At 37.6% G+C, this 57,671-nt stretch carries 54 protein-coding genes and 1 riboswitch (2 of these 55 cut by a window edge); of the genes, 17 read left to right on the forward strand and 37 right to left on the reverse strand.

Annotation, left to right across the window (positions count from 1 at the left end):
* The 3 genes in view from BFM98_RS09605 to pdhA are tightly spaced (at most 47 nt apart) and all read right to left on the reverse strand, a layout consistent with a single transcriptional unit that may run on beyond the window.
* On the reverse strand, positions 1-93 hold the 5' portion of the coding sequence (locus BFM98_RS09605; protein ID WP_066037206.1) for a dihydrolipoamide acetyltransferase family protein. Its footprint begins 1,257 nt before the window's first position; the window shows 93 of its 1,350 coding nt (coding positions 1-93); the start codon lies at positions 91-93; its stop codon lies beyond the left edge, outside the window.
* A 47-nt stretch (positions 94-140) separates the two neighbouring features.
* Positions 141-1,118: an alpha-ketoacid dehydrogenase subunit beta gene (locus BFM98_RS09610; RefSeq protein ID WP_004224734.1), complete on the reverse strand. Its 978-nt coding sequence runs from the start codon at positions 1,116-1,118 to the stop codon at positions 141-143.
* A 3-nt stretch (positions 1,119-1,121) separates the two neighbouring features.
* Positions 1,122-2,237: a pyruvate dehydrogenase (acetyl-transferring) E1 component subunit alpha gene (gene pdhA, locus BFM98_RS09615; protein WP_004224731.1), complete on the reverse strand. Its 1,116-nt coding sequence runs from the start codon at positions 2,235-2,237 to the stop codon at positions 1,122-1,124.
* A 394-nt stretch (positions 2,238-2,631) separates the two neighbouring features.
* Between pdhA and def the strand changes: the two genes are divergently transcribed.
* Positions 2,632-3,189 (forward strand): peptide deformylase, encoded by a 558-nt coding sequence (def, locus tag BFM98_RS09620; protein WP_048391947.1) that lies wholly within the window; start codon positions 2,632-2,634, stop codon positions 3,187-3,189.
* Between the two features lie 41 nt (positions 3,190-3,230).
* Here def and phnX read toward each other — a convergent pair whose 3' ends face one another.
* Genes phnX through BFM98_RS09645 form a run of 5 tightly spaced genes read right to left on the reverse strand, consistent with a single transcriptional unit; the run spans position 3,231 to position 8,506 of the window.
* A complete protein-coding gene (gene phnX, locus BFM98_RS09625; protein ID WP_066037207.1) occupies positions 3,231-4,043 on the reverse strand; it encodes a phosphonoacetaldehyde hydrolase in 813 nt (270 codons plus the stop codon).
* Positions 4,033-5,133, reverse strand: coding sequence for a 2-aminoethylphosphonate--pyruvate transaminase (phnW, locus tag BFM98_RS09630; protein WP_048391949.1), 1,101 nt, complete (start codon positions 5,131-5,133; stop codon positions 4,033-4,035). Before phnW ends, phnX begins: the two co-directional genes overlap by 11 nt.
* A 13-nt stretch (positions 5,134-5,146) precedes the next feature.
* Positions 5,147-6,133, reverse strand: coding sequence for an extracellular solute-binding protein (locus BFM98_RS09635; RefSeq protein ID WP_066037208.1), 987 nt, complete (start codon positions 6,131-6,133; stop codon positions 5,147-5,149).
* Positions 6,130-7,761: an ABC transporter permease subunit gene (locus BFM98_RS09640; protein WP_066037209.1), complete on the reverse strand. Its 1,632-nt coding sequence runs from the start codon at positions 7,759-7,761 to the stop codon at positions 6,130-6,132. Before BFM98_RS09640 ends, BFM98_RS09635 begins: the two co-directional genes overlap by 4 nt.
* A complete protein-coding gene (locus BFM98_RS09645) occupies positions 7,754-8,506 on the reverse strand; it encodes an ABC transporter ATP-binding protein (RefSeq protein ID WP_066037210.1) in 753 nt (250 codons plus the stop codon). Before BFM98_RS09645 ends, BFM98_RS09640 begins: the two co-directional genes overlap by 8 nt.
* A 152-nt stretch (positions 8,507-8,658) precedes the next feature.
* On the opposite strand from BFM98_RS09645, the gene BFM98_RS09650 reads away from it, so the two are divergent.
* Complete coding sequence (locus BFM98_RS09650; RefSeq protein WP_066037238.1) at positions 8,659-9,414, forward strand: DeoR/GlpR family DNA-binding transcription regulator; 756 nt, start codon at positions 8,659-8,661, stop codon at positions 9,412-9,414.
* 58 nt (positions 9,415-9,472) lie between these two features.
* Here the strand turns inward: BFM98_RS09650 and BFM98_RS09655 are convergent, their stop codons facing one another.
* On the reverse strand, positions 9,473-10,243 hold the full coding sequence (locus tag BFM98_RS09655) for a Cof-type HAD-IIB family hydrolase (protein WP_066037211.1): 771 nt from the start codon (positions 10,241-10,243) through the stop codon (positions 9,473-9,475).
* A gap of 436 nt (positions 10,244-10,679) precedes the next feature.
* On the opposite strand from BFM98_RS09655, the gene BFM98_RS09660 reads away from it, so the two are divergent.
* From BFM98_RS09660 to BFM98_RS09670, 3 genes are all read left to right on the forward strand, one after another.
* Complete coding sequence (locus BFM98_RS09660; RefSeq protein WP_004224712.1) at positions 10,680-10,889, forward strand: DNA-dependent RNA polymerase subunit epsilon; 210 nt, start codon at positions 10,680-10,682, stop codon at positions 10,887-10,889.
* Between the two features lie 5 nt (positions 10,890-10,894).
* Positions 10,895-12,562: a ribonuclease J1 gene (rnjA, locus tag BFM98_RS09665; RefSeq protein ID WP_004224711.1), complete on the forward strand. Its 1,668-nt coding sequence runs from the start codon at positions 10,895-10,897 to the stop codon at positions 12,560-12,562.
* A 286-nt stretch (positions 12,563-12,848) separates the two neighbouring features.
* On the forward strand, positions 12,849-13,637 hold the full coding sequence (locus BFM98_RS09670; protein WP_054549830.1) for a protein kinase domain-containing protein: 789 nt from the start codon (positions 12,849-12,851) through the stop codon (positions 13,635-13,637).
* 46 nt (positions 13,638-13,683) lie between these two features.
* Here the strand turns inward: BFM98_RS09670 and BFM98_RS09675 are convergent, their stop codons facing one another.
* The gene (locus tag BFM98_RS09675) at positions 13,684-14,517 is read right to left on the reverse strand and encodes a TetR/AcrR family transcriptional regulator (protein ID WP_004224709.1); all 834 of its coding nucleotides are present in this window, start codon (positions 14,515-14,517) and stop codon (positions 13,684-13,686) included.
* A 99-nt stretch (positions 14,518-14,616) separates the two neighbouring features.
* On the opposite strand from BFM98_RS09675, the gene BFM98_RS09680 reads away from it, so the two are divergent.
* Positions 14,617-17,706 (forward strand): efflux RND transporter permease subunit, encoded by a 3,090-nt coding sequence (locus tag BFM98_RS09680; RefSeq protein ID WP_066037212.1) that lies wholly within the window; start codon positions 14,617-14,619, stop codon positions 17,704-17,706.
* Between the two features lie 59 nt (positions 17,707-17,765).
* On the opposite strand, the gene BFM98_RS09685 is transcribed toward BFM98_RS09680, so the two are convergent.
* Positions 17,766-19,334 (reverse strand): glycoside hydrolase family 10-like protein, encoded by a 1,569-nt coding sequence (locus tag BFM98_RS09685; protein WP_054549828.1) that lies wholly within the window; start codon positions 19,332-19,334, stop codon positions 17,766-17,768.
* A gap of 526 nt (positions 19,335-19,860) precedes the next feature.
* On the opposite strand from BFM98_RS09685, the gene BFM98_RS09690 reads away from it, so the two are divergent.
* Positions 19,861-21,108, forward strand: a complete 1,248-nt coding sequence (locus tag BFM98_RS09690) for an MFS transporter (protein WP_048391958.1) — start codon at positions 19,861-19,863, stop codon at positions 21,106-21,108.
* 387 nt (positions 21,109-21,495) lie between these two features.
* Here BFM98_RS09690 and BFM98_RS09695 read toward each other — a convergent pair whose 3' ends face one another.
* Together BFM98_RS09695 and BFM98_RS09700 are read right to left on the reverse strand one after the other, a co-directional pair.
* Positions 21,496-22,203 (reverse strand): response regulator, encoded by a 708-nt coding sequence (locus tag BFM98_RS09695; RefSeq protein WP_048391959.1) that lies wholly within the window; start codon positions 22,201-22,203, stop codon positions 21,496-21,498.
* Positions 22,204-23,805, reverse strand: a complete 1,602-nt coding sequence (locus BFM98_RS09700) for an ATP-binding protein (protein ID WP_054549826.1) — start codon at positions 23,803-23,805, stop codon at positions 22,204-22,206.
* Positions 23,806-24,200: 395 nt separating this feature from the next.
* Here BFM98_RS09700 and BFM98_RS09705 point away from each other — a divergent pair, with 395 nt between their 5' ends.
* From BFM98_RS09705 to BFM98_RS09715, 3 genes are all read left to right on the forward strand, one after another.
* Positions 24,201-25,463, forward strand: a complete 1,263-nt coding sequence (locus BFM98_RS09705; protein WP_066037213.1) for a dicarboxylate/amino acid:cation symporter — start codon at positions 24,201-24,203, stop codon at positions 25,461-25,463.
* Between the two features lie 176 nt (positions 25,464-25,639).
* Positions 25,640-25,843, forward strand: coding sequence for a hypothetical protein (locus BFM98_RS09710; RefSeq protein ID WP_004224696.1), 204 nt, complete (start codon positions 25,640-25,642; stop codon positions 25,841-25,843).
* Between the two features lie 96 nt (positions 25,844-25,939).
* The gene (locus BFM98_RS09715; protein ID WP_054549824.1) at positions 25,940-26,482 is read left to right on the forward strand and encodes a GNAT family N-acetyltransferase; all 543 of its coding nucleotides are present in this window, start codon (positions 25,940-25,942) and stop codon (positions 26,480-26,482) included.
* Positions 26,483-26,519: 37 nt separating this feature from the next.
* Here the strand turns inward: BFM98_RS09715 and BFM98_RS09720 are convergent, their stop codons facing one another.
* From BFM98_RS09720 to BFM98_RS09750, 8 genes are all read right to left on the reverse strand, one after another.
* Positions 26,520-27,500 carry a S66 family peptidase gene (locus tag BFM98_RS09720; RefSeq protein WP_066037214.1) on the reverse strand — a complete coding sequence of 327 codons (981 nt, stop codon included), beginning with the start codon at positions 27,498-27,500 and terminating at the stop codon, positions 26,520-26,522.
* Positions 27,497-28,012 (reverse strand): GNAT family N-acetyltransferase, encoded by a 516-nt coding sequence (locus BFM98_RS09725; protein ID WP_066037215.1) that lies wholly within the window; start codon positions 28,010-28,012, stop codon positions 27,497-27,499. The genes BFM98_RS09720 and BFM98_RS09725 overlap by 4 nt, the downstream gene beginning before the upstream one ends.
* Complete coding sequence (locus tag BFM98_RS23900) at positions 27,984-28,130, reverse strand: hypothetical protein (protein ID WP_175400735.1); 147 nt, start codon at positions 28,128-28,130, stop codon at positions 27,984-27,986. The genes BFM98_RS09725 and BFM98_RS23900 overlap by 29 nt, the downstream gene beginning before the upstream one ends.
* 17 nt (positions 28,131-28,147) lie before the next feature.
* The gene (locus tag BFM98_RS09730; protein WP_066037216.1) at positions 28,148-29,251 is read right to left on the reverse strand and encodes a GNAT family N-acetyltransferase; all 1,104 of its coding nucleotides are present in this window, start codon (positions 29,249-29,251) and stop codon (positions 28,148-28,150) included.
* Positions 29,252-29,382: 131 nt separating this feature from the next.
* Positions 29,383-29,862, reverse strand: coding sequence for a hypothetical protein (locus tag BFM98_RS09735; protein ID WP_066037217.1), 480 nt, complete (start codon positions 29,860-29,862; stop codon positions 29,383-29,385).
* A 6-nt stretch (positions 29,863-29,868) separates the two neighbouring features.
* Positions 29,869-30,531 carry a potassium channel family protein gene (locus tag BFM98_RS09740; protein WP_004224679.1) on the reverse strand — a complete coding sequence of 221 codons (663 nt, stop codon included), beginning with the start codon at positions 30,529-30,531 and terminating at the stop codon, positions 29,869-29,871.
* A gap of 141 nt (positions 30,532-30,672) precedes the next feature.
* The gene (locus tag BFM98_RS09745; RefSeq protein ID WP_004224678.1) at positions 30,673-31,128 is read right to left on the reverse strand and encodes a TlpA family protein disulfide reductase; all 456 of its coding nucleotides are present in this window, start codon (positions 31,126-31,128) and stop codon (positions 30,673-30,675) included.
* 149 nt (positions 31,129-31,277) lie between these two features.
* A complete protein-coding gene (locus tag BFM98_RS09750) occupies positions 31,278-31,820 on the reverse strand; it encodes a peroxiredoxin (protein ID WP_004224676.1) in 543 nt (180 codons plus the stop codon).
* Between the two features lie 406 nt (positions 31,821-32,226).
* Here BFM98_RS09750 and BFM98_RS09755 point away from each other — a divergent pair, with 406 nt between their 5' ends.
* From BFM98_RS09755 to thiW, 7 genes are all read left to right on the forward strand, one after another.
* Positions 32,227-32,769 carry a helix-turn-helix domain-containing protein gene (locus BFM98_RS09755; RefSeq protein ID WP_004224674.1) on the forward strand — a complete coding sequence of 181 codons (543 nt, stop codon included), beginning with the start codon at positions 32,227-32,229 and terminating at the stop codon, positions 32,767-32,769.
* 17 nt (positions 32,770-32,786) lie between these two features.
* Entirely contained in the window at positions 32,787-33,893 is a 1,107-nt protein-coding gene (locus BFM98_RS09760) for an ABC transporter ATP-binding protein (protein ID WP_048391964.1), read from the forward strand.
* Positions 33,883-34,692, forward strand: a complete 810-nt coding sequence (locus BFM98_RS09765; protein WP_066037218.1) for an ABC transporter permease — start codon at positions 33,883-33,885, stop codon at positions 34,690-34,692. Before BFM98_RS09760 ends, BFM98_RS09765 begins: the two co-directional genes overlap by 11 nt.
* The gene (locus BFM98_RS09770; RefSeq protein ID WP_048391966.1) at positions 34,689-35,486 is read left to right on the forward strand and encodes an ABC transporter permease; all 798 of its coding nucleotides are present in this window, start codon (positions 34,689-34,691) and stop codon (positions 35,484-35,486) included. Before BFM98_RS09765 ends, BFM98_RS09770 begins: the two co-directional genes overlap by 4 nt.
* Positions 35,483-36,556: an ABC transporter substrate-binding protein gene (locus BFM98_RS09775; RefSeq protein WP_054549818.1), complete on the forward strand. Its 1,074-nt coding sequence runs from the start codon at positions 35,483-35,485 to the stop codon at positions 36,554-36,556. Before BFM98_RS09770 ends, BFM98_RS09775 begins: the two co-directional genes overlap by 4 nt.
* Before the next feature lie 490 nt (positions 36,557-37,046).
* A complete protein-coding gene (locus BFM98_RS09780; RefSeq protein ID WP_048391968.1) occupies positions 37,047-38,243 on the forward strand; it encodes an MFS transporter in 1,197 nt (398 codons plus the stop codon).
* 66 nt (positions 38,244-38,309) lie between these two features.
* Positions 38,310-38,417: riboswitch (TPP riboswitch) on the forward strand.
* A gap of 94 nt (positions 38,418-38,511) precedes the next feature.
* Positions 38,512-39,012 (forward strand): energy coupling factor transporter S component ThiW, encoded by a 501-nt coding sequence (thiW, locus tag BFM98_RS09785; RefSeq protein WP_066037219.1) that lies wholly within the window; start codon positions 38,512-38,514, stop codon positions 39,010-39,012.
* Positions 39,013-39,240: 228 nt separating this feature from the next.
* On the opposite strand, the gene BFM98_RS09790 is transcribed toward thiW, so the two are convergent.
* From BFM98_RS09790 to BFM98_RS09865, 16 genes are all read right to left on the reverse strand, one after another.
* Positions 39,241-41,835: a VWA domain-containing protein gene (locus tag BFM98_RS09790; protein WP_066037220.1), complete on the reverse strand. Its 2,595-nt coding sequence runs from the start codon at positions 41,833-41,835 to the stop codon at positions 39,241-39,243.
* A complete protein-coding gene (locus BFM98_RS09795) occupies positions 41,819-43,564 on the reverse strand; it encodes a vWA domain-containing protein (protein ID WP_048391971.1) in 1,746 nt (581 codons plus the stop codon). The genes BFM98_RS09790 and BFM98_RS09795 overlap by 17 nt, the downstream gene beginning before the upstream one ends.
* Positions 43,565-43,575: 11 nt before the next feature.
* Positions 43,576-44,451 (reverse strand): DUF58 domain-containing protein, encoded by an 876-nt coding sequence (locus BFM98_RS09800; RefSeq protein WP_066037221.1) that lies wholly within the window; start codon positions 44,449-44,451, stop codon positions 43,576-43,578.
* Entirely contained in the window at positions 44,448-45,443 is a 996-nt protein-coding gene (locus BFM98_RS09805) for an AAA family ATPase (RefSeq protein ID WP_048391973.1), read from the reverse strand. The genes BFM98_RS09800 and BFM98_RS09805 overlap by 4 nt, the downstream gene beginning before the upstream one ends.
* Positions 45,444-45,454: 11 nt before the next feature.
* Positions 45,455-46,870, reverse strand: a complete 1,416-nt coding sequence (locus tag BFM98_RS09810) for a hypothetical protein (protein ID WP_066037222.1) — start codon at positions 46,868-46,870, stop codon at positions 45,455-45,457.
* A gap of 12 nt (positions 46,871-46,882) precedes the next feature.
* Complete coding sequence (locus BFM98_RS09815) at positions 46,883-47,728, reverse strand: ABC transporter permease (protein ID WP_066037223.1); 846 nt, start codon at positions 47,726-47,728, stop codon at positions 46,883-46,885.
* A complete protein-coding gene (locus BFM98_RS09820; protein ID WP_048391976.1) occupies positions 47,725-48,660 on the reverse strand; it encodes an ABC transporter ATP-binding protein in 936 nt (311 codons plus the stop codon). The genes BFM98_RS09815 and BFM98_RS09820 overlap by 4 nt, the downstream gene beginning before the upstream one ends.
* Positions 48,660-51,053, reverse strand: coding sequence for a DUF7408 domain-containing protein (locus BFM98_RS09825; RefSeq protein WP_066037224.1), 2,394 nt, complete (start codon positions 51,051-51,053; stop codon positions 48,660-48,662). Before BFM98_RS09825 ends, BFM98_RS09820 begins: the two co-directional genes overlap by 1 nt.
* 161 nt (positions 51,054-51,214) lie before the next feature.
* A complete protein-coding gene (locus BFM98_RS09830; RefSeq protein WP_048391978.1) occupies positions 51,215-52,102 on the reverse strand; it encodes a transcriptional regulator CcpC in 888 nt (295 codons plus the stop codon).
* Between the two features lie 68 nt (positions 52,103-52,170).
* Positions 52,171-52,611 (reverse strand): cyclic-di-AMP-binding protein CbpB, encoded by a 441-nt coding sequence (cbpB, locus tag BFM98_RS09835; RefSeq protein WP_004224640.1) that lies wholly within the window; start codon positions 52,609-52,611, stop codon positions 52,171-52,173.
* A gap of 195 nt (positions 52,612-52,806) precedes the next feature.
* A complete protein-coding gene (locus BFM98_RS09840; RefSeq protein WP_048391979.1) occupies positions 52,807-53,046 on the reverse strand; it encodes a hypothetical protein in 240 nt (79 codons plus the stop codon).
* A 64-nt stretch (positions 53,047-53,110) separates the two neighbouring features.
* Positions 53,111-53,878 (reverse strand): 2,4-dienoyl-CoA reductase, encoded by a 768-nt coding sequence (gene fadH, locus BFM98_RS09845; protein WP_066037225.1) that lies wholly within the window; start codon positions 53,876-53,878, stop codon positions 53,111-53,113.
* 151 nt (positions 53,879-54,029) lie between these two features.
* Positions 54,030-55,214 (reverse strand): iron-containing alcohol dehydrogenase, encoded by a 1,185-nt coding sequence (locus tag BFM98_RS09850; RefSeq protein ID WP_066037226.1) that lies wholly within the window; start codon positions 55,212-55,214, stop codon positions 54,030-54,032.
* A 15-nt stretch (positions 55,215-55,229) separates the two neighbouring features.
* Positions 55,230-55,991: a 3-hydroxybutyrate dehydrogenase gene (locus BFM98_RS09855; protein WP_066037227.1), complete on the reverse strand. Its 762-nt coding sequence runs from the start codon at positions 55,989-55,991 to the stop codon at positions 55,230-55,232.
* A gap of 12 nt (positions 55,992-56,003) precedes the next feature.
* Positions 56,004-57,320 (reverse strand): GntP family permease, encoded by a 1,317-nt coding sequence (locus tag BFM98_RS09860; protein ID WP_054549811.1) that lies wholly within the window; start codon positions 57,318-57,320, stop codon positions 56,004-56,006.
* A gap of 63 nt (positions 57,321-57,383) precedes the next feature.
* Positions 57,384-57,671: the end of a CoA-acylating methylmalonate-semialdehyde dehydrogenase gene (locus tag BFM98_RS09865; RefSeq protein ID WP_066037228.1), read on the reverse strand. The gene runs 1,233 nt beyond the window's last position; 288 of the gene's 1,521 nt are visible here — the last part of the coding sequence; the start codon falls outside the window, past its right edge — the gene reads right to left on this strand; the stop codon is at positions 57,384-57,386.

The following is a 57,671-nucleotide window of genomic DNA, read 5'->3' on the forward strand; positions in this document are numbered from 1 at the left end:
TTTTACTGTATCTCCAGCTTTAACGAACCATTTCACAATCTCGCCTTCGTGAATACCCTCGCCAATATCCGGTAATCTGAATTCAAATGCCATGTGTACCCATCCTTTCTATTTACTGTTGTTCAAGTTTAGAAGCTTTATTAGAATGTTAAAACTTTTTTTGCTGTTTCCATTACATCTTTGTAGTTTGGTAACCAAACACCTTCAGCTTGTGGGAATGGGTACACAGTATCTGGTGCAGCCACACGAAGAACAGGAGCCTCTAAGCTTAGAATTGCACGCTCTGTAATTTCTGCTACTACGTTCGCAGCGATACCTGCTTGTTTTTGAGCTTCTTGGACAACGATTGCACGACCTGTTTTTTCAACAGATGCGATAATTGTTTCCACATCGATTGGTTGAATTGTACGTAAGTCAATTACTTCTACAGAATGTCCTTCTTTTTCAAGTTCTTCTGCAGCCTTTAAGCTTTCATGAACCATTAAACCGTAAGCAACAATTGTTAAATCAGTACCTTCACGTTTTACATCCGCTTTTCCTAGTGGAATTTCGTATGCTTCCTCAGGCACTTCTTCACGGAATGAACGGTATAGCTTTAAATGCTCTAAGAAAATAACTGGGTTGTCATTACGAATAGAAGAAATAAGTAAACCTTTTGCATCATATGGTGTTGATGGAACAACAACTGTTAATCCTGGTTGTGCTGTCATTAAGCTTTCTAAGCTATCTGAGTGCATTTCAGGTGTGTGCACACCACCACCAAATGGTGAACGGATTGTTACTGGAGCATTGTAGACGCCACCACTACGGTAGCTCATACGTGCTAGCTGGCCACTAATTGAATCCATTACTTCATAAACGAAACCAAAGAATTGAATTTCAGGAACTGGACGGAATCCTTGAAGAGAAAGGCCAACTGCTAAGCCACCAATACCTGATTCTGCTAATGGTGTATCAAATACGCGGTCAACCCCAAATTCTTTTTGTAGGCCTTCTGTCGCGCGGAATACCCCACCGTTGACACCTACATCTTCCCCGAATACAAGAACGTTTTCATCATTCTTTAATTCTGTGCGAAGTGCATCTGTAATTGCTTGAATCATCGTCATTTGTGCCATAGGTTATTTCGACTCCTTCTCTTTATAGATTTCATACTGTTCTTTTAGATTAGATGGCATTTCGCCTTTATACATATTTTCCATTAATTCTGTTACTTTTTGTTTTGGAGCAGCATCTGCTTTTTTGATTGCTTCTTTAATTTCTTCTTTTGCTCGCTCAATAACTGCTTCTTCTTTTTTCTCATCCCATATACCTTTTGCTTCTAGGTATTTACGGAAGCGAACTAGAGGATCTTTTTGAGCCCATTCATTATCTGTATCAGAAGTACGGTAACGAGTTGGGTCATCCCCAGCCATTGTATGAGGTCCATAACGGTAACACATTGTTTCAATTAATGTTGGGCCTTCACCATTAACCGCGCGCTCACGAGCATCACGAGTTGCTACATAAACTGCAAGCGCATCCATTCCATCTACTAAAATACTTGGTAATCCTGCTGCTACCCCTTTTTGTGCAATTGTTTTAGCAGCTGTTTGCAATTCACGAGGTGTTGAGATTGCATATTGGTTATTTTGTACGATGAAGATTGCTGGAGATTTAAATGCACCTGCAAAGTTAATGCCTTCATAGAAGTCTCCCTGAGAAGAACCACCGTCACCAGTATAAGTTACTGCAACAGCTTTTTTCCCGCGTTTTTTAATACCAAGTGCTACCCCAGCAGCTTGAATATATTGTGCTCCAATAATAATTTGTGGAGCTAAAACGTTTACACCTTCAGGAACCTGATTCCCCATGAAGTGACCACGTGAGAATAAAAATGCTTTTTCAAGAGGTAAGCCATGCCATACAATTTGAGGTACATCACGGTAACCTGGTAAAATCCAATCTTCTTGTTCTAATGCAAAGTGAGAAGCAAGTTGTGAAGCTTCTTGACCAGCAGTCGGTGCATAGAAGCCTAAACGTCCTTGACGATTTAATGAGATTGAACGTTGATCTAAAATACGTGTGTAAACCATACGTGTCATTAACTCAACTAGTTCCTCATCTGATAATTTCGGATCTGCCTCTTTATTTATAATTTCGCCTTCTTCATTCAAAATTTGAAACATTTCAAACTTATCTTCGATTTCAGTTAGCGTTTGTTTAGCATCAAAAATATTATTGTTTTTCTTGCTCATTTGTCACATCTCCCTTTCAGCTGTATTAAAATAAATCACCTTTTTAACTAGTACAACTTATTCTTGACACTCAGTATACTGAATAAAATACTGTCGGTCAATCATCTATTACTGCTATATACAAAGATTTTTTCTAGAATAACAATCAAACACCGCTGTCCTATACTGTATTACTAATATTCAAATTCTGTATTACAACACCTTGCTCACACCATACAACTCTTACGTTTTCCAACAGGTTTTCCCCTAGTAGAATACCCCATTCTCGAAAATCTAATAGCATTAGAAAAATTTTTTGAGTATATTCAAATAAGGACTTTTTTCATGGGATTGTACGAAAACGTGATGTATACTTATTAGTAAGCACTACAAAGTTGAAAGGAAGATTACTATTATGATTTTAATGGATGATATTATCCGCGAAGGTCATCCGACTTTACGCACAAAAGCAGAGGAAGTTAAATTCCCTTTAACTGAAGAAACAAGAAAGCTTGCTGAGGATATGCTTCAATATTTAATCAACAGCCAAGATCCTGAAATGGCAGAAAAATATAATTTGCGTAGTGGCATTGGTTTGGCTGCCAATCAGGTAAATAGCTTACAGCGTATGTTTGCTCTTCATTTAAAAGATGAGGCTGGTGAACAATTAAGCTTTGTAGCCATAAATCCAAAGATCGTTAGCCATTCTGTTGAAAACACATACCTATCAGCAGGAGAAGGATGTCTTTCTGTTGACCGTAATATTCCTGGGTATGTACCTCGCCATGCACGCATCACAGTAAAATTTAAAACAATTGATGGTGAAGAGAAAAAAATGCGCCTTAAGGGCTTGCCAGCTATTGCCTTTCAGCATGAATTAGATCATCTAAATGGCATTATGTTTTATGACCGTATTAATGAAAAGAATCCATTTGCGGAAATACCAGATTCAATCCCATATGAGCGCGACTAAAAACAACCTCGGCAGTTTATTACTTCTGCCGAGGTTAATTATTATTTATATTCTAATTGTCTATCCATATTTAACCGAGCATTGATCGTTTCAATTAATGCTGGCAACTCCTCCATTGTTTCTATTGTATAATGAGCGTCTGATTCTTCAAAAACACATTTTGTTTTCTCTATGATTTGTTGCTGTTCTTCTGAAGACAGGGCATTGAATTCTTCTTCGGATAGTCCCATTTCTGAGCTTCCAATAATAACGCCAACAGCCCAAACACCTGCATTCAAGGCTTCCTTTATATCTGATGTTGTATCGCCAACCTTCACAACTTGCTTCGTCGCTTGCGAACCTAATGCCTCCATATTTTTAAAAATCATATATGGATATGGTCGCCCTTTATCACCAACCTGTGTTGGTGTTACAAGAAAATCAGGTTGATAGCCCTTGTCAGCAGCATGCTTTGTCACTACTTCCATCATTGCATCTGTATAGCCAGTTGTAGAGCCTATTCGAATACCTGCATCTCTTAATTGCTGTACTGTTGTTTTCACGTGCTGGATAGGATCTGTATAGGTCGCCAAAGACTCCATTAATTTTGTTTCAAAATGATTATACAATACATGTACATCCTTTTCAGTAAAGGATTGTCCATGTACACGATGCCATTCTGCTTTAATTCTTGGCATTTCTAGCATGGTGCGGATATGATCAATTTTCAGCATCCCCATTGGTTTACGAGCCTCTTCCAGTGTAACTATTACACCAGCATCTTCAAAAATTGTTAAAAAAACATTAACAGGGGCAAAACAACCAAAGTCAACTGCTGTGCCTGCCCAGTCCAAAATAACCGTCTCAATTTTCATTGTTTTTCACCACCATATAATTTTCAATGATTTCACATAATGCAAGAATATCTTCCTCATGAATATCACCAATATTGCCAATACGGAATGTATCGACATCCGTCAGCTTACCTGGATAGATAACGAAACCTGCATTTTTTATTTCCTGATAAAAATGCTCAAAAGAAAACTCTTTATACGGGAATAAAAATGTTGTGATAATTGGTGATTGAAGCTCCTCCGAAATATACGCTTTAAATCCCAGCACCGACAAGCGAGAGCGAAGTAGTTGATTATTATACGCATAGCGTTTGTAGCGGGCATGAATTCCGCCTTCTTCATTCAACTCTTCAAGCGCCTTCGCAAAAGCTGCCACTACATGTGTAGGCGATGTGAAACGCCATTTCCCATCTTGCTTCATTACTTCCCACTGACTATGCAAATCTAATGCAACACTTCGAGCTTGTCCCTTACATTTTTCCAGTGCTCTTGTATTCGCGATAACAAAACCAAAGCCTGGGACACCCTGAATACATTTATTGGCACTACTAATACAAAAATCAATATGCAAGCTTGATAAATCCATTGGTACGCCTCCAAAGCTACTCATGGCATCCACAATAAACGTTTTGTTGAACGAATGAACAACTTCCCCAATTTCTTTAATAGGATTTAAAATACCAGTAGTCGTCTCACAATGTACGAGAGCTACATGAGTAATACTCCTATCTCTTTCAAGGAAGGATTGAACTTCTAACAAGGAGGGCTGTTCATCATAAGGAGCACTATAAACAACATGCTGTAACTTTAAGGCTTTGGCCATTTCAACAATTCTTTCACCATAAGCACCATTTGTTAGTATCAGCACCTTATCATTTTCACCAATTGCTGTTGTTAGTACAGACTCTACTACAAAGCTTCCACTTCCTTGCATTAGTACCGTAGTGTAATCAGCTTCATCAACTTTTGCTAATTTTAAGAGTTGCTTACGAATCACTTGTGTCACATTTTTATAATCGTCATCCCATGTACAACGATCTTTTAACATTTCTCGTTTCACTGCTTCAGTTGTTGTCAATGGACCTGGCGTCAATAATTTATAGTTACTCATCTGCTATAACTCCTTATCGCTGTGCTTCTTTAAAGAAGGCTTGGTGTTTTTCTAATAAATCTACGGTTAAGGTAGTATCCCATTTTTTTAAATATGTAGGAACGTGCTCGTCCTTTACTTGTTCACCTTCATATAGAGCTACAGGATATTGCTCTAGAAGACCATCACGAGCCTCTGTTGCAATTACCTTTGCAATTTCTTTTGCTAATGCTTCCTCACCTTCTTTATCTACAACAGCTACAGATTCCGTTAAAGTGAAATTTCCTTCTGTCGGGTCAATATAATCAATCGGTAACCCTTCGTTTTTGGCATCAATAGCTTGGATACGTAAACCAAAGCCGGCAGCAACTTCTCCTGTTTTCACCTTTTTAATAGGGCCAGAGCCTGAACTTTCAATATGTGGTCCTGCATTTTTAATTAACTCTGCTAGAACTTTTTTCCCTTCCTCTTCACCATATTCCTTTAAAATAGCTTGTACTAGAAGCCACCCTGTTGAGGAGTCCATAATGTTTGGGAATGACACTAAATCCTTATAAGCAAGGTCTGTCAAATCTTTAATGGATTTCGGAATAGATAGCCCCTTTTGTTGTAATACCTCTGTATTAATAAAGATAGAGCCTACATTGCCTAAAATCGGTAATGCATACGTAACACTCCCATCAAGAGGCTTTAAGTCTGAGGAAATATCCACAAACATGGATTTTGAGGTTTGTGCACTTTCTATAAAATAAGAAGCCATTGTTACAACATCTGCTTCAATATCTGTCCCTTCCGCCATCATTTTGCCACCTAACTCAGAAGTACCAAACGACTGGATTAAATACTTACCTTTATAGCCTTTATCATCTAATGTAGTTTCCATCACTTCAATAGCTTCATCATCAGCATTTGAATAAATGATGACTTGCTCTTTGGAATCTGCTGCTACTCCTCCACATGCAGCTAAAACGACTGCTGCTGCACTTACTGTCCCTAACATCATGCCTGTTGACTTCTTCATTTTGTAATCTCCTCCGTTTTTTCTTTATGTGCTGCTATATAATCACAACCTAATTTCACAATGAGGTTTGTACATAAAATGAATATCGATAAAACAAAAATATCAGTGTACTTTGCGAAATGCTGTAGCTCTTTTATCCTTGTCGATACAAGCATTGTCTTTGTGCTGACAAGAAAAATAACACCGCTGACTGTAACCATCGCATTTAAAAAATAGTAGCTAAACATTTGATAAATCGTTGGCCTAATATTCGGTAAAATAATTCGTATCACGGTTTTTAACCACGAATCCTTTAACAGCTCAGCTGTCACTTCCCACGTAGGATCCATTTTTTGCAATGAATTTTTCGCCATTAAATAAGGTGTCGTAAAAAAATGCACGATATTACATGCGATAATGATAAGAAAAGTACCCTTTAAAGAACTTCCATTAAAGAAAAATAAGTAGGATAATCCAAGTACCATACCTGGAACTGTATTTGTCATCATAGAAGTTACATCTAAGCTTTTTCTTCCCTTTAATGGTGTCCTTGTATTAAGAAGCGCCGACATAAATGTTATGCCCACACCTAATATTGCTGTTAGAACCGCTACGATGAGAGAATTGATGTAAACCTTTGTTAAATCTTTCTCTGCGAGTACATTTTGAACATGCTCTAATGTAAAGCTGAAATCGTACGGATAGCCTTTGGTAAAAGGCACAATAAACATGGTTGAAAAAATAATACATACAGCTGTTACACAGAGAATTGAATAAATTGTAAATAGCGCGTCTCGTAAACGATGCTTTACAAGTTCACTTTGCCCAACCTGTTTATATTGAAAATTGAAGCGCTCTAAAATCGTTAGCATGACAACACCTAATACAGCAGGTACTAGCATTAACACTGAAATGACTGCTCCACGTTCAAAATGCACAATGGAACCTAACATAGCTTGGTAAAGTTCAGTAGCTATTACCCTGTAATTGCCACCAACCGATGCAGGGATTCCAAAGTCTGTGAAGCTTAAAACAAATGTTAAAATAAATGCCCCGCCAATTGTCCCAACCATAGGACGGTATACGGTATGATAAAAACGACGCATTGGCTGATCATGCATTAATATTGAAACAAGTAAAAAACGTTTATCGATATATTGCATGGAGTTTTGCATTAATATAAAAGCAACTGGTAATGTGTATAAGACGTAACCGATCACCAAGCCGTTATACCCATAGATTGTAAAAAGAGGCTGCCCCACTAATTTTGTTAGAATTCCTTGACTCCCAAATGTATAAATCAATACAAAGCCATAGGTGATGGTTGGCAGTAGCATCGGCAAGGTAATTCCAATTTGAACTAGCTTTTTTGTATGGCGATGCATCGTAGTAAAATGAACAGCATAGGCCAACCAAAAGGCTAAAATGGTTGTAATCACTGATGCTACAAAAGAAACTTTAAAACTATTCGTAAAAGCTTCACGAATTTCGATATTCCGTAAAGCTTCTATATAATTTTGAGTGGTAACGACATTGCCTATTTTGAATGACTGCCAAAACATATAAAGCAATGGCACAATTAAAAAGAATAGAAAAAATAGTAGAATCGGTAGAAAAATTAATTTCATTATTTTATTCGTTTTAAGCATATGTTTCTCCAAACAATTGATAGATGTTATGTCGCTTAATATGAAGCTGCCTTAAGATAAAATCTTCTACAAATTTATTTTTTGGCGCTGTAACAATTTCATGAGGTGTGCCAAATTGAGCAACTGTACCTTCATTAATAATGATGACTTTGTCCGATAAGGTAAGGGCTTCTTCCGGATCATGTGTCACGATAATCGTCGTCAAATTAAATTCACGGGCGATGGATTTAATACGTTCCTTTATAGATTCCTTTATAACGCCATCTAGTGCACTTAGTGGTTCGTCTAATAATAGAATTTTAGGTTGCATCACGAGTGTTCTTGCAATGGAAACGCGTTGTTTTTGCCCACCAGACAATTCATGAATCTTCTTATGCAAATGAGGAGCTAGCTCTAAAAAATCAATGTATTCTTGTATCTCCTCTTTGGACATTTTCACGTTTTTATTTTTTAATCCATAAATGATATTGTCGTATGCATTTAAATGAGGAAATAACGCAAAATCCTGAAACACTATATTAAATCCTCTTTCTTGCATTGATTGCTTGGAAATATCTTGTCCATTGTAGACAAGCTGACCAGCAGTTGGATCTACAAGTCCTAAAATGATATTAAGCAAAGTAGTTTTACCGCAGCCACTCGGTCCTAGCAAAGAAATAATCTCACCTGTTTCGACGGTTACATTGATATCTACTAAAACTTTTTTATTTTTATAGCTTTTTGAGATATTTTTTAGCTCTAACAAATTGGGTCACCTCACTCAGTTCTTAGCTTCAGTATAGAGACTATTTGTAAAGGAAAATGCTTATTTGTGTAAATGTTGAGTAAATTCTGACCAATTGTTGACAAAGTTATGGTTATTTTGAGTAAATATCTAGTAGAGGTGATGAAATGTATATGATAGAAAGGCAACACCAAATTTTGCAGTTTATACGTCAACATAAGGTAGTAAAATTAGTAACACTTACAAAAGAGTTTAACGTTTCAATGGAAACGATCCGTCGTGATGTCCAACAGTTGATGCAAGACAAAAAAATTGAAAAATTTTATGGGGGCGTTAAATATATTGAGCCAACAGAAGGACTAATTGATCACCGACTTCACGAACAGTTAACAGAGAAAATCGCCATTGCCAGAGCATGTGCTTCGCTCGTTCAAGATGGGGAATGTATTTTTATTGATAGTGGAACAACCACCTATCAAATGACACCATTTTTATTGGACAAGGAAAAACTAACAGTGGTGACAAATTCACTACCTGTAGCATTTGATCTAATCGGCTCTAACATTGAGGTTATACTGCTTGGGGGTAAAGTACGCCATTCTGAAAAATCAGTGACATCAAATGAATTTTTATTTCGCTTCGAGCATCTTAATATCAATAAAGCTTTTATTTGCGCTAGTGGCGTTTCAATTGAAAAAGGCATATCTGATTTTAGCTTGGATGAAGCGATTACTAGAAAGCAAATTATTTCCATCTCTCAAAAAGTCTACGTAGCTACAGATTCCTCAAAATTTAATAAAGATGTAGCGATTCAAGTTTGTCCAGTGGATGACGTAGATGTCATTATCACAGATGACGCACTATCCAAAAAGACGATTCAACATTTTTCGGAAAAAGGTGTTCAAATAAAAACCGTCAATATGGCATAGACCATTAATCAATAAAAAACAACTAGTTGTAAATTTCACAACTAGTTGTTTTTCATTTTTATATAATGGAGAGCTTACGCATTATTTTTGAGAGACCATCCTCGTCTACATGGTCTGCAATATGATGAGCGACTGCCTTCACTCGCTCATGGCCATTTCCCATAGCAACACTTGTCCCAACTGCCTGTAGCATCTCAATATCATTTATGCCATCGCCAAAAGCAAAGGCATCTTGTAAAGTGATGCCCATTTTTTCAAGCACCTTTTCAATACCAGCAGCCTTCGAACCTCCCTTTGGCAAAATATCACAAGAATAACGATGCCAACGTATAAATTGAACATTTGGGAATGTTTCATTATATAAAGGTTCATCTTTTTCTTCCATAAAAATAAGTGTTTGATATACATTGTTCTGCATATAATAAGATGAGTCTAATTCTGGATACGGATATTTAAGAGTATCTAAGCTTTCAGCTACCATACGATGATCGCCAACTGAGGCAATCATCCGTTTATCATCTAAAAACACTACCGGTTCGTTACGCGCCTCACCAAAGGCAATAATTTTAGCTAGTTCATCTTTCGCAATCCCATTTGTATAGACAACCTCACCTTTATAGACAACATATTGACCATTAAAGGTAACATACGTATCGATCTCTAATTCTTCTAGCAATGACTCAATCATAAATGGTGCTCGACCAGTAGCAATCGCCAATTCATAACCATTACGTCGTGCTGTCAAAAGTGCCTCTTTTGCAGATGAAGGTAACTTTTTTTCACTGTTATAGAGAGTACCATCGACATCAAAAAATAAAATTTTGTTCATTCTATTAACCCTTTCCATAAATATTATCCTTTCAAGCTAAATGACTTTACATAGACAATAATTTTAATTATAATGATCCTAAGGAGTGATGTGCCATGCTGAAGAAACTCAAACGAAAATTATTGAAGCAACTTCGCGGCGTACTCGGAAAAAAATCAATTGCCTAACATTTGCCCTTCATTATTTGAAGGGCTTTTCTTTATTTTAGAGGAAGTGCGTGATAATATAAAGGAAATGCATTTATTTGGCTATACGCAACCACTGTCTCACTACTTCCTATACAATTTTATAACATAGTGCACATCTGAAGCATTGAGATACAAGTATTACAAACGTACATTTCTTCAATAAAAGAAATTCGTTGTTTTCTTGTAGCACGTGTGTGGTAGTAGTCAAAGGTGCAAGAAAATTGTACGCAATTAAAGGAGAGCAAACTATGATTTACAAAGTTTATTATCAAGAAAATGCAAATGAGATTCCAGTTCGCGAAAATACTAAAAGTCTATACCTAGAAGCTACTTCAGAACGTGAAGTACGTGAAAAGCTAAAAGACCGAAACTATAACATCGAGTTCATTCAACTGCTTGAGGGTAACTACTTAGAGTACGAACAAGCAAGCCCGAACTTCGTCTTGGAGGAAATTTAACAAACATGAAGTTTGTTAAAAATGACCAAGCAGCTGTTTTCGCGCTCGGCGGACTGGGCGAAATCGGCAAAAACACTTATGGCGTTCAATTTCAAGATGAAATTATCTTAATTGACGCCGGTATAAAATTTCCAGAAGACGACTTACTCGGCATTGACTATGTTATTCCTGATTACACGTACTTAGTACGTAATGTCGATAAAATCAAAGGACTGTTTATTACCCATGGGCATGAGGATCATATTGGGGGTATTCCATACCTTTTGCGTCAAGTAAATATCCCTGTCTATGGCGGTAAGCTTGCACTTGGCTTATTACGTAATAAATTAGAAGAACATGGCTTGCTACGTACAACAAAACTCATTGAAATTAAAGAAGAGGATGTTATTAAATTCAGAAAAACATCTGTTAGCTTCTTTAGAACAACACATAGTATTCCTGATGCTTATGGAATTGTTGTTAAAACACCACCTGGTAATATCGTTCACACAGGTGACTTTAAATTTGACTTTACACCAGTGGGTGAACCAGCCAACCTAACAAAGATGGCTGAAATCGGACGTGATGGCGTGCTTTGCTTACTATCTGATAGTACTAACGCTGAAAAGCCTAATTTCACAATGTCAGAGCGCACAGTTGGAAAAAGTATCGACGAGATTTTCCGTAAGGTGGATAGCCGTATTATTTTTGCTACCTTTGCATCAAATATTCACCGTTTACAGCAAGCCACAGACGCAGCCGTAAAATACGGAAGAAAGATTGCTGTCTTTGGTCGCTCAATGGACAATGCTATTACGATTGGTCGTGAGCTAGGTTACATTACTGCTCCAAAGGATACATTTATTGATGCTCAAAGCATCAATCGACTTCCTGCAAACGAAGTGATGATTTTATGTACAGGCTCTCAAGGTGAACCAATGGCTGCCTTGTCACGTATTGCCAACGGGACACATCGTCAGATTCAAATACAGCCTGGCGATACAGTTATCTTTTCTTCTTCACCAGTACCAGGTAATACCGTGAGTGTTAATAAAATCATTAATTTATTGTTCCGTGCAGGTGCAGAAGTCATTCATGGTGCATTAAACAATATTCATACATCTGGTCACGGATCTCAAGAAGAACAAAAACTGATGCTTCGTTTAATGAAGCCTAAGTTCTTTATGCCTATCCATGGTGAATTCCGTATGTTAAAAATGCATACACATTTAGCTGAAGATTGCGATGTTCCACTAGACAATACATTTGTTATGGAAAATGGTGATGTTCTAGCACTAAGTGCCAATGAAGCACATGTAGCTGGCCGTATTCCTTCAGGAGATGTTTACATTGATGGCAATGGTATTGGCGATATCGGTAATATCGTGTTACGTGATCGCCGTATTCTTTCTGAAGAAGGTTTAGTGATTGTAGTTGTAAGTGTTGATATGGAAAACCAAAAAATTGTTTCTGGCCCTGACATCATCTCACGTGGATTTGTCTATATGCGTGAATCAGGTACGATGATCAATGAGGCACAAAAAATGCTAAACCGTCATCTGAATGAAACAATTCAAAGCAAGACTCCTCAATGGACAGAATTGAAGAATGAAATTACAGATGTTTTGGGACCTTATCTATTCGAAAAAACAAAACGCCGTCCAATGATCTTACCGATTATTATGGAGGTTTAACCTCGTAAAGAAACTATGTAAATTTTACATAGTTTCTTTTTTATTTTTGAAACCTCCTTTTTATTTTTGCGTATATAGTAATAACAACATCAAAAAGGAGCGTTTTTATGCTAGATAAAATTCTTCATTCCTTACTTAATAGTAAATCCAAACGCCATCATTCTTCATCAAGTAGCCGTAGCAGATATTCAAAGCGACATAATTATTATGGTCACAAGCATTATAAGCGTAGCTCTCGTAAAAGCTCACGCAGTTTTTTCAGCTCTATGAGTTTCTTTAGTAGCTAATGTGGTGGAAACGAATTTCCGAAAAAAGTTTTGACCAGGCTGTAGAACTTTACATAGCCGAACATCCCGATTTTTCTTTTAAAAAATTCCTTGGCTATGGCTCATATGGTCGTACGTATTTAATTGAAGATTGCTCGTCAGCAAGTCTATTTGTTTTAAAATGCTTGCGACCCAAACATCGTCACCACCAGAAAACCATTCATAAATTTCAACAAGAAATTCACATACTCCAGCAACTTTCACTACCCTATGTTCCTACCATCCATTCAGCAGGAACAATTTCAGACAGTCCATTTTTTATCATGGACTATGTCAATGGGCAAACTTTTGAGGAGCTTATTTTTCAGAATGGTGCCAAATTTACAATCGCTCAATCCCTTGCTATTACAAAGCAATTATTAGAGCAAATTGTACAGTTACACAATTATGGTATTGTACATCGCGATTTACGGATTCCGAATATATTGTTAGTAGGTCAGCAATTGCATATTATTGACTTTGGTCTAGCTACCACTTATCAAAAGCTAATCGATATCTCTACGATTGAAAATCCAAAACGTGCCGAAAATCATATTAGTGATCTTTATTTTGTCGGCCATTTTTTATTATTTTTACTATACTCAGACTACAAGCCAAGCAAGAAAAAAGAGAAAGCTTGGCAGCAGGAATTAAAATTACCAATCGAAGTCCAAGATTTTCTTGAGCGCCTATTATGGATTCAAGAACCCTTTGCAAGTGCGTTAGAGGCCTTGCAATCTATGCCTCCATCCATAGATAAAAACCATTAAAAATAGAATTGTTCACCGCCAAACGTGAACAATTCTATCCTAGAGTTCAAATATTAAAGTATTTTGCAGTTACATATGCAATCCAATGATACGCTGGGTCTAAACGTAGATTTTCAATTAGCCCCTTAATGATTGCTTTACCATAAGTAGGATTTTCTATTTCTTGCTTTAACAACTCAATGGATTCTTTTTCTATAGAATCCTCAGTATGATTTATATTTTGCTCCAATAATTGTAGTAAAGCATCTTTTGACACGTCTTCCTCACACGGCTTTGCAATAAACGGTACAAGATCTGCTGTAATAAATGGAATGGTTGTATGATGGGCAATAATATCTGTCTTTTCTGCTAAAGATTTAGCTAATTGCTCTAAATCAAGTGGCATATCTGAAAAAATAAAAAGCTCAGCATAGCTCTTCATAAATCCTTTTATGCAGTACATTACATCATATTTCATTTCTTTTAATTGATCCTGATAAAGCTGCTCAAGCATATAGAGAATTGATTTCGACATTTCTGCTTCATACGCTGTTATTTTATGAAATAGCTCTTTTTTTGTTAAAAAGACCTTTTCATTAAAGAATACACGTGCAGATGCAGAATGGTCTTTGAATGCTTGAAAAATACTTTTATAAAATTCAACCAAAACAGTTTCTTTGTTATACGTTCCTCTGACTACTTGGTCAACATCTGTAATAAACTGCTGTAAATAGTAATCAACCATAGATATAACAAGCTCATCTTTGGTTTTGAAGGATAAATAAAATGCACCTTTAGAAATCCCGCAGCGTTCTGTGATTTGTTGTACTGACGTAGCTTCAAAACCCTGTTCAGAAAACAGTTCTAACGCTTTCTCCATAATTAATTGCTTTTTTAACATATTTTTAACTCTCTCCTAATGCATTTCGTTGACAAATGACCGATTAGTCATTAGTATAAATAATTGAATTTAGATAGTCAATAAAGGGTAGGTGTGAAGGTGAAAGGTTTAGTTAATTTCGTATTAAAGAACAAATTGGCAGTGTGGTTATTAACAATTATCATCACTGTCTCTGGTATTTATTCGGGTACTAGGATGAAAATGGAATCGATACCCGATATTTCGATCCCGTATTTAATTGTCATGGGCGTATATCCTGGCGCAACGCCTGAACAAGTCATGAATGAACTTTCCATTCCGTTCGAAAAATCCATAGAAAGTTTAGAAGATGTGAAGGCTGTTTACTCAACTTCCTCTTCCAACGTAGCACAAGTTCAAGTGGAATACGACTATGGAATTGATATGGATGAGAAAAAACGTCAATTAGAAGCAGCTTTAGATAATCTTAAACTACCTGAAGGTGCTCAAGAGCCTACTATTATGGCAATCAGCATGAACATGATGCCCGTAGTCGCTTTATCTGTAAGTAGCTCTAAGGAAGATATTGTTGATTTAACTTCAACAGTAGAAGAAGTTTTACTGCCTAAAATCGAAAAGATTGATGGTGTTGCATCTGCTACCATCACAGGTCAGCATATTGAACAAGTATCGTTTAAATACGATGAAGAAAAAATGGCAGCACTTGGTTTAACAGAGGAAACTGTTAAACCAATGATTCAGGCAAGTGATATGTCACTGTCACTTGGTTTATATCAATTTACTGTCGGGGAACAAGCCGTTTCAGTAGATGGTAAGGTAAAATCAGTGGATGAACTGAAAGACTTATTAATTCCAGTTACACCTTCAGCTACAAATCCTTCACCTTTCGTTCGTCTAGGTGATATTGCAAAAATTGAAGTAGAAGGTAAAGTGCAATCTGTTTCACGTACAAATGGTCAAGATGCCATTGCTATTCAAATCGTAAAAGGCCAAGATGCGAATACGGTAACAGTTGTTAATGCAGTAAAAGACCTTATGAAGGATGAGGAAAAACGATTAGACGGCTTAAACGTAGAGATCTCTCTTGACCAAGGTGCCCCAATTGAAGATTCTGTATTTACAATGATCGAAAAAGCAGTCTTTGGCGGCGCAATTGCCGTATTAATCATTTTACTATTCTTACGTGATTTCAAATCAACGATTATTTCAATTATTTCTATCCCAGTTTCTATCTTCATGGCGTTACTCCTATTAAACTGGATGGATATTACATTAAACATCATGACCCTCGGCGCGATTACCGTCGCAATCGGTCGTGTTATCGATGACTCAATCGTAGTTGTAGAAAATATTTACCGACGAATTCACTTAAAACAAGAAAAACTTACAGGTCGTGCCCTAATTCGCGAAGCAACAATTGAAATGTTCAAACCAATTCTTTCTTCAACATTGGTAACGGTCGCTGTATTCGCTCCTCTTATTTTCGTAGGTGGTATGGTAGGCGAATTATTCATGCCATTTGCCCTTACAATGACATTTGCATTAGGTGCATCGTTATTAGTTGCGATCACAATCGTACCTGCTTTATCTCACTTCTTATTCCGTAAAAAGTTATACGGTGAGAAGACTGAAAGCCAACATAAAGAAGTTGGTAAACTTGCTACCTGGTACAAAGGTGTCTTAGAAAAAGTATTAAATCACAAAATTATTACATCTGTCCTTGCGATTCTTTTACTTGTTGGTTCTCTTGCATTAACACCACTTATTGGTTTTAGTTTTATGGGCTCACAAGAAGAAAAAGTTATGTACTTAACGTATACGCCTGCAACGGGAGAGCTGGCTGACGAAACGGCAGCAAATGTTGAAAAAGTAGAAAAAGAATTAATGAAACGTAAAGATGTTGATATTTTACAAGTTTCCATTACAGATGCGAAGAATGTCGATCCATCAGCAATGATGATGGGTGGAGGTGCTGGCGGTGCCTTAATGTACCTTATCTTTGATCCGGATATGGAAGACTTCCCTAAAGCTCGTGAAGAGGTTGAAGACTATGTATTTAACATCGGGCAATCAGGAGAATGGAAGTCTCAAAACTTCACTTCTATGTCGATGTCATCAAACGAAGTCAGCTATACACTGTATAGTGATGATTTAGATAAACTTCGAGATGCTGTGAAACAAGTAGAGGGTGCTCTAAAAGAAGTGGATGGCTTAGAAGATATTAAATCTGATAATGAAGATCCATACGTAGAGCATGTGCTAAAAGTTGAACAAAAAAATGTCCTTCAATACGGGTTAACGACAGCTCAAATCGTGATGGCATTAAATTCAAATACATCGCAAGAAGTATTAACTACCGTGAAAAACGATGGTAAAGATATCGATGTCATCGTTCAACGCGATGCTAAAGCAGCTGCGACTTCACTTGATGATGTCTTAGCCACTGAAATTAAAACAGCATTAGGTACAACAATGACTATCGGAGAATTAGTAGATGTTGAGGAAGGTACAACACTTAACTCATTATCTCGTTCAAAAGGTGAATATTTCGCAACAGTATCTGGTACGATTATCGGTGACGATATTTCAAAAGCCACTACTGCTGCTGATAAAAAAATTGATAAATTAGATTTACAAAAAGGTGTAACACTTGGTGTTGCTGGTGTTGCTGCAGATATGCAAGAAACATTCACTAAGCTTGGTATTGCGATGTTAGCAGCCATTGCCATTGTTTACTTCATTCTAGTGGTAACATTCGGAGAAGGTTTAGCTCCATTCGCTATTCTTTTCTCACTACCATTCGCAGTAATTGGTGCATTTATTGGTTTATTCGTTACAGGGCAGACTATTTCTGTATCTGTCATGATGGGTCTATTGATGTTGATTGGTATCGTCGTAACAAATGCCATCGTATTAGTTGACCGTATCATTCATATGGAACATGATGGTCTTGCCATGCGTGAAGCGATCCTTGAAGCAGGAGCAACACGTTTACGTCCTATCCTGATGACAGCCATCGCTACAATTGGTGCTATGATTCCAATGGCACTTGGTACTGGCGGTAGTGGGTTAATTTCCAAAGACTTAGCTATTACTGTAATTGGCGGTTTATTATCTTCTACCCTATTAACACTCGTTGTTGTACCAATTGTTTATGAAATGCTATCTAAAATGTTAAAGAAAAACCGTAAAGATATTGAAGAAAATTAATAAAAAAACAACCACTCATGCAATCTTTACGTGAGTGGTTATTTTTTATCCTAAGCTTTTTATTGATTTTCTATTACTACAAAAACTTCCTTGCTTTCCACACCTGTATTTGATACAGCCTTAATGCCGTATGTATAGCTATGCTTAGCAAGAGCTGACTTGTCCACAAATTTAGTGAATCCATCCATATTATAAACAACATCCACTATATTTCGAGGGTCATCATAAGAGCCTTCTTTGTTTCCTGTAAAACGATAAATGACATACTTGCGTGGTTGTGTTTCATTTTCGTCTATAATCTCTATCTTACGACCTGCCGCTTCCTTTGTCACTTGCACAAAAGTCGGCACGTTCGGCACTGTGTCATCATCCCAAGTTGTTTCTGGTGTCAGTGCTGTATAATTATATAATTGTTGACTAACAATCGTTGCATAGCCTAGTTTATTGTTTTGAAAGCTTCTTAAGGAGAAATGCATTTGCCCCTCAGCCGCTACCTTTTCCGAACGATTCGCTAGTATTTGACTAGGTAGCTCCATTTTATTTTTCCATGCTGCATCACTATCATTGCCAACTTTGTAATCAGCAAGCCCAATGTATAGATGCACAGGGTGTGTTGTTGCGTAGGTTTGCACTTCATGGCTCCACCAATCTAACAGCGTTCCATATTTCGCAACAGATAATGTTCTTGACCAATAAATTTGTGGTGTAATGTAATCAATTGTGCCATTTTGAATCCATGTTCTGACGTCTGCATATAAATCATCGTAATTATTAACACCAGCCCTTGTATCGCTTCCTGTTTTATCTAGCGATTTATTGCGCCATACACCAAATGGTGAAATACCAAATTGGACATATGGCTTTGTGTCTTTAATGGCCGTGTAAAGATTTTCTACAAGACGGTTGACATTATCTCGTCGCCAATCCTCCACCTTTTTAAAGGAAGCACCATAGTTTTTAAAAGCTGCTTGATCTGGAAAAACTTCATTAGCAACTTTATATGGATAAAAATAATCATCCATATGCACTGCGTCAATATCATAATTAGCTACTAGCTCTCTTACTACTTCAACTAAATAGTCTTGTACTTCTGGTAAACCAGGATTTAAATAATATTGCTTACCGTATTTGATAACCCAATTTGGATGTGTTCTAGCCACATTATCAGCAGCAAGGTCTGTTAGTTTTTGTCCAGACATTGTTACACGATAAGGATTCATCCATGCATGCAGCTCCATACCCCGTTTATGACTTTCCTCTATCATGATCGCAAGAGGATCGTAGCCTGGATTCGTGCCTTGCTTTTTGCCTGTTATGTAAGATGACCATGGCGCTAGATCAGAGGCATACATTGCATCATTTGTTGGTCTTACTTGATAAATAACAGTATTAAATTTATTGGCTTTTAGTTGATCCAAAGTTTGGCGTGTCCAAGCCGTGTACTGCTCCTTCGTCATACCTGCTTTCATATCAAGATTAAGAACGGTTGAAATCCAGACAGCCCTCATCTCCCTTTTTGGCTGTGTCGTGCTTGCCATGGCAGTCTTTGTAGGGATTGTCGATAGGCATAACACAAAAATCATCGCGACTAAAGTTAAGATCTTCCATTTACTATTTTTCTTTCTCATATTTCCTCTATTTGCTATTTTTCTATTTTAGTATATGACAAGTACTCGCTATATGCACGTCTCCGAAGCAACTTTATTGGAATCAATGATAAGTTTCATCTCTAACAAACGTTCCCGATAGTTTCAAAATATGTATAAAAAAACTACTGAAAAGACAATGAATAGTACTTTTCCTTTAAAGAAATCGATAAATATAGATGCATGGCGTTTCATTTTATGAGATTCATTTCACAATTTCCAAATTTTTAAATTCAACCTAGTTTTTGCTTAATTCATTCTTTACGCATCGATGAACTTTATGCTACAATCAACACAACTTATAGAACGGAGGGTATTCCAAATGACAGCTTCAATTAGACTACGATTTCACCTTATTAATTAAATATGTGTACACTTTTCCTGCTGTGCAAGGGAAATGGAATTAGGTCTAGTCTGTTTTAGGAATACTGGAAAAGAGGGGACTTCTACTCCCCTCTTTTTTTGTGTTGTCTTTTACTTTCCACACAGGCACTACTGTTAGAAAGGGATGACGAAATTGGAACATTGGAAACGTAACACAATACTTTTTTTAAGTAGTCAAACGATTTCACTTTTTGGCTCTGCTCTTGTGCAATATGCCATTACATGGTATATCACACTTACAACACAATCAGGCAGCATGATGACCATCGCGATCATTTGCGGCTTTTTACCAACCTTCTTCTTAGCACCTATTGCTGGTGTCTGGGCAGATCGCTATAACCGTAAATGGCTTATTATTTTAGCAGATGGAATGATTGCCTTATCTACGCTAATTCTAGCTATTTTATTTTTAATCGGCTATGATGAGCTCTGGCTACTATTTGTTATATCAGCCGTACGCGCAGTTGGTGCAGGTATTCAAACACCAGCAGTGGGCGCAATTTTGCCACAATTTGTGCCTGAAGAGCATTTAATGAAGGTCAATGGTGCAAATAGTAGTATTCAAGCCTTCATCATGATTCTTGCACCTATGGCAAGTGGTGCATTATTAACGATGGCTTCTATTGAATCCATTTTCTTTATTGATGTGACAACAGCGGCTATTGCCATCGCTATCTTCTTATTATTTCTGCATATCCCTGCACATGCAAAAGCTAATCAGCCACAAACAACAGGCTATTTTAGTGATATGAAACAAGGCTTCATCTATATTAAAGAGCATGCTTTCTTGAAACAATTATTCTTGTTCTTTGCCTTTTTCATGCTGCTTGCTGCACCTGCTGCCTTTTTAACGCCTTTACAAGTTACACGAACTTTTGGCAATGATGTATGGCGTTTGACTGCCATCGAAATGGCCTTTGCCATTGGGATGTTAATCGGTGGTATCGCAATCGCAACATGGGGTGGCTTTAAAAATAAAGTGCATACGATGACATTATCTGCTTTGTTATTTGGTCTTTGTACAATGGCTCTCGGCGTCATTCCTATTTTTTGGTTGTACCTCGGAATCATGGCCATTACTGGCATAGCCATGCCAATCTTTAATACACCTGCAACGGTGTTATTACAAGAAAAAGTGGAAAGTGACTATATGGGAAGAGTATTTGGCATTCTTAGTATGATATCTACCTCTATGATGCCTTTAGGAATGCTAATTTTCGGGCCAATAGCTGATATTATTGCTATTGAGTGGCTACTCATCGGTACAGGATTATTACTCTTCATCCAAGGATTTTTCCTTCTGGGCAGTAAAGTCTTATTAAAAGCTGGTAAACCTACTGCTGAGCATGTTGACTCGCTAGAAAAAAAGTGAAGATTTTATTTCAAGAAAATTGTTAATAAAAAAAATAACATTTAAATTTAGCCTCTACACAATCTCAAACGAATCTTGACGTTAAAAAAGCCTTGCTTTATGCAGGGCTTTTTCCGTCTTTATTTATGTCTTGGGAATAATTTTTTGTGCTTTAGCATCTTGCTTCCCACAATATCTGAATTATAATTATTTAAAATTTAAATGGTCATGAAGATCTCTTCCAATACGCAACAACTTTGGTATCCAAAAAATTTAGATGTTGCCCTTAAAGGAATTTAAAGATATGTATTAGGAAATAGGACGCTTAGAATTTATCTGTACATTTTTCACCATAACTTATTAAAATACGGACTTTAATCTAATTGAACTAAAATAAATCTATTATCATTAAATATAATAACGATGAATAGGACGTCCTACGTTTCCATATTGTATATCTACTTTTAATAGTTTCTGCTTTTCTAAAAAGTCTAGATAGCGTCTAGCTGTAACACGTGCTGTACCTATATAAGCTGATACCTCCTCAGCTGATACTGCCTCGCCACTTTTTTTTATATATGCAAGTACCTTATCTAAGGTAGCTCGATTAAACCCTTTTGGGAGTTCTTCTATAAGAATGGCATCCATTCCTGTTGTTTCTACTACAATTTGTTCAGGAAGACGCTGTTGCATTAAATGATCGACATCATGCTGAGTTAAATCTTGCATGCCGCTTATTTTCCTTCTATAGCTTTGATAATTTTTTAAAGTCTGCTCAATCCGCTCAAACGTAAAGGGCTTCATAATATAATCATAGACACCTAAGTGTAATATTCGCTGCACAGTGGGCATATCATTCGCAGCTGTTACAGCAATAACATCAACATGAAGATGCTCTTCTCGTATTTTCCCTAACGTAATAATGCCATCCTGCTCTGGCATAAAAATGTCCATAAAGACAAGCTCTGGGGTTAATTGTTTAATTTTTTGAATTCCTTCAATTCCATTGCTAGCATAGCCAACTAATGAAAAACCTTTGATTTGTTCAATAAATTGTCTGTTCACTTCTCGTACCATTGGATCATCTTCAATCAATAAGACATTTATTACATCCATCTATACTTCTCCTAACTCAAATAAAATTAAGAAACTTGTTCCTTTCATAAATTCACTTGTTACTTCAATATCTCCATTGCCTTTTCTTACAATTTCATAGACTAAATGCAAGCCAATGCCTCGATTTTCACTAGCCTTTGACGAAAATCCATTTTCAAACATACGCTCCTGCACCTCTTTGGTCATGCCAATCCCGTTATCGGTAACTGCAATTGCTAAGACGCCATCATGCTCGTCTACAGAGATGGCTACATATTTATCTTCCTTAGAAAGTACATTTAATGCCTCAAAAGCATTTTCAATTAAATTGCCAAACAACACAACAAAATCATGATGATCTAATAGAGGTGGAAAGCGTTTAAAATGACTTTTCCGATCAATTTCAACCTCGATACCCAGTTCTTTTCCATAACTTACTTTACTTAATAACAAACCTGAAATATTTTCATTATGAAAGCGTTCATTTAAAAACTTCGTTAATGAGGCTTCATTTTCAGTAGTAACAGTAACATATTCAAGTGCTTGCTTTGTATGTCCCAATTGCAGTAGTCCCGCAATCGTATGAATCTTATTTTTATGCTCATGGGTTTGTACACGTAATGCTTGAACAAAGGCCTTTACACCTGTTACTTCCTCCGCAAGCTTTTTCACAGCTGTTAAATCTTTAAACATAGCAACTGCACCAACTAGCTCTCCATTCACAATAATAGGTACACGATTACTTAAGATACTATGATGATTAATGTAAAGCTCTTGATCATAAACAGGTGTTGCTGTTTCAACAATTTCAGGCAGACGGGTATCAGGCAAAACGTCATAAATCTTTTGTCCAATACAGTCCTCTATTTTCCTAGTAACACCTAAAATATCGGCCGCTTTTTCATTAAAAATAGTGATATTCATTTCCTTATCTACCGCTATTATTCCCTCATGCATGGCATTAAAGGTTTCTGTTCTTTCCACATACATTTTTGCAATTTCATGAGGTTCAAGCCCAAACATTTGTTTTTTTATATGTCGTCCTAGTGTATAGGCACCGAAAATACTGAAAATCAGTGATATAACAATAGTTATCATAATTTCTCGCTCATAACTTTGTAACATTTCCAGAAAATCTGGTAATGAATAGCCAACGACTACAATGCCCACTTGTTCCCTTTTATCATTAATAATTGGCACGAAAGCCCGTATCATAACACCCGATTCTCCACGTGCCTTTGATACATAATAATGTTCACTAAATGCGGCGTTTAAATCCTGCGACTCACTGCGTTTTCCTATTTCCTTACTTACTGGGTGTGATAGTTTAATACGCTCCATATTCATTACAACAATATACTCGGCCTTATGAATCACTCTAATGCCATCTACAATTTTATTAATATTTTTTGCAGATTCTTTTATATTGGCATTTTCCAGATGTACACTAAGCTCTGGTACATTTGATACAGTTCTTGCCACAAGCATTGCTCGCTGTCCAAAATCTTTTTCCTGTTCAGATAATAGGTTACCGAGTAAAAAAATACCACCTAGTAAAAAGGAGAGTGCAATGATTAAAAATGTCACTAACAGTATTTTGCCGTTCACAGGCATTTTCATCATTAAAAAATTCCTTCCTTTCAAATTTGCATTCTCATAATCAGTGGCACACATATTTAGTTTTAAGATTATCTGCAAAAAAATCTTTTGACAACATATTTAGTCGATATAAGTAGCAGAAAATATTGAATTTAATGAACAATATTATAAACTGAAAATTTAAAAAGAACTTAATTATCACTCTATGTTTTTGTATTATAACAATAATTAATTAACTATAGCGTACCATAACAGAGATAGTTATTGATATTACTATATTTATATGTAAATGTAAGTAAATGTACTTAATGAACGATATGTTTCTTATTTTCTAAATCTCTTTTTTAAAGAAATATTCGCTATGATACTTTTAGTGAAAGCGATATCAAAGAGAAAATTTAGAAAAGAGGTAGCAAAAAATGAAGTTACTGAAAAATTTGACTGTTCAGGTTATAGTGGCTATCATACTTGGGATTATTGTTGGAGCCATTTTCCCCGAGTTCGGTGCCAGCTTGAAAATCTTAGCAGACCTATTCATCAAATTAATTAAAATGTTAATTGCTCCTATTATTTTCCTAACAGTTGTTATTGGAATCGGCAGTATGGGAGATATGAAAAAGGTCGGGAAAATCGGAGGTAAGGCATTGCTTTACTTCGAAATAGTTTCCACAATTGCATTAGCAATCGGAATTGCTGTTGCTTTAATCGTAAGTCCTGGTACAGGCTTGGATACATCAGGTGCATCTGATGCTGATATTTCGAAATATACAACTGCTGCAGCTGAATCTGAGCAAGGCTTAGGTGCCTTCATTTCTAGTATTATTCCAGAAAATGTAGTTGGTGCATTGGCAACTGGTCAATTATTACCAGTCCTATTCTCTGCTGTTTTATTTGGCTTAGCAGCTGCCTCAATCGGTGCACCCGCAAAACCAGTCATCACATTCTTTGAGCAAGTAGCAGAGATATTCTTCAAGATTGTAAGTATGGTTATGAAAATATCACCAATCGGAGCTTTTGGTGCAATGGCCTATACAATTGGAAATTTTGGTTTAAAATCTTTAGGTAATCTAGGTTTATTAATGGCTGCCGTATATATAACAATGTTTTTATTTGTTGTCTTTATTTTAGGTGCCATTGCAAAGTTCTTTGGTTTCAGCATCTTTAAATTTATCGCTTATATCAAAGATGAGATTTTCTTAGTAATTGGGACTTCCTCTTCTGAATCAGCTCTGCCATCTATGATGCGAAAGCTTGAGAACTATGGTTGCTCGAAGCAGGTTGTAGGTTTAGTCGTTCCTACCGGGTACTCCTTCAATCTAGACGGGACTTCCATCTACCTGTCCATGGCTGCATTGTTTATCGCACAAGCATATGGAATGGAACTAACTTGGATTCAAATCATTACACTGCTCGGAATTTTAATGATTACTTCTAAAGGTGCAGCAGGTGTAACAGGCTCAGGATTTATTACATTAGCAGCAACTTTGGCTGCCTTCCCAATGATACCAGTGGAAGGAATAGCGCTGTTAATCGGTGTAGATCGCTTTATGTCTGAGGCTCGAGCTGTTACAAATTTAATTGGTAATGGCGTAGCTTGTGTTGTCGTGTCAAAATCTGAAAAAGAGTTTGACACAGCTATGGAAGAACGTGCACTTCAGGGAAAGACCACTATATCTTCCTAAGAAAAATGGTAGAAATGATAGCCATCTCTGTTTCACTATACTCATTATCATTCGAGTAAAAGCTATGTCCTTATGGATTGACGCTGACAACAAACAATTAGCTTACACTATCACCCAAAATAAAATGTTTACACTCTAGTAAAAAAGTGAAAGTTAATAGTAAGAGGTGATAGTGAATGAATGATAAAAAACAGGCAAAAACACGTAATACGAATAACCCTGATGTATTGGATACAGATAAAGAAAGCATTTTTGATAAACACGAGGACATGAAAACAGTAGATCCAATACCTGTCGAAGAATTGAATGAAAAAGTGAAAGATGAACAACATAAAACCAAAACTAAGGATTCCTCTGCAACAGATAAGCGCTATCCTTAATGTGATCGCTGCAAAAATGAATAAATATAAAAAGTCGACCTAATTCATAATTATGGGTCGACTTTTTTATATACTATTTGTTAAAGGGGGTAAATCATGAGTAAAATACCAATTATGAAAACGGAAAGGTTACTATTAAGACCAATTACACATGGGGATTTAGAAGCAATGTATGACTACTCTTCCAGTGAAAATGTGGCGCGTTATGTGACATGGCAAGCACACACGAGTTTAGAGGATACAAAGGCTTTTATGGCATTAATTTTTAATGGCTATCAGCAAGGCAATTTGATGTTATGGGGTATTGAATATGCAGGCACAATTATTGGAACGATTGATTTTGTGACCATTAATGACACCCATAAATACGCGGAAATTGGCTATGTGCTTTCTGAGGATTTTTGGAATAAGGGGTTCACAACAGAAGCAACAAAAAAACTCATTGACTTCGGTTTTAATGAATTAGATTTAGTACGTATCCAAGCACGATGCTTTGAAGAAAACATTGGCTCACAAAAGGTTATGGAGAAGTCTGGTATGCAGTTTGAAGGGTTATTACGGAAAAGTATGCTTGTTAAGGGACAATACCAAAATGTAAAAATGTACGCTATCACTGATGATGATTATAGGAACCTTTAGAAAATAAAGCCTTGCTACGATTTGCAAGGCTTTATCATTACAACCATCTTTCCAAACAGTATATCTTCTTAGCTGTGGCATCTATCCTAACTCGTTTGCCTATCGCAATTGGATGCATAGGATGTGTATGACAAATATCCACCTCTGCTAATATAGGAATCTTTATTCCATCCAACTGTTCAAGTAGAATATGATATGGCTGTCGACCCGTTCCTAAATCATCGTAGCATTCATGTTTCCCCAAAATAATCCCACTAACTTTGTTAAAGACACCATGCAATTTTAGCATTGCAAAATTCTTTTCAACAACAGCAGCATTTTTTAAGCAGTCCTCCACTAATAAAATATCACCTTCCACAATTTTAGGGAAATACGGCGTACCAATAAATCCATACATGGAATTGGCATTCCCGCCAATTAACCTTCCTTCAGCAACCCCACCCTGAATCGCTAACCATTCATTCTTCTTGAGTTTTTTATCCACTGTCTTCTCTAGCCAATTAACAGGTTCATCCGACCAATAAGAAGGCATTGGAATTTCGTATGGTAATGCTTGAGGCTTAAAGAAATAATGCTCAAAAAATTTGAAGGTATCATTTACCAATGGTTCAAACTCGCCAAAGGAAGGTACGAGGGCTGGACCATAAAAAGTTGAGATTCCCGTCTTTGCATAAAGTGCCAGTAGAACGGCCGTTGCATCTGAATAACCTACGACCAATTTGGGATGTTGACGAAAAGCCTCATAATCAATATAAGGTAGCATACTATTGGCATTGGTGCCCCCTATCGTAGACATAATCATATCCACATTTGGATTACGTAATAACTCATTCAATTCTTCTGCTCTTTCTTTTGGCGAACCTGAACGATAATAATCAGTTTTACCAGTTAGAGAACCTGTCACGATTTGAAAATTTTTATTCTCGAGAAATGCTTTAGCACGTTCATATCGTTCCAAAGCCGTCACCGTTGCTGGGGAGGACGGGGAATAAATGCCGATGTTTATTTTTGAAGTCATACGGTAGTTCCTTTCCCAATCAATAGTTTTGACATGTAGTATTCATTAATATATTGTCCATCTACATACAGCGAAGCCCGCTTCGTTCCTTCGATATCAAAGCCCATTTTCTTATACAAAGCAACACCAGCCTCATTATTTTCCATGACGGTTAATTCAAGACGATGTACACCATTCACTATTGCCCAATTTTCTACGTGTTGAAATAAAGCTGTTCCAATTTTTCTTCCTCTATAGTCACTATGTATGCCTATGACAAGATAAGCACGGTGAGCAATTCTTGACGGCTCATTGCCTTGTACAATTAAGTACGCCACAACCTGCTCATCCATTTCAGCTATGAACAAAGCTGAGTGGTGACTATGATATAGCTTATCTATATACTCCCCAAATGGCTTAGGTGCTAAATTTCGCTCACCTGGTCCAAATAACATAAAATTTGATGCCTCTGCATTTGCTATAACAGCTATAATTCGTTCACTGTCATGTCGGGTTGCTTCTCGTATGATCATGTTGAACACGCTCTCCTTCTAAAATATAGTCACCTGAATCCTCAATTCTTTTGTATTTATATGGACCTTGCCACCAAAGTATCTCATCACCCAGTGTTAGTTTTGCTGGAATTCTCATACTTTTCTTCGTCCCTTCTAGTAGGTTTGAACTTTAGCTACTAGCTTTTCATTCCTAAAATGGAGTGTCTCAGTATCTATGAGTGTGTATGCTTGTAATGTGGGATGATTTTCTATCCAGCGATCAAATGCCCTCCTTCTCTCTTGATCATTATAATGTGGACAATAGGTACCTGATAATAGTCCTAAGCCATTCCATTCCTCAAAATCATCATATGTATTTTCACTATAGCATTTTTCAAACCAACACATTGCCCCAGCACTGATGCCAGCTAATATAATCCCTTTTTGATAAGCTTCCTTTAACAATTTATCAAAACCATATTCTCGCCACTTTTCAAGAAGATAACCTGTATTCCCTCCACCCACATAGATAATATGCTGCGCTAGTACTTTTTCTCGAATGTTTCTATCATGCATATCTTTTTGCAAGATATGGGTTGCATCACAATGATGGAATGCTGCATAAAACTTCTCGATATACCCTTGTGCATCATTACTTGCTGTGGGAATAAAACAAATTTTAACTCGTTCATTTTTCTGAGTTTGTCGTAAAATATACTCATCGATAAATGAAGGGTTCTGCTGAGAAAACCCACCACCTGATAGGGCAATGATTTGTCTTATCGGTTGATTATTTTTACTTAATTCATAGACAGCTTGTTCCTGCCCAAATCTTTCTAACATCTGTACATTCTTCATTCCTAATTTTTCGAGCAAGCGACATGATGCCTTGTTCGCTGTTTGTGTTTCTGCCACAATAGATTCTATATTCAGATAATTCAAACCATCCTGAATTACCTGCGTTAGCACTTCAAAAGCTAACCCCTTCCCCCAAAACTGAGGTAAAAATTGATAGGAAAGCTCATATAACTCCTTATCATGGTATTCATCGATCGAGACAAGACCTATAAATTCACCTGTCTCCTTTAAAGTAATATATAAATATGTATTAGGGAATGGCGCTTCTAGCATGCCTTTAAAAGATGCTTCTATATAGCTGTTTGATGGAACACCACCGAGATAAGTTCGAACTTGTTTATTAGAGTAGAGTTTTTGTATATCTGTAAAATGCTCTGGTTGTAATTGTTCGATTACACAATTAGTTGACATGATTTTCATTACATCTAGCCCCCTTCTTTATGTCAAAGTTTAATCTAACTCTCTCGATGAAATCAAATATTTTTTCCAATTTTTCTTAAAAATAGAATAAAAAAGTAGTGACCAGCATGAATTGCTGTATCACTACCTGCTTATTGCCCGTATTGTTCAAGTAATCGTTGCGTGTTGGTCGATTGTTCGAGTACCTTTTTCTCTTTTGCCCAATAAACCAAATATTGTGCATCATCCACACGAAAAACCATTTGCTGTAACTTTTCATCAAGTTCAGAACTAATAGCCACTTTTAATATTTCTACCTCATAAAGAGGCTTATCCTTAATTTTATAAACGATATGATATACAGGCTTTTCTTCAAAAATAGTTCTTTCCTTTTTGGAAAGCTTCCTTACATGACTTAAAGGATATTTCTCAATAAAGTCTTGTGCTTCATCGCCTGTAGCATGAAATAGTGATTGATCTCCTTGGAATAATTCAATGTCGTCAATTTCTGTGGCATGATCTAGAACAAGTGAAATAGCTTCATCTTCACTTTTTTCTCTGTTTTGCATAATAAAAGCACCGACTAATAAAATACCAGCGAATATAACAAGTCTCCATCTGCGTTTCGTCATTTGCTCTTACCCATTCAAGGCCTTTTTAACAAAGCGATTTATATCAACATCAGCGCCTATAACAAGCATAATATCTCCTAATAAAATCTTGTCACTCGCCTGTGGAGATACGATAATATCAGCCCCACGCTTAATTCCTACAATATTGATGCCATATTTAGCGCGAATATCTAAATCCATAATGGAATAGCCAGCAATCGCATCATTAGCCTTTAATTCCATAATGGAGTGTTCATCTGATAGCTCTAAATAATCTAGAACAGTATTCGACAACATATTATTAGCAATACGAATACCCATATCTCGCTCAGGATGGACGACAAAATCTGCGCCAATTTTACGTAAAACCTTTTCATGGTAATCGTTTTGAGCTTTTACTGTAATTTGCTCAACACCAATTTCCTTTAAAATGATTGTTGTTAATATACTTGCTTGAATATCTTCCCCAATTGCTACAATCACGTGCTCAAAATTACGAATACCTAATGAATTCAACACCGATTCATCGGTTGAATCTGCAATAACAGCTTGTGTAGCAATGGAAGCAAACTCATCTACACGCTCTGAAGAATGATCAATTGCCATTACCTGTGCGCCCTGACTCATTAATTCACGAACAATACTGCCTCCAAAACGTCCAAGCCCTATGACTGCAAACTCTTTTTTCATCATAAAAATCCCTCCGAAAACTACTATACCACCATTGTAGCCTATTCTCTGCGATATGTATTGTCAAAACAAGAGCCAATTCGTCAATGGTGGACAACAAAAAAGACGAGGACCTTAATCCCCGTCTTCAACATATCATTATTATTCTGCGTTACGCATCTCATCTAGCACGCGGTTTACACGCTTTTCTAGCATTTTCATACCACTACCACCAGCTTGCATATGACGCAGCTGACCATCTTTATCGAACACAAAATATGCTGGAACATATTGGTTTTCAAAAGCATCTGTTAGCTTCATTTCACTATCTACAAAGATTGGTTGCACAATATCATGCTCTGCTGCTACTGCTTTAATTGTGTCTAAATCAGTATCTGCCTCAGAACGTGGCATATGTACTGCTACAACGTTTAATTCATCTTTATATTGATCGCGGAAATTGTTCACATCTGGCATTGCTTCTTTACATAAATGACAGCTTACTGACCAGAAGTGGATTAATGTTGGTTTTTTGCCTACTAATTCTGCTTTAGTTACTTCACCATTTAACCAAGTCGTTGCGCCAACTAATTCAGGCATTTGTTCACGAAGTTTCATAAAAATCCTCCTCTAAAAGATCGTTTGTCTTCAAATATTTAGATAACGGTATAAAAACTCTTTCCCAAAACAAAAATTCAGTTAAAAGTCCCCACAAGCTTGTCGTGGGGACTTTTAATTTTTCGCATAATGATTCGACTCTATTTAGATTATAGAGTTGCTTGGCCTGGACGCCAGTTAGCTGGGCAAAGACCACCAGTTTGTAGTGCTTGAAGTACACGTAGTGTTTCATCAACATCACGGCCGATGTTGTTATCAAACACTGTTTGGTATTTTAATTCGCCTTCTGGGTTGATGATGAATAAACCACGTAATGCGATACCTTCTTCTTCAATTAATACACCATATTCTTTAGATACTTGATGGTTTGTATCAGCAGCTAATGGGTATTTTAATTCACCAAGACCATTTTGCGTACGGTCTGTGTTAATCCATGCTAAGTGTGTGTGGATTGTGTCAGTAGAAACACCGATTACTTCTGCATCTAAGTCTTCGAACTCGTCATAACGATCGCTCATTGCAGTGATTTCAGTTGGACATACAAATGTAAAGTCCATTGGATAGAAGAAAAGAACTGTCCATTTATCTTGTGCTTTAATATCTTCTAATGATACTTTACCAAACGATTTGTCTGAAAGTACTGCTTCCATTGTAAAGTCAGGTGCTTGTTTACCTACCATGCGTTCTGCCATAATAAATCCCTCCGAATAAATATGTAGTTTATATATTCCATTCGCACTAGCGAACTCGTCTTCTACGATAGCAGAGTAACCGCAGTTTTTCAAACAAGTAAACTCCGCCCGTTTGGATGATTAAAATGGATTGACAAAAATTCGTCATATCCATAACTGGAATTATTGCTATTGTTTATCTACAAGCTATTTTTGACAATAATATTCTACTCTATTCAAAATTTTTCTCACTTTCATTTATACCCTATTTTTTAACTTTTTACAGCTATTTTTTTCACGAAAAACGATTGCAAATTTTTTATTATTATGTATAATTGTAATGGTTTTAGTAAACTAAAAGTTTCGTTAAAGTAAACTTCATATTTCGAAAGTTTATCATTGCTAAACTTCTCTTAGGAGGGAAAAGATGCAAATAGGAGCAAAAATTAAAGCGCTTCGTTTAAAAAAAGGTCTTACCCAAGAGGAACTTGGAGAACGTACAGATTTAAGCAAAGGTTATATTTCCCAATTAGAACGTGATCTAAACTCACCTTCAATTGAAACATTATTTTCAATCTTAGAAGTATTAGGGTCAAGACCCAAAGACTTTTTTGATGATGAATCACCTGAACAGAAGGTTGTTTATACAGAGGAAGACCAATCTACCTATACAGATGAAGAAAAAAAATATGAAATTCAATGGCTGATTCCTACTTCGAATGAAAAAGAGATGGAACCCATTTTCTTAACCTTTGCAGCAGATGGCGAGTTTAAACAGTTTGAGCCTTCGCTTTCTGAAACATTTATTTATGTTGTTAAAGGGCGTATTCGTCTCGTTTTAGGGAATGAACAGTATATCGCAAGTGAAGGTAACGCACTTTATTATGACGCGACAGACCATCATCAGATTTTTAATGCACATGATGATGAAACAAAAATTTTACTTGTCGCAACAGATTCTTATTTATAGCTTAAGGAGGCGCATCCATGACAACCAATTCAATTATCCGCTTTGAAAATGTTTCAAAGTCATATAGCGACGGTACCGTCGTTTTAAAAAATATCAATTTGGAGCTTGAAAAAGGGAAATTTTATACACTGCTTGGTCCATCAGGTTGTGGTAAAACAACCATTTTACGAATTATTGCAGGATTTACGGAACCTACAACAGGAAATATATTTTTCCATGATAAAAAGATTAATGCAGTTCCTGCCAATGAACGTCAAGTTAATACTGTTTTTCAGGATTATGCGCTGTTCCCTCATTTAAATGTGTTTGAAAATGTCGCATTTGGCCTACGTATTAAAAAGCTTCCTGAAAAGGACATAAAAGAGCGTGTAGCTGAAGCCTTAAAGTTTGTCAATTTGGCAGGCTATGGTAACCGCGAAATATCTGAAATGTCTGGTGGACAACGACAACGAGTCGCGATTGCACGTGCCATTGTCAATGACCCTGAAGTAATTTTACTGGATGAGCCACTTTCAGCTTTAGACTTAAAGCTACGTACAGAAATGCAATATGAGCTACGTGAATTACAGCAACGTCTTGGTAAAACATTTGTCTTTGTTACACATGATCAAGAAGAAGCACTTGCCATGAGTGATGAAATTTTTGTCTTAAGTGAAGGACAAATTCAGCAGTCAGGTACACCAGTGGATATTTATGATGAACCGATTAACCGCTTTGTTGCTGACTTTATTGGTGAATCCAATATTGTACCCGGCGTGATGATTGAGGATTTCAAGGTTGAATTTGCTGGCAAAGTTTTTGAATGTGTCGACCAAGGGATGAAGCCAAATGAAAAAATAGACATTGTCATTCGACCAGAAGATTTAGAAATGACAACGATCGATAAAGGCAAACTTGTGGTAAAAGTGGATACACAATTATTCCGAGGGGTACATTATGAATTATCCACATACGATAAAGATGGTAATGAGTGGCTAGTCCATTCATTGAAGAAAGCAGAAGTAGGGACTGAGATTGGCTTAGACTTTGATCCTGAGGCGATTCACGTAATGCGCTTAAACGAAACAGAGGAAGAGTTTGATAAACGATTAGAATCGTATGGAGACGATGAAGATGCAAACTAAAACATCAAAATCAGCGTTATTTCCATATGTGTTATGGATTGCCTTTTTCGTTATCGCGCCAATTGCACTCGTTGTCTATTATTCCCTGCTTGATTTACATGGCAACTTTACGCTCGATAACTATAAAGCGTTCTTTTCTTCTGTTTACTTAAAGATGACTTTGAGCTCGTTTTGGTATGCATTTTTAATTACATTCTTTACACTATTAATTTCATACCCAACTGCTTATTTTTTAACGAAGACTAAGCATAAACAACTTTGGCTTCTACTTATTATTATTCCTTCATGGATTAATCTTTTGTTAAAAACATATGCCTTTATCGGCATCTTTGGGTTTTACGGGCCTATTAATGCATTTATCGAAGTATTTGGCTTCGATCCAAAGCAAATGCTCTTTACCGATATTAGCTTTGTCTTTGTGTCGGTCTATATTTTTATTCCATTTATGATTTTACCGATCTTCAATTCTTTAGATCGTTTAAACCCAACGCTCATTTATGCAGCACGGGATTTGGGTGCTTCGGCTTTTACAACCTTCCGTCGTGTTGTTTTACCATTGACAATGGATGGCGTTAAATCTGGTATTCAAGTTGTCTTTATCCCTGCCCTATCCCTGTTCATGATTACTCGCTTAATTGCAGGGAACCGTGTCATTACTCTAGGCACAGCGATTGAACAGCAATTCCTTGTGACGCAAAACTGGGGTATGGGTTCCACTATTGCTGTATTCTTAATTTTATTCATGGTGATTATCATGCTAATTACGGGACAAAAGGATAAAGGAGGTCGCGTACGATGAACAAACTATCTGCTTCAGCCAAAGTCTATTTAACAATTGTTTTTATCGTTCTCTATGCTCCAATTTTCTATTTAATCTTTTACTCGTTTAATAGTGGCGGCTCCATGAATAATTTTGAATCCTTTACTTTGGAGCATTATCAAGCTGTTTTTGAAGATTCACGTCTTCTTGTTATATTAATAAATACGGTCATCGTGGCATTACTTTCTGCTCTCATTTCTACTATTATTGGTACGCTAGGAGCAATTGGAATTGTGACGGTTAAGGATTCTAAAATGCGTAATACTTTATTATCCTTAAACAATGTCTTAATCGTCAGCCCAGACGTAATTATCGGGGCTAGCTTCTTAATTTTATTTACAATGGTAGGCATTAAACTGGGCTTTGCATCTGTTTTACTAGCCCATGTTGCATTTAGTGTACCGATTGTTGTATTAATGGTTTTACCAAAGCTACTAGAAATGAATAACTCATTAATCGATGCAGCATTAGATTTAGGGGCAACGAAAAAGGACGTTATGATGCGTGTCATTCTTCCTTATATTCAGCCAGGTATTTTTGCAGGCTTCTTCCTTGCCCTTACGTATTCATTAGATGATTTTGCCGTGACATTCTTTGTAACAGGTAATGGCTTTAGTACTTTATCCGTAGAAATTTATTCAATGGCCCGCGCAGGAATTTCTCTAACGGTGAATGCAATTTCTGGATTAGTATTCTTTGTTACGGTTTTAGTTGTTGTTGGTTATTATTTCATGACAAGTCGTACGAGTAAAAGAATGGAGGGGCATCGATGAAGTCACTAATTCAAGCTACCATCGCCATCCTTGTCGTTTCAGCCCTTTTATTCTATGCGGCTGATGCCTTAAGTGCGGGAGGCGGTAAAAGTGGAAAAGACACGTTAACCATCTTTAACTGGGGAGAATATATTGATCCTGATTTGTTAAAAGAATTTGAAAAAGAAACAGGCATTCATGTCATCTATGAAACATTCGATTCCAATGAAGCTATGATGACAAAGATTCAGCAAGGCGGAACAGCTTACGATATTGCTGTCCCTTCTGAATATATGATTGAGAAGATGAAGGAAGAAAAATTATTAATTCCTTTAGATAAAACGAAAATCCCTAATTTAAAAAATATTGACCCTTACTTTTTAGATTTACCATTCGATGCTAACAATAAATATTCTGTCCCTTATTTTTGGGGAACAGTAGGTATTGTCTACAATCCAAGCCTTGTTGGAGACTTAGACTTCTCCTCTTGGGACGATTTATGGGACCCTTCTTTAAAGCGAAAAGTCTTTTTAGTAGATGGTGCGCGTGAAGTCATTGGGATGGGCTTAAACAGTCTTGGCTATTCACTGAATTCACTAGATGATCAGGAACTTCGTGAAGCTACTGACAAATTAATTACACTTGCACCAAATGTTAAAGCGATCATTGGAGATGAAATCACACCGTTAATGATCAATAATGAGGCAACTGTTGCCCTTACATGGTCTGGCCAAGCAGCTGATATGATGTATGAAAATGAAGAGTTAGACTTTGCTGTACCTGAGGAAGGCTCAAACTTATGGTTTGATAATATGGTCATCCCAAAAACATCGAAAAATATTGATGGTGCCCACGCCTTTATTAACTTCATGCTAAGTGCTGAATCAGGTGCTCAAAATGCTGATTTTGTAGGCTATTCTACTCCTAATATTGCCGCTATGGACTTAATGGACGAAGAAGTTGTTTCTGACGAACGCTACTATCCTTCTGAAGAACAACGCGATACATTAGAGGTCTACAAAAATTTAGGACCTGATTATTTAGGGAAATACAACGAATTATTTTTAGAATTTAAAATGAGTATCAGATAATTAAACTAGCGAATTGGTTTTCACACCAATTCGCTAGTTTTTTCTCTGCTTATCTAACTGTTTATTAAACTAAGAACATTTTCAATCGACTATTTGCATTATTATATTTATAAAATATTTTATCTAAATTTTAATAGATTCTCACATTAGTGTATTTTTGATAGTCCATAACTTCTAACGCTCAACATCGCTACAATTTATAGCCATGCTTTATACCATTACAGACAGACTCTCCAAATTTTTAATTCTCCCTTTATAAGAGAAGTCCCTCAATTGTTGTTGCTTTACTAATTTATCCTCCCATAGCTTCTTTTCCCTCAACTTTTATGACTAAAATGTATTATTTCATCATGCATAGGTGCGTGGATAAAAACTTTTGTGGAAAACCATTCTAAATATAGAACCAGTACTATAATCTTAACTATTAGCCAAGCAATAATTCTTTATGATAGACTGTACTATATTTGATTACAAAAAGGGGGTTCATTCGATGACCCAGCAGAAGTCCAATAAGGCGGCTTTGTATATTTTAATGTTTAATATGTTTATCGCAATGGGGAGTATTGGCATTATTATTCCTGTCATGCCAGAGTATTTAAAAATATTTGGTGCAGCAGGACAAGTTCTAGGTATGCTAATCGCAACGTTCGCCTTAGCTCAATTCGTATTTTCTCCTATTGCTGGGAATCTTTCAGATCAGTACGGACGAAAAAATTTAATTATTTTCGGTCTTATCGTAACAGGTCTTGCACAAATCGGATTTGGCCTTGCTACAGATGTATGGATGCTCTTTTTAGCACGATTTTTAGGTGGTCTAGGTTCCGCATTTGTTGCACCTCCTATTATGGCTTTTGTCGCTGACGTCACAACCTATGAAGAACGTGGGAAAGGTATGGGGATGTTGGGTGCCGCTATGTCTCTTGGCTTTATGATTGGACCTGGTATTGGTGGCTTTTTAGCAAAGGTAAGCTTACATTTCCCATTTTTCACAGCTGGAGCTGCAGCCATTGTAGCATCTATTTTATCTTACTTTTTATTACCTTCTACCAAACCAAACACTGCTCAACAGAAACAAAAGCAAGACAATCTGGCGAAGCAAATGGCTCGTTCCATACATATGCCTTATTTTGTTATGCTCATAATTATGCTGGTGTTCTCGTTTGGAATTGCAAATTTCCAAACGACATTGTCATTATTTGTGACAGAAAAGTTTAATTACACACCTGTAGATATAGCGATTATATTAGTTGTTGGTGGTGCTTTTGGAGTAGTAGTACAAATGTTTATTATTACACCACTGTTCAATCGTTATGGTGAAATGAAAGTAGTACTAGTAAATTTATTTATTGCATCCGTTGCTATTTTCTTAATATTATTTGTTTCTGGCTTTGCCCTTATTTTAGTTGTAGCAACAATTTTCTCTACAGCAACGACATTAATTCGTCCAGCTGTTAATACACTCATCTCAAAGCTTGCAGAGAAAGAGCAGGGATTTGCTGCGGGCTTGAATAATGCCTATATGAGCCTCGGAAATATGATTGGACCCGCTTTGGCAGGTTTATTATTTGACTGGAATATGAATAGCCCATATATTTTCGGTTCTATCATATTATTAGCCTGTTTCTTCCTAGCGCTCATCTGGACAGTGAAAAAAGCACCTCATTTAATGCATCCCGATACAAAATAGTCTGAAAAATCATTGACTATTTTTAGCAGTATGTTACATTATTGTTGATTCACAAAATTGAATGATTTTAACCACTAGGGGAGTCTTTAAAAGGCTGAGACGTATATGGTAATATACGGACCCTTTGAACCTGATCTAGTTCACACTAGCGGAGGGAAGTGGCGCTACTTGCTGTTGTCACTATACACACACAAGGCCGCTTCCTATTGTTTAAAGGGGGTGGCCTTTTTATTTTTCCTCACGAACTTTACCAAAAGGAGTGAACTTTATGTCAATTCGTAAATTAACAGTCATGGCTTTATTAGTAGCCGTTGCTGTTGCAGGCTCTACTTTCGTATCCATCCCAACAGGAATCGCACGTGCTTACCCAGTTCAGCATGCTATTAATGTGATAGGAGCCATTATACTTGGACCCGTACCAACAGTTATAGTTGCCTTTGTCACTGCCATCATTCGTATCCTTACTGGAACAGGCTCTCTACTAGCTATCCCTGGTAGTATCATCGGTGCGTTCTGTGCTGCCCTTGCCTATAAATATAGCAATAAAATGTGGTTAGCTGGTATCGGAGAAGTTATCGGAACGGGCATTCTGGCTTCACTTATTGCCGTCCCTTATGCAAAATTATTCATGGGAACATCTGTAGCAGTATTCTTCTTCCTACCAGCCTTTTTAACATCAAGTACGATCGGTGCTATTTTAGGTGTAATGGTTGCGAGTAGCTTGCGTAAAACAGAGCTAGTAAAGAGGTTTAATTCTTCTTTTTATTGAGAGAAATTGAATTATGAGCATTCATTGAGCTGGGGTAGTCCAATTTGGATCGCTTTTCTTCTTTTTATGAGCGGCTGTGGCTCTACTTAGAGCGCTTTTCTTCTCTTTATGAGCAAAGAGCCTACTTTTTAGATAATTCTTACCCTCTTTACAAAGGGGATAACTCTCTATTTCAAGGAATATAAAAAGCAGTGCAAAACTATTCGAGTTTGCACTGCTTCCTCTATTTTAAGATCGTTTTTTCATGCCTTTTAACAACTGTGCTACATTTGTGTCTTCTGGTATAGTTTTTTCCTCAACAAGCGGCTCTTTTTTCTTCGCATTCGTTAGGAAATTCCAACCAAAACGTCTTATGGTAATATCAATAAAGAAAAGAAGCATACTCGCTAAGAGTAGCCATGTGGCAATATTTTGCCGATCTGCTCCTTTTGTCGTAAAGTCACGGAAGACATCTTGTGGTTCCTTTAAAACAGTGCCTCCTGTTCGTTGAGTTAACTCTTCTATCAGTTGGTTATTTACAGGGAGTAGTTCGTATTCAGCACTATAAGGAACACTTAGCCCTGCCTGATAAATGGCCTGCTTTTCATCTGCTATACGGAAGAAAATTAATCCAGGTTCAGCTTGTACTACAGCTCGAACTTGAGATGCGGAAATGGTTTCAAGTTGTGTTTCTAGCTCCTCCCCTGCTTCATTTACCGCTACAATATCTAAAAATGCGGCTTCATTTGTAGGGTCTGTAATCATAAAGGAACCATCTGCTTCCAATCTTACATCATAGGCTACATCATTGTAGCTTGGTAGCATTTGAGAAATAAGTGTTTGCCAAAATACTCCCCAATTCTGCCATCTAGCCCAATCTCCTGTCCATTTACCCGTTGAATCAGATGTAAAGGCAAATGTTTTACCAAGACCATATTGCCACTGCGCTAACACAGGATCTTCTTTCTCGCTTTCTGCTACAACAGTAGCCCCCTGTTTTGCCGTTGTCCCAATATATGCATTCATTTGTGGGACACCATTAGCAAACAGTGAGTTCCATCCTGCTGCATTATAAATTGCCGGATAGAATGGATTGTCCTCAATATAGGTGCGGGAAATCATAGCTGTTTCCCGAGATAAAATAGAAGGAATGGTTTGCTCATCTATCACATCATAGAAACGTCCACTGCCCATGTCACTAAGCGCTTCTAATAAGTTCGCATCGGCATCTTGTCCAATCGCTACTGTCGATAAGGTTATACCCTCTTCTTTCCCTTCACCAATTAAATCCTCATAGTTCCCTGCCTGTGACTGCCCATCTGTTAAGAGGATAATATGCTTACGTTGGAGCTTTAAATCAGCAAGGTTCTCGTAGGCTTTAGCTAATGAACTATAGATTTCTGTTCCCCCACCAGGTGTTACTGATAAAATAGTATCCACAGCCTCTTCTTTACTGTTAAGAGGCCCTGTCTCTATAATCTCCCAAGGACGATCATCAAAGGCGATGAATCCTAATGTATCCTCATCTCGCAACATCTCAACAGAACGTGCCGCTGCTTCCTTAGCAAGCTCAAGCTTCGAGCCTTGCATACTGCCAGAACGGTCAAGTACAATCACTAATCCTAAGGAAGGTAATTGCTCTTTGCCCTTAATTTCCATTTCCACTGGCAATAAGGTTTCAATCGGTGTTTTAAAATAGCCGCCTAGACCAAAACTATTTTCTCCACCCACCATTGTAAAACCAACTCCAAAGTTTTTGACTGCTTGCTCAATAACACTCATTTTTGCTTCACCCACTAAATGACCTGGTACATTGTCGAAAACGATAGCATTATATTGCAAATAGCTGGATAGTTCATTTGGTAAACTTTTAGGTGCTACAACATCATAGGCAATGGATTGACTACCAAGTGCTGCTGCGATGGGTGATGCTGTTTCATAACCATTAACGATTAATAAATGTGGTTCACTTTGAACCATTGTGACACTAGTTAACTTATTGTTTTCAAAAATGGCATCCTGACCAACTTGAACAACGGCTTCATATTTTACAAGTCCTTCAGCTGTTGCTGCATGTTTATAGGTAAACACATTCGTGCCTTCAGTCAGCTCCACTGCCTCTCGATGAATAAGCTCATCATTTTCATATAGTAATAGCTCGCCTTGACCTGCTGATGTTGCATGTATGTCTGTCACTAATTGTTGTTGCTCTCCAACGTAAGCAACTTGAGGGGATACAAAGCTTTTTAGTGATACATCATTGACAACTGGTTGACTAAAAGGCTTAATATCCACACTAATATTAGAGCCTTTCAACTTCGTAGCAAATTCTAAAGCATCGCCCTTTGTCTCATTACCATCTGTTAGTAGCACAAGACGAGTTGCTTTTTTAGGATCTATAATCCCTGAAGCAAGCTGTAGACTTTGTTCTATATTTGTTTGATCGGTAGCTTTAATTTCAGTTAGTTTCGGTACTTCCTTTAATGTTTTAGATAAAATAGCTTCTGTTTGTAAAGTAGAGGAAAATGAATAAATGCCCGCAAGTTGTGGTTCTTTTTTTGATTGGAGGCTCTCCTGTATAAACTGAACCATCTCATCTTCCGTACCATTCATAGAAGCAGAACGGTCTACTAAATAAATAATTTGTTCTTCTTTGATTGGTAATAATAGATATGGACCTGCGAGTGCAAAAACTAAACAGCCTGCTGCCACTATGCGAATAGTAAGTACAACAATATGACTTCTTTTAAGTCGCTGTCGCTCATGAAAGTATGTCCATCCAAAATACAAGAATAATGGAAGGAGTAACAACAATACTAACGGCATATCAATTCGTAAATCCACGACGTCGTTGCACCTCCCACTCTGAAACAAGCAATAGTAAAATAATTACAATTAGCCAAGGCACGAAAGAGGTCATCGACACTTCTTCCTTTCCATTGTCTGAAATATCACCTAATGTAAAACTTGTTCCTTGTTCAATGACACGTTCTTGTGCTTGCAATTGTACAATCAATTGTTTTTCCTCATTATTTGAGCGTACCATATAAATGCCTGGCTGTTTGGGCGCAGTTAGCATCCCCTTCGTAACAGACGAAAGAAACTCGTCTTCTTGCGAATAAACATTCCAGTCTCCTTGCGCTAAAGCAACTGCACGTTGTTCATTGGGTGAAAAAATCCCAAGTGACCCAACTGATTCTGTTAGCTGCTGCTCTGTACTCCATAGAAATAGTGGGAATGATGGATGTAAAGGCCAATCTGTATCAGCAATATCGGCTAAAACAACGATATCTCCTTTTGGGGAGCGTTGGATGAACGGCTCTTCTCCAACAGAAGCAATCGTTTCATAGTCCGCAAAACCAGGATAAACAGCACTAACATAAACATCCTTTAGTTCACTAAAGGCAAATAATGCATCACTGCTAGTGCTTACCGTCCCATTCGCATCTACTTTTTCTGCATCATCACGACCAAATAATACGAGGGGATTGTCCATCTTTTCCAATAACGCTGATTGGTTTGTGATTATGGTAGCATCTTGATTGTCAGCGACTTGCAAGGAAGGGACGATTTTTACGCCACTACTAACTGTTTGAAAACCTTTTTGTATCAGTTGATGCAAGCCTTGATCAACAATAATTTTTGACGTAGTCGTTTGTAGTAAAACTGTTTGTTGATTGTCTATGTCATAATCATCTTTTGCATCAATAATAGCTGTCATGGATTTTGCTAAAGGCAAATCTTTAAATGTTTTCGTAATGGCTTCATTTGGAGGCACAACGACACTTTCTGCTACCAGCTCCTCACCCTCTGCATTATTCAATGCGAGCGTTACCTTTTGCTCGGTATTTGTATCATTATGGAGTTGTACAAGTGCCAGCGTAGCTTGCCCATCTGTCGTAGCAGCAAAGCGGGTGATAGCGATATTTGTTAAGTCTTTTGTAGCACCTCTTACTAGCCATTTCACAGAATCCTTGTCCATCGGTAATTGCTTTTTATCAAGTGTATCTGTAAAAACATAGATAGAAGTCGGTGTGTCGCCCACAAATGCCTGTGCTACATCCAGCGCCTTATTCATTTCAGCAGTTTCATAGGTTACTTGTAAATCTTGAATAGCTTTTTTTATTTCACTCGTGTTTGTTTCTTGCTGTAAAACAGCTTTTGGTGCAGCACCAGTTGTAATTAATGTGACAGGTCGACCATTCAATTCATTCATCAAGTTCAGCATTTCCTGTTTATGAGCGTCAAAGGTTGATTGCTCTTTACCTGCCAGCATTGTGGCTGAAGTATCTACAATAAATATGGTTTGTGCACCAACAATGGTTGATTTTTTTATATAAGGATTCATCAATGCCAAAACAAGTAGCAGTAAAGCAAGAAGCTGTAAATATAGTAGGGCATTTTTTTGTAAATGCTTTAAATAAGGCGATACTCGCGTTTCCTGCATAATCTCCGACCAAAAAAGCGTCGAAGAAACTGTTTGATCTGTATATTTTTTTCGAAAGAAATAATAAAGTAGGACAATGACCGGGATGATGGCCGTCCAGCTAAATATAATTTGACTAAAGCCCAATACGGCTCACCTCACCTAATCCAATGTGCTTTTAATAATTGCTGGAAAATCGCATGTTGCAATCCATCTTCCACTTTCAATTGTAATTTTCGAACACCAAAGCGACGGCAAATGGCTTCAAATTCTTCTTCATGTAGTATGCGTCTTGCATGGTAGGACTCTAATACTTTAGAGGACATCGTCACATTCACATCATTACCTGTTTCACGATCAAGGAGACGTACATCACCCGAATAATTTGGTGACAGTTCTTCTTGCGTTACAATTTGCAAAATGCGAACATCTCCAGCATAGCGTGGTAGCCTTTTTAATAGCTGTTCCCATTCCTCAATTGGCTCTAATCCATCTGTAACAATGAATAATACGGTACTATCTTTAGGTAAAGCTTTAAGTGCATCCTTGGCAAAACGATTAGAGTAATTAGCTTCCTCTATATCTGTTACTAGCTGTAAAAAAGCTCGGCGATACATGGTACCCTTCCGTCGAAATGGTGGCTTCACTTCATCTTGGACAAAAGAAAAGGATAGACGATCATCTCGACCTAATACCATCAGACCGAGGGAGGCCACAATTTGACGAGCAAATAACCACTTAGCATGTTGCCCCATTGATTTGGTAGCATCTAGTAGAATATGTACACGCATCTCTTGCTCATCTAAAAACCTTTTTATAAAGTATTTATCTGTACGAGCAAAGACGTTCCAATCCACTTGGCGTACATCATCTCCTAAATGGTATTCTCGAAAATCCGAGAAATCAAGGGATGCCCCGAAGCGTTGAGAACGGTGCGAGCCCTTATGTTGCCCGCGTAGTTTGGAGGCCGTCGCTACTTGAAAGCGACTGATTTTCGCTAACCAGTCTTCGGGCAATAAGTATTTTGCTGTCACTTGCTAATACCTTGCTGAACTTTTTCTAAAATAACATCAATCACATCGTCTGCTGTTTTTCCTGAAGCCTCCCCTTCATAATTCAACAGCATGCGATGACGTAAAACAGGCTTAGCAACAGATTTAATATCCGCTACAGAAACATGAAAACGACCATTCATTAAAGCTCTTGCCTTTGCCAATTTGATTAAGCTCTGCAAACCACGTGGACCACTGCCATACATTGCATATTGTTTAACCTCATCAAGCGCATCTGTTCTCTCAGGATGCGTAGCCACTACTAGATCAGTTGCATACTCTAGCATTTCATCAGCAACCATCACTTCCTTTACCATTTGCTGAGCTTGAATGAGAGCATCCGTATCCATCTGTTTCTGTAAACCAATTTCCTGGGCACCTGTCGTTCGCTTCATAATTTCCATAAGTTCGCTTTTTTCTGGATAGGGTACAAGAATTTTACAAAGGAAACGGTCCATCTGTGCTTCTGGTAATGGGTATGTTCCTTCCATTTCAATAGGGTTTTGAGTTGCCAGCACGAAAAATGGTCTCGCCATTTTTTTTGTATCCCCTAATATGGTTACCGTTTTTTCTCCCATTGCTTCCAACAAGGCACTTTGGGTTTTGGGTGTTGCGCGATTTATCTCATCAGCCAATACCATTTGACTAAAGATTGGCCCAGGTTGAAAGGTAAATTGCTGCTTCCCATCGGGTGTACGTTCAATCATGCTCGTACCTGTTATATCTGCTGGCATAAGATCTGGTGTAAATTGAATACGTGAAAACGACAGATCCAGTACCTCTGAAATGGTACGAATTAACATCGTTTTTCCTAAACCAGGTAAACCTTCTAACAATGCATGACCATCCGCTAATACTGCATACAGGGTATAATCAATTGCTTCTTCCTGTCCAACAATGAAGCGATGGATTTCTTCTTTAACTTGTTGTAATTTCGTACTCATATCTACATACTGTTGCTCTGTAAAGGCCATTTCTTTTCCTCCTACTGCGACTCAATTGACGTGAAATAAGATTGCACGACATTTTGTAAATCCTTCGGTAATTGTAAGCGCTCTGAACTCTCTAAATAGCTGTCTTTATAAGAGCCAATTACTTCTTCATAAGGTCGAATAGAACCTTTTGTTATCGGACCATTTCCTTGTTGCTCAGATACATGGGAACCATCTCCTAATGCGCCACCATCTACTGATGTCTCACTTGCCCCACCTATTCGATTCGGTGTCGTTAGCAAATTCCGACCGCCTTGGCCACTTCCTGCTCCTTGACCACCTTGTCCCTGACCTTGACCTTGACCTTGGCCCTGTCCTTGTCCTTGGCCCTGTCCTTGGCCTTGGCCTTGTCCCTGGCCTTGGCCTTGGCCTTGTCCCTGTCCTTGACCATTGCTCTGGCTACTACCATTTTGCTGTTGAGAACCACTTTGAGCATTATTTTGACTAGACTGGCTTTGTTGATTACTAGGTTGGGAATTACCAGATGACTGTTGACTGTTTTGATTGTGGCTGCTGGCATTATTGGCACTCGCAATTGCATTTTGTAAGGAGTTACTTGCTGGTTTACCAAGTTTACTCATAGCAGTTTGTGTGGCATTTGCATTTTCTGTGAGCCCTTGCTGCATTTGGGCAAGCTCTTTTAGCTGCTCAACCTCTTCCTTCGATAATCCTTGGCCTTCTGTTGTGCCATCTTGACTAGCCGTTTGTTTATCCTTTAATTGCTGCTCCTTTAATGCTAGCTCCTTTTGCTTTTTGACAACTTCTCGTAAAGCTTCTTCTGCTGTTTCAGCCTCTTTTAAAGTATTTTGAAGTTCTTGCAATTGCTCCTTTACTTCTTTTGTTTCCGCCTTCTTCTCTAATTCAGCAACTTCCTTCTTCATATCTTCGATAACTGCTTGCTCCTTTTCAACCTCTATTGCTTCAATTTGCGTAGCTGCTGGGAACATATAAAGAATGGCTAGTACAACTGTTGTAATAAATAAACCGATAAACGCCTTTGGACGAAATAGATTTTTCTTTCGAGCCTTAAAGTCTGCGAAAGCTTTTTCAGCATTTTGGATAGCTTTCGATAATAATGATTGAACAAGAGGATCCTGATCATCTTTAAATGATAAAGCTGTCACTAATTCATTATGTGAGAAATAATGATCCAGTTTATGCAATGCCTCTTTCTCTTTGACCCGTTTCCACCAAATATAAGCAATGGTTGAAATAATAACGGTAATAAAGGCTCCTAACGCTATTTGGCGATAATATGGCCAGACAAATAGTCGGGAAATAAGTACGAGAGAAGCACTCGAAAGCAATGCCAAAAACAAACCGTATTGTGCAATGGGAATGCTTCTTTCAAGAGTTAATCTCGATTTTGCACGCTGAATATATTTTCGTAATTGCTTACGACGCTCCATACCAATTCCTCCTCATCGGTTACTTTTCATGTTGGCACGCAATTTTTTAATCGCAATCGTTAAACAAAGCACAATGATGAATACATAAGCAATTAAATAAGTAATCCATACAGGTAGTTCTACACCCGACAGCTCAGCTAATGCATCCCCCATCTCTGGAGAAATAAGTGTCAGCATCAAGGCACCTGGATTAATAGATGCCCAAAAATAGGTCATAAAGGAGGCACCTGTTCCAATGGCATTGCCCATTTGATGAAAGGCCATTGTTAAAAAGAAGAAGAATGCTGTAATACCTCCTAAGAAAATGATTGAGCCGTATGTGGCAATCATGGCAACAATAGTTCTCTTAGTAATCGTAGAAAACATCACGCCTATACTACCTATTGCTACTACAGTGACTAAATAAAATAAAAATATAGAAATAAGCTGTGAAGGCGACACACCACCGAATAGAAACACTAGACTGTATAGTGGTAATCCCGCTACCAGCATCAATACTAGAAATGCTACGGAGGATAGTAATTTTCCAATAACAATTTGTGTAGAACTTTGTGTCGTTGTTAATAAAATATTTAATGTTTGCTTTTCGCGCTCACTACTGATAGCACCAGCAGTCAAACTTGGTGTAATGAAAAGAACTAATGCCATTTGCAAGATGGTTAGCACAGCAAACATCATAAAGCTTGTCTCTGGTTTAAAGAAGCCTCTGCCAGTAAATTCAGTTGTAAGCAATAAAAACCCTGCAATGAAAATACACAGTACCGCTAAATAAAACATTAAACCTGAAAAGCTTTTAAAAGAACGGAAGCGTAACTTCAATTCTTTAACAAGTACTGGATTATAAAATCTTTCCATCATTGATTGTCCGCTCCCTTCGTAATCGCCATAAAGACATCCTCTAAATCCTTCTCTTCTTCACTTAATGCATAGATTGGTAAATCTGTAAGCATAGCTTTTTTTAGCAATGCCACCTGCTCAGCATTTGTTCCTCGATAGTTAAAGGCTATTTCTAAACGATTTTCAATGACATCAATTGATGAAATATGAGGATCTTCCTCTAAAAACGCTCGTACTGCATCCAATTGATCTGTCACTTTCAACACAATACGCTTTTCTCCTTGTAGCTGGGCCTGAATCGCGGCTACATTTCCATGTGCAATTAATTTACCATTATCAATAACACCGATTTCATCACACATCTCAGCAAGTTCAGGTAAAATATGCGACGAAATTAAAATTGTTTTTCCCATAGACTTTAAATTCCGTAAAATATCTCGCATTTCCACACGAGCACGCGGATCTAGTCCTGATGCAGGTTCATCTAGAATCAGTACCTTTGGATCATGGATGAGTGCACGAGCTAAACATAAGCGTTGCTTCATACCACGTGATAATAAATCAACATATTCATAGCGTTTACTTGTTAAATTCACTAGTTCTAATAGTTGTGGAATTAACACTTGACGCTCTGCTAATTGGATACCGTAGCTCGCTCCATAAAAATCTAAATATTCATCTACTTTTAACTGATCATAAACACCAAAGAAATCGGGCATATAACCAATTTGCTTTCGAACTTCTTTTGGTTCCTTCACAACACTTTTGCCATTTATCAGAGCATCTCCTGAAGTCGGTGACAATAGTGTAGCTAAAATAGAGAATGTCGTTGATTTCCCTGCTCCATTTGCGCCAACAAATCCAAATACAACGCCTTCTTCTAAAGATAAGTTTAAATGATCTAATGCTGTAAAGGAGCCGTATCGTTTCGTTAAATCACGAATTTCAATCATTATTTTGCCACTCCTTTCAGCTCTATGTCTGGTAACTTCGTTTGTTCTCCTGATGGATCGGGACCATATTTGATTTCAATTCGAAGCTCTCCATCTTGATTAAAGTATGTGGAAATCTTGTCTGTAAACACTTGCTTTGTATTGACTAAAGGCTCATATATATTCGTTTCATTATTCCAAATGGATAGCTGCATACGTGAGACATCCTTATTAGAAATTGTCAGCTCATTAAGTGATTCAACGGCATCCATGAATTGATCTGGCATGGTCATCGTTACTTCGTACAACCCTTCAGATAGGTACCATTTATTCAATTCTTCCTCGATCTTTTCATAATAGCCATTTGCTGATAGTGGCTCTACTGAATACGAGAAGTTATTACGCTTCATTGTAAATGGCCCTGTTAGCTCAAATTTTCCTTTAAATGGTTGAACAAGCATCGTAATCGGTGACATATTGGCACTTGTTTCTAATTCAACACCTACCACAGCTTGATCTGTCCAAGCTGTAAGTATTGGCTGGTTATCCTTTTCGACAAGCGGCAATGCTAAAGTTTTCATTCGTTCAATCCGCATTGGGTTTACCTCATCCTTTTTCGATGGGTAACTATAATTATAATTATTGAAAATAGATGGTTTTTGAAGAACCGTTGTTTTCAGTTCCTTATTTACCTGTAATGTTCCATTTGCTTCAATATCACCTAGTTTTACTTCTTTCACACCAGAGATTAATGTGACATCTTTTAATGCAAACGGGAAATTATTTTTAACTGTTCCTGTTAGTTTTTCATTTTTCAGTGTTATATCTATATCCATCTTCCCGATATTTTGTGCTGATGTTTTTCCACCAAAGGATTGCACAGACCAGTAGCTTAAATCACGTAATGTTAGTGTTGAACCGCTAGCATTTTCTTTTATATAAGAAGATTCATGTAATGGTCCCATCGTGCCTGTGAAGTTATTATAATTTCTTAATGCAACAGCAGTTGTATTTTGGTCAGCATTGACCACAAAGTCCCCACTGCGATTCGTTAGAATGGACTCTACATAATAGCCATTTACACTATTGTCTTCATTTACTTTATAGAATGCAGATTGTTGAACTTGTGGCTGAACAATACGATCCTTCGCTCCGACAATAAAGAGAACAATGGAAAGAACAACAGAGATGGACGGTATTATCCACCATGCATGTTCACGCTTGTCCGCTTTTTTCAAGACAAAATAAAGAATTGGCCCGATTATTAAAATATAAAGAATAATGACAATTAGCATATAGCTCACTGATACTTCGAATGATGGAAATAGTTCATTAATGTTACGAAGTTCATAAGATATTTGATCGAGAGGAGATTGTCCCTGTCTCATCATTCCTTGCTGTGAAATACTTTGAATATTTATCACTTTGGCTAAAAGTGCTCCGTAGCCGTCCATAGAAGCAAGTGGTTGATCACCTAAAGAGAAGGTTGTTTGAATCACTTCCCCGCTACCCACTTTTTTCTTTGCTGCTAACACTTCATTATTTTCTGTTAATACAGGTAAACTTCCTTCACTACTAGTAGCTGAGTATACTGAAATCGGCTGTGTAAAAATGCCGCCTCCTGACAATTTAGTTAAAGCTTCTGCAGAAATCGCAGTCATTTCTTGTGATAATGACAAAGGTAAATACTCTTTAAAAACCCCTGCTGTAGCATTAATTTGGTCAGCAGCACCTAGAAGTAAGGTACCACCATCCTGTACCCATTTTAGTAATGCTTCTTGTTGTTTCGGTGTTAAATCAGCAATAGCCACTTCATCTACAACAATGACATTGGCCATCGCAAGTCCCTGCGAATCTTCTGGAAGTGTATAATCTTTTAATTGATTGATATTAAATACTTCCACATTACTTTGAGCTACAAATGTTGATAAACGTAATAGTGCAGAAAGACGATCACTTTTATCTGTTAATGTATAAATGAATGTTGATGAGGGGTCTAAAAAATTTGATTGCAGACGTTTAGTTCCCTTATAGGCAATCTTTTTTCCTTTTTCAATGCTTCCCTCATAAAAAGCAAATAAATCGGTGTCCGAATAACTATAGTCAGCTAAACCATCAAGATAGAAAGTAAATGTCTTTTCCTCTCCTGCTGCTATATCAATTGGAACGACAAGTGCTGAAGCTGCCTCATAAGAATTTGATGAATTAATCGCCATATCTCCTGAGAAGTCAGCTCCATTATTTTTCACTGTAACTTGGAGTGGTACTACTGATTGATATTTCGCTTTACCAGAAACACCCGCTGTTGCTTTCACCTCTAGCGTAGCAGCAGCACTTGCCTGAGTTGTAGGCAAGATAAAGCTCATTACCAGCATGACTAGTAAGGTCAGTGCCGTCCATTTTGTCTTTTTCAAAAGCTCAACCCCTTTTTATGTAAATAGATGGTTACATAATTATACGATTTATATTGCATTTTGTTCCATTTCTTATGTTATCTTCATTAATATTCATAAACTCTTAAGAATTCTACAATGCAAAAAGGCAACTCCAAAACAACCTGGAGCTGCCTGATTTTCTATTTAGTATAATCAAACAAACACCGTGCATGATCCTGCACTACTTCCACAAACGCCTCTACTTGTCTTAATTCAAAAGAGGATTCATAACCAATTAACCAAGTATCGCGTGTAAGACCAAACTCTTTTTCATCATTTGATAGAGGGATTTTGTGAATGGCATCGTGGTCATTTAACGTAATAGAAGGCAAGATCGCATAACCGATACCATTTAATGCCATTTGCTTGCAAATTTCAATTTGATCCACTAAAATTTGTTTTCTTGGATTCGAGGCAAAATGCTGCTGCCACCATTGCTGAATTTCTTGATAATAGTTGGAATCACTCTTATATTGAATAAATGGACGGTCTGTCTTTAACACATCTTCAATTGTTTTAACCTCTTTGTCCACTAAATAAAGAGTATCTCTGAAAAGGTGGATCTTTTCTCCTTTCCAGTCAACTTGGCCTCGTACAATGCCTACATGGGCCTCGCCCTCGTAAAGAGCCTTCACAATTTCAGAACTCCAGCCCGTCATCAGTGATATTTTAGCCTCTGGATATTTTGACACAAACTCCTTCAAGATTTTTGGTAGCCAGTTCTGACCAACAATGGATGCACAAGCAATTTTCAATGTCCCGTTTACCTTTGTCGTTAAGGATTGAATCGTTTCAAATATTTCTTCCTTTTTGGCTAGCATTTCCTTTGCATAAGCAATAACTTGTTCACCAGCAGGTGTTGCTGTTAAACCTTTTTGTGAACGAATAAATAATTGTGCACCCCAGTCTTTCTCAATCGTTTGCAATCGTTGTGAAAGGGCTGGTTGGGATAAAAATAGACGTTCTGCTGCTTTCCGCATATTGCGTTCTTCAGCTAAGATTTTTAAAATTTCTGCCTCTGTTGCCATCAATCTGTAAACCTCCAATACAAGCAAAGAGGGCCTCATGATTTTCATCTGAGTTCCCTCTTAAGCTACTACTCTTTTTGATAAATATATTTTTTCAATTGCTTTAAAATAACACGTCTTGTTAATATCCCTGCAAATGTACCATCTTCGTCCACTACACATAAAAAGGCGTGGTTAATAACTAAATCCAAAGCACGCTGGAAAGTATCCGTCAGCTTCAATACAGCGATCTCTTTTTCCATAATAGAGTCAACCTTAATATCAGGTAGCTTTTCATATTCAATATGCTCAAGTCCAAGAATCGATTCGGTAATCATTTTCATGCTAAGTAAACCTTGAAGTCGATATTTCAAATCTAATACAGGTATGGACGAGTACCCTGTACGTGTTAGTACAAGGAGTGCATGTTCCGCACTATTTCCACTTTGTACATGCGCAACTTTTTCAGAGGAAATGATAAAATCACTAATTGGCATTGCTAATAAGTCTTTGCTGTTAGTTGAAATCATGAACTTCTTCTCCTTTTCTGTCCTCACTGTGTAGAACAGTCCTTCCCTTTCATCATATCACAACTTTTCTATGTATGACCATGACCAGGCCGAGAAGAGTTTTCATGAACAATGAATTATTTTAGCCTTTACAGCAAAAACTTAGAATATCTTCATCCAGTCAAGTTTTCGTGACTGAATGAAGATGGTTCTGAACTAATAGCCAGCCTTACTCCAGTAGTAAAAAATCATGATTCCTAAAAAAAGTAAAAAAATTGCATAGACCCAAACAATTGGGTTCAACATCGTTGCATATTCTTCAACTGTTTCTGAAATAGGGGTATCATTTTCAGATTTCCGTTCAGAAGTCATTTTAGCTATTTTTAATGTATAAACAAACGAAATAGCAGAAATGATCACAATGGCAATAATTGCTGGTATTAACCACATACCCATCGGCAAAACTCCTTTCTTTACCCTTAGTATGCGTCAACCCAGCTATTCGTTATGCAAAGATTTTTTAGAATGGATATTGATTGAGCCACTGCCCACCATCCAAAGTTACACATTCTCCATTCATATAACTTGCTTTGTTAGACATCATAAATGTAGCTAAATCAGCAATTTCTTCTGGTGTTCCTATACGGCCTAGTGGAACAGAATCTAGTGTACGAGCTGCCGCTGCTTCTGATTCCCAAAGCTTATCGGCTCCACCAGTACGCTCGATCGGGCCTGGTGCAATAGCATTAACCCGAATCCCATACTGTTTCCCCCACTCAACAGCTAGCGTTCTCGTCAATGATAGTACCCCTGCTTTTGCTGCAGCTGAATGGATCACACCTGCTCCTGCATTCCAAGCATACGTCGCTACCATATTTAATATAGACCCTTTGATCTTATTCTCAATCCAATACTTGCCTACTGCTGAAGAGCAATAGAATGTACCATTTAATACAATATCTACGACAGCCTTCCAGCCATTCGGTGATAAATCCTCTGCACGTACAATAAAGTTACCTGCTGCATTATTCACAAGCCCATCAACTTGACCAAATTTTTCAATAGCAAATTCGAGCATAGCCTCAGCATGCTCAGGTACACGTACATCCATTTGGAATGTCTCAATAGAGGGACCAGCCTCCGCTATAAATTTCTTTGCCTCTGCTAATCGTTCTTCGTTACGACCTGTTATAACAACATTAGCTCCCTCAGTTACGAACTGCTTTGCCATATACAGCCCCATGCCACTTGATCCACCCGTAATAATAATCGTCTTCCCTTGCAACATTCCATTTCCCCCTTTGTTAAAAATGAATGGTGATTCACTAAAAGTTTACTATATATTCTCGAATATGTCATATTAATTCTATAGAATGCGAGTTTATTTTCTGAAAAAATATAAAAGAGCCATTCATTCAATGAATAGCTCTCCAATATCATTAAAACTCATACGTATAGGCAATTTTATATAGCTCCATTAACTCTTCTAAAGTTGGTATCTTCGGATTGTTACCAGGACTCCCACTTGCAAGTGCATCCTCAGCCATTTTAGGAATGGCCTGATAATAAGCATGCTCCTCGATTCCCCACTGCTTTAAATTGCCAATTTTCATATACTTACACATATCTTTAATGGACGTAATAGCAAGCTGAGCAAGTTCCTCTTGCGATAGACGTTCTTTTGTTTTATTAAAAAATTGTCCTAAATCTGCCAATCGATCTATACAAGCGTCTTTTGAATAATCTAGTACAGCTGGTAAAAGCATCGCATTGGAGATGCCATGCGGTACGTGGAAAAGTGCCCCAATCGGACGAGACATTCCATGTACAAGGGCAACAGAAGCATTAGAAAATGACAGCCCTGCCTGCATCGAACCCAATGACATCGCTTCCCTAGCATCAACATCATCTCCATATTCATAAACCCTTATGATGTTATTCACAATTAATTCCATAGCAGATAAGGCGAGCACATTCGAATAAGGATGAGCTAAACGCGATAAATAGCTCTCAATGGCATGGCTCAATGCATCTATTCCAGTTGCTGCAGTAATTGCTGGAGGTGAGGTAATGGTTAAAATAGGATCAACAATCGCTATAGTGGGCATAAAAGCTGGTTGCTTAATCATCATTTTCACATCACTTTTTGTATTGGTAATAACAGTGGCATCTGTTGCTTCAGAGCCTGTACCTGCTGTTGTTGGTATCGCAATGTGTGGAATTGGTGCTTCAGCTGCAACCTTTGCCATTTTCATATAATCTCCTATGTAGCCGCCATTTGTAGCCACTACTGCAATCGCCTTCGCCGTATCAATACAGCTACCACCACCAACAGAAATAATGACATCACAGTTTTCTTTCTGCAAAAGCTGCAATCCCTCTGCTACATACGTATCATCTGGCTCAGTTGTCACCCCTATATATGAAACGACGTCTATCCCTTGGGTCTTTAACAGTGTATGGCATTTCTTGATAAAGCCTAAACTGTCCATAATTGGATCACTAATAATTAATGCCTTTGAACCTAGTTTTTTCGCATACTCTCCTACTTCTTCAAATGAATCTCGACCATATACAATCGTTCCTGGAGAATGAACAGTAAAGATGGTTTTTGTTTGAATCATATTTTCCCTCCTAAGCTATTGAGCTGTATAGCCACCATCTAATAGTATGGCCTGGCCGGTTAACCCCTTTGCTACATCACTTGCTAAATATAATGCAAGTCCTGTAATTTCTGAGACATCAAGTAAACGTTTTTGCGGTACAAGTGGATATAACACTTGTTCAAGAACTTCTTCCACTTGAATACCCCGTGTCTGTGCTAAATCCATAAACTGATTACGTACTAATTCCGTGTCAACATACCCTGGACAAATAGCATTTACCGTAATTCCCTCTGTCGCCACCTCTAGTGCCGTTACCTTAGTAAGCCCAATCACACCATGCTTTGCTGCATTATATCCCGCCTTCCCAGCAAACCCAATGACGCCATTGATGGAGGCCATATTGATAATACGACCAAATTGATTTTTCTTCATATGTGGTAACGCATACTTCATCGCCACAAAGGGAGCAACGACCATCACTTTTTGCATTGACTCAAAAATTTCTGTCTTAAAATCCTCAATAAGCGACACATGTTGAAATCCTGCATTATTGATTAAAATATCTAATGTTGAGAATTTATTAATCGTAAAATCAATGGCTTCTCTTATGGCTTGTTCTTCTGTCACATCACATATATAGGAAGTTAAAGAGGGGTATTGTGCGACGGCTTCCTCAAGAAGCTGTTCATTTTTATCTGATATCACAACATTAGCCCCTTGCTCAGCAAATGCTTGTGCCATAGCAAGACCAATACCACGAGCTGCCCCTGTAATAAAAACCGTTTTTCCTTGCATACTTCATCCCTCCTACATCCCTAATGAGAATAATATGATTGCAAGTATTGTACCTATGATAGGGATAATAACCGTCAAAGCTCCAAATGGCATATATGCATCCTTATGCTTTTCATTACATACTGAATTGATGGTTGTCACAACATATCCTCCGTGCGGCAATGAATCTAGGGAACCAGATGCTATAGCGATTGTCCGATGCAACGCCTCTGTATCTACACCCATCTCGATATAATGCGGTGCTAGTAAGGGCATAGCAATTGTTTGTCCCCCTGATGCTGAACCTGTTAAACCAGCAATAACCGCAATTGCTAAGGCTCCTCCAATCAGTGGACTGCCAGGGATATTGGTCATTACATCAACAGTTGCAACAAAGGATGGTGTTGCTTTTACTACCCCGCCAAAGCCGACAACAGCCGCCGTATTTGCAATGGCAATAATAGCACCCATTGCACCTGCTGCTAATGTTGCGCCAACTGACTTTGCATATTTGTAACTCACTAAATAAGCAACGATACAGCCACTTGTTAAGGCTACAATTAAAGCAGAGGTTCCAAGTGAATCATGGAAAATATAAGAAATGACTAAAACAACTAATAATGGTATGAGACTCAAAAGGGGACTCGGAAGCTTTCTTGTTTCATCAGCTACTGGATCGGTGGAGCGCTCAATGAAAATTTCCCCATTGTTAACAGCGCGTTTAATCATCCAATTCAGCCAAAGCGAGCCACCAACAGCCATAAAAATAGCCACGACAATACTAACTTGCCAACCTGCATATGGAGTTGTACCAAGATATGGAATTGGTATCCAATTTTGAATCTCAGGTGAGCCTGCTGATGTCATCGTAAATGTGACAGAACCTAGGCCCAGTGCAGCAGGAATAAAACGTCGTGGAAAGTTTGCTTGTTTAAATAAACTAATAGCCATTGGATAAACTGAAAAGGCTACGATAAAAACTGAAACACCACCATATGTGAGTACTGCTGCAGCTAAAACTACAGCATATGTGGCATATTTCACCCCTATTTTTTCTACAATCCATTTAGAGACACTATCTGCAGCGCCTGTGTCCTCCATGACTTTGCCGAAAATGGCGCCCGCCATGAACATTAAATACCATGAACCAACAAATCCGGTGAATCCATCCATATAGCTCGTTAGAAAGTTGGCCTGATCTTTATCAGCTGTTTGAGGAAAAAATGCAAGACCGTTTGTTAAGGCTGCTAACAGCGCAGTTAACGGTGCTGAAATAAGTAGATTTACACCCTTCATTGTTAAATAAACTAATAATGCTAAACTACCAAAAAGACCAATATACTCTAACATTTACACCCCACCCATCCCCTTTTTTAGAAAAAGAGCTGTATAACTCTACAGCTCTAGGTTTTATTAGTCGTTATTGCTTGGGAATGAAAACGTGGATGCTGAGGAGGCATTGCCAGCCATCCAACGCTCTGAAATTGTCTTAGTTTTTGTAAAGAATCGTGCTTGATCTGGGCCAAACATATGCCCCTCACCAAAACGAGATCCTTTAAAGCCTGCAAAGTTATGGTAGCCAACAGGAATTGGAATTGGTACATTGACACCAACCATGCCAACATCAATTTCTGTTGTAAATTTTCGAGCTGCTAATCCATCATTCGTAAAGATTGTGACACCATTACCTAGCTCATGCTT

It is taken from the genome of Lysinibacillus sp. AR18-8 (assembly GCF_001705465.1).
Taxonomy (GTDB): Bacteria; Bacillota; Bacilli; order Bacillales_A; family Planococcaceae; genus Lysinibacillus; species Lysinibacillus capsici.

Excerpts from the sequence above, each read along its gene's own strand:
- BFM98_RS09840 (WP_048391979.1), bottom strand. The coding sequence starts at position 53,046 with ATGGGTATGTGGTTAATACCAGCAATTATTGCCATTGTGATCATTTCT.
- BFM98_RS09750 (WP_004224676.1), bottom strand. The coding sequence starts at position 31,820 with ATGGCAGAACGCATGGTAGGTAAACAAGCACCTGACTTTACAATGGAA.
- BFM98_RS09780 (WP_048391968.1), top strand. The coding sequence starts at position 37,047 with ATGACCCAGCAGAAGTCCAATAAGGCGGCTTTGTATATTTTAATGTTT.
- BFM98_RS09830 (WP_048391978.1), bottom strand. The coding sequence starts at position 52,102 with ATGGCAACAGAGGCAGAAATTTTAAAAATCTTAGCTGAAGAACGCAAT.
- rnjA (WP_004224711.1), top strand. The coding sequence starts at position 10,895 with ATGAAGTTTGTTAAAAATGACCAAGCAGCTGTTTTCGCGCTCGGCGGA.
- BFM98_RS09655 (WP_066037211.1), bottom strand. The coding sequence starts at position 10,243 with ATGAACAAAATTTTATTTTTTGATGTCGATGGTACTCTCTATAACAGT.
- BFM98_RS09715 (WP_054549824.1), top strand. The coding sequence starts at position 25,940 with ATGAGTAAAATACCAATTATGAAAACGGAAAGGTTACTATTAAGACCA.
- BFM98_RS09710 (WP_004224696.1), top strand. The coding sequence starts at position 25,640 with ATGAATGATAAAAAACAGGCAAAAACACGTAATACGAATAACCCTGAT.
- pdhA (WP_004224731.1), bottom strand. The coding sequence starts at position 2,237 with ATGAGCAAGAAAAACAATAATATTTTTGATGCTAAACAAACGCTAACT.
- BFM98_RS09850 (WP_066037226.1), bottom strand. The coding sequence starts at position 55,214 with ATGATTCAAACAAAAACCATCTTTACTGTTCATTCTCCAGGAACGATT.
- BFM98_RS09760 (WP_048391964.1), top strand. The coding sequence starts at position 32,787 with ATGACAACCAATTCAATTATCCGCTTTGAAAATGTTTCAAAGTCATAT.
- BFM98_RS09805 (WP_048391973.1), bottom strand. The coding sequence starts at position 45,443 with ATGGCCTTTACAGAGCAACAGTATGTAGATATGAGTACGAAATTACAA.
- BFM98_RS09775 (WP_054549818.1), top strand. The coding sequence starts at position 35,483 with ATGAAGTCACTAATTCAAGCTACCATCGCCATCCTTGTCGTTTCAGCC.
- BFM98_RS09815 (WP_066037223.1), bottom strand. The coding sequence starts at position 47,728 with ATGATGGAAAGATTTTATAATCCAGTACTTGTTAAAGAATTGAAGTTA.
- phnX (WP_066037207.1), bottom strand. The coding sequence starts at position 4,043 with ATGAAAATTGAGACGGTTATTTTGGACTGGGCAGGCACAGCAGTTGAC.
- phnW (WP_048391949.1), bottom strand. The coding sequence starts at position 5,133 with ATGAGTAACTATAAATTATTGACGCCAGGTCCATTGACAACAACTGAA.
- BFM98_RS09670 (WP_054549830.1), top strand. The coding sequence starts at position 12,849 with ATGTGGTGGAAACGAATTTCCGAAAAAAGTTTTGACCAGGCTGTAGAA.
- BFM98_RS09690 (WP_048391958.1), top strand. The coding sequence starts at position 19,861 with ATGACGAAATTGGAACATTGGAAACGTAACACAATACTTTTTTTAAGT.
- BFM98_RS09635 (WP_066037208.1), bottom strand. The coding sequence starts at position 6,133 with ATGAAGAAGTCAACAGGCATGATGTTAGGGACAGTAAGTGCAGCAGCA.
- BFM98_RS09740 (WP_004224679.1), bottom strand. The coding sequence starts at position 30,531 with ATGAAAAAAGAGTTTGCAGTCATAGGGCTTGGACGTTTTGGAGGCAGT.
- fadH (WP_066037225.1), bottom strand. The coding sequence starts at position 53,878 with ATGTTGCAAGGGAAGACGATTATTATTACGGGTGGATCAAGTGGCATG.
- BFM98_RS09755 (WP_004224674.1), top strand. The coding sequence starts at position 32,227 with ATGCAAATAGGAGCAAAAATTAAAGCGCTTCGTTTAAAAAAAGGTCTT.
- BFM98_RS09720 (WP_066037214.1), bottom strand. The coding sequence starts at position 27,500 with ATGACTTCAAAAATAAACATCGGCATTTATTCCCCGTCCTCCCCAGCA.
- thiW (WP_066037219.1), top strand. The coding sequence starts at position 38,512 with ATGTCAATTCGTAAATTAACAGTCATGGCTTTATTAGTAGCCGTTGCT.
- BFM98_RS09745 (WP_004224678.1), bottom strand. The coding sequence starts at position 31,128 with ATGAAACTTCGTGAACAAATGCCTGAATTAGTTGGCGCAACGACTTGG.
- BFM98_RS09770 (WP_048391966.1), top strand. The coding sequence starts at position 34,689 with ATGAACAAACTATCTGCTTCAGCCAAAGTCTATTTAACAATTGTTTTT.
- BFM98_RS09685 (WP_054549828.1), bottom strand. The coding sequence starts at position 19,334 with ATGAGAAAGAAAAATAGTAAATGGAAGATCTTAACTTTAGTCGCGATG.
- BFM98_RS09860 (WP_054549811.1), bottom strand. The coding sequence starts at position 57,320 with ATGTTAGAGTATATTGGTCTTTTTGGTAGTTTAGCATTATTAGTTTAT.
- BFM98_RS09640 (WP_066037209.1), bottom strand. The coding sequence starts at position 7,761 with ATGCTTAAAACGAATAAAATAATGAAATTAATTTTTCTACCGATTCTA.
- BFM98_RS09820 (WP_048391976.1), bottom strand. The coding sequence starts at position 48,660 with ATGATTGAAATTCGTGATTTAACGAAACGATACGGCTCCTTTACAGCA.
- BFM98_RS09700 (WP_054549826.1), bottom strand. The coding sequence starts at position 23,805 with ATGATGAAAATGCCTGTGAACGGCAAAATACTGTTAGTGACATTTTTA.
- BFM98_RS09810 (WP_066037222.1), bottom strand. The coding sequence starts at position 46,870 with ATGGAGCGTCGTAAGCAATTACGAAAATATATTCAGCGTGCAAAATCG.
- def (WP_048391947.1), top strand. The coding sequence starts at position 2,632 with ATGATTTTAATGGATGATATTATCCGCGAAGGTCATCCGACTTTACGC.
- BFM98_RS09660 (WP_004224712.1), top strand. The coding sequence starts at position 10,680 with ATGATTTACAAAGTTTATTATCAAGAAAATGCAAATGAGATTCCAGTT.
- BFM98_RS09735 (WP_066037217.1), bottom strand. The coding sequence starts at position 29,862 with ATGACGAAACGCAGATGGAGACTTGTTATATTCGCTGGTATTTTATTA.
- BFM98_RS09650 (WP_066037238.1), top strand. The coding sequence starts at position 8,659 with ATGATAGAAAGGCAACACCAAATTTTGCAGTTTATACGTCAACATAAG.
- BFM98_RS09695 (WP_048391959.1), bottom strand. The coding sequence starts at position 22,203 with ATGGATGTAATAAATGTCTTATTGATTGAAGATGATCCAATGGTACGA.
- BFM98_RS09765 (WP_066037218.1), top strand. The coding sequence starts at position 33,883 with ATGCAAACTAAAACATCAAAATCAGCGTTATTTCCATATGTGTTATGG.
- BFM98_RS09705 (WP_066037213.1), top strand. The coding sequence starts at position 24,201 with ATGAAGTTACTGAAAAATTTGACTGTTCAGGTTATAGTGGCTATCATA.
- BFM98_RS09675 (WP_004224709.1), bottom strand. The coding sequence starts at position 14,517 with ATGTTAAAAAAGCAATTAATTATGGAGAAAGCGTTAGAACTGTTTTCT.
- BFM98_RS09725 (WP_066037215.1), bottom strand. The coding sequence starts at position 28,012 with ATGATCATACGAGAAGCAACCCGACATGACAGTGAACGAATTATAGCT.
- BFM98_RS09855 (WP_066037227.1), bottom strand. The coding sequence starts at position 55,991 with ATGCAAGGAAAAACGGTTTTTATTACAGGGGCAGCTCGTGGTATTGGT.
- BFM98_RS09610 (WP_004224734.1), bottom strand. The coding sequence starts at position 1,118 with ATGGCACAAATGACGATGATTCAAGCAATTACAGATGCACTTCGCACA.
- cbpB (WP_004224640.1), bottom strand. The coding sequence starts at position 52,611 with ATGATTTCAACTAACAGCAAAGACTTATTAGCAATGCCAATTAGTGAT.
- BFM98_RS23900 (WP_175400735.1), bottom strand. The coding sequence starts at position 28,130 with ATGAGAATTCCAGCAAAACTAACACTGGGTGATGAGATACTTTGGTGG.
- BFM98_RS09730 (WP_066037216.1), bottom strand. The coding sequence starts at position 29,251 with ATGAAAATCATGTCAACTAATTGTGTAATCGAACAATTACAACCAGAG.